This window comes from Modestobacter sp. I12A-02662 (assembly GCF_041028325.1).
Lineage (GTDB): Bacteria > Actinomycetota > Actinomycetes > Mycobacteriales > Geodermatophilaceae > Modestobacter.
The window spans coordinates 1-56,554 of record NZ_JABGDE010000018.1 but is presented as its reverse complement, the minus strand read 5'-3'; the positions used below and the strand labels follow the sequence as shown (position 1 = coordinate 56,554).

The 56,554-nt window shown below is 74.3% G+C and carries 55 protein-coding genes and 3 pseudogenes (1 of these 58 cut by a window edge); 27 read left to right on the top strand and 31 right to left on the bottom strand.

The window, feature by feature from the left end; all coding sequences use genetic code 11:
• A protein-coding gene (locus tag HL189_RS21895) for an acyl-CoA dehydrogenase family protein (protein WP_369135852.1) crosses the window boundary here: on the top strand, nucleotides 1-1,079 show its 3' portion. The gene continues 127 nt to the left of window position 1, outside the view; only the last 1,079 of its 1,206 coding nucleotides appear in the window; its start codon lies beyond the left edge, outside the window; its stop codon occupies nucleotides 1,077-1,079.
• 39 nt (nucleotides 1,080-1,118) lie between these two features.
• Nucleotides 1,119-1,493, top strand: coding sequence for a DUF1801 domain-containing protein (locus HL189_RS21890; protein ID WP_369135851.1), 375 nt, complete (start codon nucleotides 1,119-1,121; stop codon nucleotides 1,491-1,493).
• Nucleotides 1,494-1,539: 46 nt separating this feature from the next.
• On the opposite strand, the gene HL189_RS21885 is transcribed toward HL189_RS21890, so the two are convergent.
• Both HL189_RS21885 and HL189_RS21880 read right to left on the bottom strand, forming a co-directional pair.
• Complete coding sequence (locus HL189_RS21885) at nucleotides 1,540-1,740, bottom strand: hypothetical protein (protein ID WP_369135850.1); 201 nt, start codon at nucleotides 1,738-1,740, stop codon at nucleotides 1,540-1,542.
• 88 nt (nucleotides 1,741-1,828) lie between these two features.
• Nucleotides 1,829-2,026 (bottom strand): hypothetical protein, encoded by a 198-nt coding sequence (locus tag HL189_RS21880; RefSeq protein WP_369135849.1) that lies wholly within the window; start codon nucleotides 2,024-2,026, stop codon nucleotides 1,829-1,831.
• 55 nt (nucleotides 2,027-2,081) lie between these two features.
• On the opposite strand from HL189_RS21880, the gene HL189_RS21875 reads away from it, so the two are divergent.
• From HL189_RS21875 to HL189_RS21840, 8 genes are all read left to right on the top strand, one after another.
• Nucleotides 2,082-2,369, top strand: a complete 288-nt coding sequence (locus tag HL189_RS21875) for an ArsR/SmtB family transcription factor (RefSeq protein WP_369135848.1) — start codon at nucleotides 2,082-2,084, stop codon at nucleotides 2,367-2,369.
• Entirely contained in the window at nucleotides 2,366-2,749 is a 384-nt protein-coding gene (locus tag HL189_RS21870) for a VOC family protein (protein ID WP_369135847.1), read from the top strand. The genes HL189_RS21875 and HL189_RS21870 overlap by 4 nt, the downstream gene beginning before the upstream one ends.
• Before the next feature lie 169 nt (nucleotides 2,750-2,918).
• Nucleotides 2,919-3,707 carry a DeoR/GlpR family DNA-binding transcription regulator gene (locus tag HL189_RS21865; protein ID WP_369135846.1) on the top strand — a complete coding sequence of 263 codons (789 nt, stop codon included), beginning with the start codon at nucleotides 2,919-2,921 and terminating at the stop codon, nucleotides 3,705-3,707.
• Nucleotides 3,708-3,817: 110 nt separating this feature from the next.
• Entirely contained in the window at nucleotides 3,818-4,870 is a 1,053-nt protein-coding gene (locus HL189_RS21860; RefSeq protein WP_369135845.1) for an autoinducer 2 ABC transporter substrate-binding protein, read from the top strand.
• 63 nt (nucleotides 4,871-4,933) lie between these two features.
• A complete protein-coding gene (locus HL189_RS21855; protein WP_369135844.1) occupies nucleotides 4,934-6,493 on the top strand; it encodes a sugar ABC transporter ATP-binding protein in 1,560 nt (519 codons plus the stop codon).
• Complete coding sequence (locus tag HL189_RS21850; RefSeq protein ID WP_369135843.1) at nucleotides 6,490-7,530, top strand: ABC transporter permease; 1,041 nt, start codon at nucleotides 6,490-6,492, stop codon at nucleotides 7,528-7,530. The genes HL189_RS21855 and HL189_RS21850 overlap by 4 nt, the downstream gene beginning before the upstream one ends.
• Complete coding sequence (locus HL189_RS21845; RefSeq protein ID WP_369135842.1) at nucleotides 7,527-8,633, top strand: ABC transporter permease; 1,107 nt, start codon at nucleotides 7,527-7,529, stop codon at nucleotides 8,631-8,633. Before HL189_RS21850 ends, HL189_RS21845 begins: the two co-directional genes overlap by 4 nt.
• Before the next feature lie 43 nt (nucleotides 8,634-8,676).
• A complete protein-coding gene (locus HL189_RS21840) occupies nucleotides 8,677-9,549 on the top strand; it encodes a sugar phosphate isomerase/epimerase family protein (RefSeq protein WP_369135841.1) in 873 nt (290 codons plus the stop codon).
• Nucleotides 9,550-9,564: 15 nt separating this feature from the next.
• Here HL189_RS21840 and HL189_RS21835 read toward each other — a convergent pair whose 3' ends face one another.
• The 4 genes from HL189_RS21835 to HL189_RS21820 form a co-directional block, all read right to left on the bottom strand.
• Nucleotides 9,565-11,055, bottom strand: a complete 1,491-nt coding sequence (locus HL189_RS21835; protein ID WP_369135840.1) for a rhamnulokinase family protein — start codon at nucleotides 11,053-11,055, stop codon at nucleotides 9,565-9,567.
• On the bottom strand, nucleotides 11,052-13,088 hold the full coding sequence (locus HL189_RS21830) for a bifunctional aldolase/short-chain dehydrogenase (RefSeq protein WP_369135839.1): 2,037 nt from the start codon (nucleotides 13,086-13,088) through the stop codon (nucleotides 11,052-11,054). The genes HL189_RS21835 and HL189_RS21830 overlap by 4 nt, the downstream gene beginning before the upstream one ends.
• A 98-nt stretch (nucleotides 13,089-13,186) precedes the next feature.
• Complete coding sequence (gene rhaI / locus HL189_RS21825) at nucleotides 13,187-14,356, bottom strand: L-rhamnose isomerase (RefSeq protein ID WP_369135838.1); 1,170 nt, start codon at nucleotides 14,354-14,356, stop codon at nucleotides 13,187-13,189.
• On the bottom strand, nucleotides 14,353-14,781 hold the full coding sequence (locus HL189_RS21820; RefSeq protein WP_369135837.1) for an L-rhamnose mutarotase: 429 nt from the start codon (nucleotides 14,779-14,781) through the stop codon (nucleotides 14,353-14,355). Before HL189_RS21820 ends, rhaI begins: the two co-directional genes overlap by 4 nt.
• A gap of 172 nt (nucleotides 14,782-14,953) precedes the next feature.
• Between HL189_RS21820 and HL189_RS21815 the strand changes: the two genes are divergently transcribed.
• The 4 genes from HL189_RS21815 to HL189_RS21800 are packed head-to-tail and all read left to right on the top strand — an operon-like array spanning nucleotide 14,954 to nucleotide 18,934.
• Entirely contained in the window at nucleotides 14,954-16,033 is a 1,080-nt protein-coding gene (locus HL189_RS21815) for a LacI family DNA-binding transcriptional regulator (protein WP_369135836.1), read from the top strand.
• A 14-nt stretch (nucleotides 16,034-16,047) separates the two neighbouring features.
• Nucleotides 16,048-16,821: a (Fe-S)-binding protein gene (locus tag HL189_RS21810; protein ID WP_369135835.1), complete on the top strand. Its 774-nt coding sequence runs from the start codon at nucleotides 16,048-16,050 to the stop codon at nucleotides 16,819-16,821.
• On the top strand, nucleotides 16,818-18,305 hold the full coding sequence (locus tag HL189_RS21805; protein WP_369135834.1) for a LutB/LldF family L-lactate oxidation iron-sulfur protein: 1,488 nt from the start codon (nucleotides 16,818-16,820) through the stop codon (nucleotides 18,303-18,305). Before HL189_RS21810 ends, HL189_RS21805 begins: the two co-directional genes overlap by 4 nt.
• On the top strand, nucleotides 18,302-18,934 hold the full coding sequence (locus tag HL189_RS21800; RefSeq protein ID WP_369135833.1) for a lactate utilization protein C: 633 nt from the start codon (nucleotides 18,302-18,304) through the stop codon (nucleotides 18,932-18,934). Before HL189_RS21805 ends, HL189_RS21800 begins: the two co-directional genes overlap by 4 nt.
• Before the next feature lie 15 nt (nucleotides 18,935-18,949).
• On the opposite strand, the gene HL189_RS21795 is transcribed toward HL189_RS21800, so the two are convergent.
• Nucleotides 18,950-20,542 (bottom strand): LCP family protein, encoded by a 1,593-nt coding sequence (locus tag HL189_RS21795; protein ID WP_369135832.1) that lies wholly within the window; start codon nucleotides 20,540-20,542, stop codon nucleotides 18,950-18,952.
• A 206-nt stretch (nucleotides 20,543-20,748) separates the two neighbouring features.
• Between HL189_RS21795 and HL189_RS21790 the strand changes: the two genes are divergently transcribed.
• Both HL189_RS21790 and HL189_RS21785 read left to right on the top strand, forming a co-directional pair.
• Nucleotides 20,749-21,711 carry an acyl-ACP desaturase gene (locus HL189_RS21790; protein WP_369135831.1) on the top strand — a complete coding sequence of 321 codons (963 nt, stop codon included), beginning with the start codon at nucleotides 20,749-20,751 and terminating at the stop codon, nucleotides 21,709-21,711.
• 54 nt (nucleotides 21,712-21,765) lie between these two features.
• Nucleotides 21,766-22,569: an exodeoxyribonuclease III gene (locus HL189_RS21785; protein WP_369135830.1), complete on the top strand. Its 804-nt coding sequence runs from the start codon at nucleotides 21,766-21,768 to the stop codon at nucleotides 22,567-22,569.
• Here HL189_RS21785 and HL189_RS21780 read toward each other — a convergent pair.
• The gene (locus HL189_RS21780) at nucleotides 22,566-22,943 is read right to left on the bottom strand and encodes a winged helix-turn-helix transcriptional regulator (protein WP_369135829.1); all 378 of its coding nucleotides are present in this window, start codon (nucleotides 22,941-22,943) and stop codon (nucleotides 22,566-22,568) included. The genes HL189_RS21785 and HL189_RS21780 overlap by 4 nt on opposite strands.
• Before the next feature lie 60 nt (nucleotides 22,944-23,003).
• On the opposite strand from HL189_RS21780, the pseudogene HL189_RS21775 reads away from it, so the two are divergent.
• The 3 genes and pseudogenes from HL189_RS21775 to HL189_RS21765 all read left to right on the top strand — a co-directional run.
• Nucleotides 23,004-23,429, top strand: a pseudogene (locus HL189_RS21775) (hemerythrin domain-containing protein); the annotation flags it as partial.
• 76 nt (nucleotides 23,430-23,505) lie between these two features.
• Nucleotides 23,506-24,012, top strand: a complete 507-nt coding sequence (locus tag HL189_RS21770) for an ester cyclase (RefSeq protein WP_369135828.1) — start codon at nucleotides 23,506-23,508, stop codon at nucleotides 24,010-24,012.
• 39 nt (nucleotides 24,013-24,051) lie between these two features.
• The gene (locus HL189_RS21765; protein ID WP_369135827.1) at nucleotides 24,052-25,140 is read left to right on the top strand and encodes a radical SAM protein; all 1,089 of its coding nucleotides are present in this window, start codon (nucleotides 24,052-24,054) and stop codon (nucleotides 25,138-25,140) included.
• Nucleotides 25,141-25,163: 23 nt separating this feature from the next.
• On the opposite strand, the gene HL189_RS21760 is transcribed toward HL189_RS21765, so the two are convergent.
• Complete coding sequence (locus HL189_RS21760) at nucleotides 25,164-26,012, bottom strand: PP2C family serine/threonine-protein phosphatase (RefSeq protein WP_369135826.1); 849 nt, start codon at nucleotides 26,010-26,012, stop codon at nucleotides 25,164-25,166.
• Nucleotides 26,013-26,184: 172 nt separating this feature from the next.
• On the opposite strand from HL189_RS21760, the gene yaaA reads away from it, so the two are divergent.
• Together yaaA and HL189_RS21750 are read left to right on the top strand one after the other, a co-directional pair.
• Nucleotides 26,185-26,946, top strand: coding sequence for a peroxide stress protein YaaA (gene yaaA, locus HL189_RS21755; RefSeq protein WP_369135825.1), 762 nt, complete (start codon nucleotides 26,185-26,187; stop codon nucleotides 26,944-26,946).
• 21 nt (nucleotides 26,947-26,967) lie between these two features.
• Nucleotides 26,968-28,389 carry an amidase gene (locus HL189_RS21750; RefSeq protein WP_369135824.1) on the top strand — a complete coding sequence of 474 codons (1,422 nt, stop codon included), beginning with the start codon at nucleotides 26,968-26,970 and terminating at the stop codon, nucleotides 28,387-28,389.
• A 14-nt stretch (nucleotides 28,390-28,403) separates the two neighbouring features.
• Here the strand turns inward: HL189_RS21750 and HL189_RS21745 are convergent, their stop codons facing one another.
• The 3 genes from HL189_RS21745 to HL189_RS21735 form a co-directional block, all read right to left on the bottom strand.
• Nucleotides 28,404-28,889 (bottom strand): PGPGW domain-containing protein, encoded by a 486-nt coding sequence (locus HL189_RS21745; RefSeq protein ID WP_369135823.1) that lies wholly within the window; start codon nucleotides 28,887-28,889, stop codon nucleotides 28,404-28,406.
• Nucleotides 28,890-28,896: 7 nt separating this feature from the next.
• Complete coding sequence (locus tag HL189_RS21740; protein WP_369135822.1) at nucleotides 28,897-33,867, bottom strand: NAD-glutamate dehydrogenase; 4,971 nt, start codon at nucleotides 33,865-33,867, stop codon at nucleotides 28,897-28,899.
• Nucleotides 33,868-33,941: 74 nt separating this feature from the next.
• The gene (locus tag HL189_RS21735) at nucleotides 33,942-34,331 is read right to left on the bottom strand and encodes a phage holin family protein (RefSeq protein ID WP_369135821.1); all 390 of its coding nucleotides are present in this window, start codon (nucleotides 34,329-34,331) and stop codon (nucleotides 33,942-33,944) included.
• 146 nt (nucleotides 34,332-34,477) lie between these two features.
• Between HL189_RS21735 and HL189_RS21730 the strand changes: the two genes are divergently transcribed.
• From HL189_RS21730 to HL189_RS21720, 3 genes are all read left to right on the top strand, one after another.
• A complete protein-coding gene (locus tag HL189_RS21730; protein WP_369135820.1) occupies nucleotides 34,478-35,185 on the top strand; it encodes a TVP38/TMEM64 family protein in 708 nt (235 codons plus the stop codon).
• A gap of 21 nt (nucleotides 35,186-35,206) precedes the next feature.
• The gene (locus HL189_RS21725; protein ID WP_369135819.1) at nucleotides 35,207-35,599 is read left to right on the top strand and encodes a thiol-disulfide oxidoreductase DCC family protein; all 393 of its coding nucleotides are present in this window, start codon (nucleotides 35,207-35,209) and stop codon (nucleotides 35,597-35,599) included.
• 266 nt (nucleotides 35,600-35,865) lie between these two features.
• Nucleotides 35,866-37,053, top strand: coding sequence for an AAA family ATPase (locus HL189_RS21720; protein WP_369135818.1), 1,188 nt, complete (start codon nucleotides 35,866-35,868; stop codon nucleotides 37,051-37,053).
• A gap of 159 nt (nucleotides 37,054-37,212) precedes the next feature.
• Here the strand turns inward: HL189_RS21720 and HL189_RS21715 are convergent, their stop codons facing one another.
• The 4 genes from HL189_RS21715 to HL189_RS21700 all read right to left on the bottom strand — a co-directional run bounded on the left by HL189_RS21715 (nucleotide 37,213) and on the right by HL189_RS21700 (nucleotide 41,687).
• Nucleotides 37,213-38,535 carry an ABC transporter substrate-binding protein gene (locus tag HL189_RS21715; RefSeq protein ID WP_369135817.1) on the bottom strand — a complete coding sequence of 441 codons (1,323 nt, stop codon included), beginning with the start codon at nucleotides 38,533-38,535 and terminating at the stop codon, nucleotides 37,213-37,215.
• 56 nt (nucleotides 38,536-38,591) lie between these two features.
• Nucleotides 38,592-39,302 carry an SDR family NAD(P)-dependent oxidoreductase gene (locus HL189_RS21710; protein ID WP_369135816.1) on the bottom strand — a complete coding sequence of 237 codons (711 nt, stop codon included), beginning with the start codon at nucleotides 39,300-39,302 and terminating at the stop codon, nucleotides 38,592-38,594.
• Entirely contained in the window at nucleotides 39,299-40,621 is a 1,323-nt protein-coding gene (locus tag HL189_RS21705) for a flavin-containing monooxygenase (protein WP_369135815.1), read from the bottom strand. The genes HL189_RS21710 and HL189_RS21705 overlap by 4 nt, the downstream gene beginning before the upstream one ends.
• Nucleotides 40,622-40,730: 109 nt before the next feature.
• Nucleotides 40,731-41,687 (bottom strand): LysR family transcriptional regulator, encoded by a 957-nt coding sequence (locus tag HL189_RS21700; RefSeq protein ID WP_369135814.1) that lies wholly within the window; start codon nucleotides 41,685-41,687, stop codon nucleotides 40,731-40,733.
• A gap of 82 nt (nucleotides 41,688-41,769) precedes the next feature.
• Here HL189_RS21700 and HL189_RS21695 point away from each other — a divergent pair, with 82 nt between their 5' ends.
• Nucleotides 41,770-42,003 carry a hypothetical protein gene (locus HL189_RS21695; protein WP_369135813.1) on the top strand — a complete coding sequence of 78 codons (234 nt, stop codon included), beginning with the start codon at nucleotides 41,770-41,772 and terminating at the stop codon, nucleotides 42,001-42,003.
• The gene (locus HL189_RS21690) at nucleotides 41,994-42,944 is read left to right on the top strand and encodes a glycosyl hydrolase (RefSeq protein ID WP_369135812.1); all 951 of its coding nucleotides are present in this window, start codon (nucleotides 41,994-41,996) and stop codon (nucleotides 42,942-42,944) included. Before HL189_RS21695 ends, HL189_RS21690 begins: the two co-directional genes overlap by 10 nt.
• 32 nt (nucleotides 42,945-42,976) lie before the next feature.
• Here the strand turns inward: HL189_RS21690 and HL189_RS21685 are convergent, their stop codons facing one another.
• The 4 genes from HL189_RS21685 to HL189_RS21670 are packed head-to-tail and all read right to left on the bottom strand — an operon-like array spanning nucleotide 42,977 to nucleotide 46,890.
• Nucleotides 42,977-43,384, bottom strand: coding sequence for an ATP-binding protein (locus HL189_RS21685; RefSeq protein WP_369135811.1), 408 nt, complete (start codon nucleotides 43,382-43,384; stop codon nucleotides 42,977-42,979).
• On the bottom strand, nucleotides 43,374-43,706 hold the full coding sequence (locus tag HL189_RS21680) for an STAS domain-containing protein (RefSeq protein ID WP_369135810.1): 333 nt from the start codon (nucleotides 43,704-43,706) through the stop codon (nucleotides 43,374-43,376). Before HL189_RS21680 ends, HL189_RS21685 begins: the two co-directional genes overlap by 11 nt.
• Nucleotides 43,703-45,688, bottom strand: coding sequence for a glycosyltransferase (locus HL189_RS21675; protein WP_369135809.1), 1,986 nt, complete (start codon nucleotides 45,686-45,688; stop codon nucleotides 43,703-43,705). The genes HL189_RS21680 and HL189_RS21675 overlap by 4 nt, the downstream gene beginning before the upstream one ends.
• On the bottom strand, nucleotides 45,685-46,890 hold the full coding sequence (locus tag HL189_RS21670) for a PP2C family protein-serine/threonine phosphatase (RefSeq protein WP_369135808.1): 1,206 nt from the start codon (nucleotides 46,888-46,890) through the stop codon (nucleotides 45,685-45,687). The genes HL189_RS21675 and HL189_RS21670 overlap by 4 nt, the downstream gene beginning before the upstream one ends.
• 122 nt (nucleotides 46,891-47,012) lie before the next feature.
• Here HL189_RS21670 and HL189_RS21665 point away from each other — a divergent pair, with 122 nt between their 5' ends.
• Nucleotides 47,013-47,954, top strand: coding sequence for an alpha/beta hydrolase (locus HL189_RS21665; RefSeq protein WP_369135807.1), 942 nt, complete (start codon nucleotides 47,013-47,015; stop codon nucleotides 47,952-47,954).
• Here HL189_RS21665 and HL189_RS21660 read toward each other — a convergent pair whose 3' ends face one another.
• The 11 genes and pseudogenes from HL189_RS21660 to HL189_RS21610 form a co-directional block, all read right to left on the bottom strand.
• A complete protein-coding gene (locus HL189_RS21660) occupies nucleotides 47,955-48,710 on the bottom strand; it encodes a PP2C family protein-serine/threonine phosphatase (protein ID WP_369135806.1) in 756 nt (251 codons plus the stop codon).
• A 199-nt stretch (nucleotides 48,711-48,909) separates the two neighbouring features.
• Nucleotides 48,910-49,725, bottom strand: a pseudogene (locus HL189_RS21655) (PAS domain-containing protein); the annotation flags it as partial.
• A gap of 85 nt (nucleotides 49,726-49,810) precedes the next feature.
• A complete protein-coding gene (locus HL189_RS21650) occupies nucleotides 49,811-51,253 on the bottom strand; it encodes a cation:dicarboxylase symporter family transporter (RefSeq protein ID WP_369135805.1) in 1,443 nt (480 codons plus the stop codon).
• Between the two features lie 135 nt (nucleotides 51,254-51,388).
• Complete coding sequence (locus HL189_RS21645; protein ID WP_369135804.1) at nucleotides 51,389-51,874, bottom strand: hypothetical protein; 486 nt, start codon at nucleotides 51,872-51,874, stop codon at nucleotides 51,389-51,391.
• The gene (locus HL189_RS21640) at nucleotides 51,871-52,233 is read right to left on the bottom strand and encodes a response regulator (RefSeq protein WP_369135803.1); all 363 of its coding nucleotides are present in this window, start codon (nucleotides 52,231-52,233) and stop codon (nucleotides 51,871-51,873) included. Before HL189_RS21640 ends, HL189_RS21645 begins: the two co-directional genes overlap by 4 nt.
• Nucleotides 52,230-52,736: a chemotaxis protein CheX gene (locus HL189_RS21635; RefSeq protein ID WP_369135802.1), complete on the bottom strand. Its 507-nt coding sequence runs from the start codon at nucleotides 52,734-52,736 to the stop codon at nucleotides 52,230-52,232. Before HL189_RS21635 ends, HL189_RS21640 begins: the two co-directional genes overlap by 4 nt.
• Nucleotides 52,733-53,128, bottom strand: a complete 396-nt coding sequence (locus tag HL189_RS21630; protein ID WP_369135801.1) for a response regulator — start codon at nucleotides 53,126-53,128, stop codon at nucleotides 52,733-52,735. The genes HL189_RS21635 and HL189_RS21630 overlap by 4 nt, the downstream gene beginning before the upstream one ends.
• A gap of 2 nt (nucleotides 53,129-53,130) precedes the next feature.
• Nucleotides 53,131-53,955, bottom strand: coding sequence for a protein-glutamate O-methyltransferase CheR (locus HL189_RS21625; RefSeq protein WP_369135800.1), 825 nt, complete (start codon nucleotides 53,953-53,955; stop codon nucleotides 53,131-53,133).
• A complete protein-coding gene (locus HL189_RS21620; protein WP_369135799.1) occupies nucleotides 53,952-55,082 on the bottom strand; it encodes a chemotaxis response regulator protein-glutamate methylesterase in 1,131 nt (376 codons plus the stop codon). Before HL189_RS21620 ends, HL189_RS21625 begins: the two co-directional genes overlap by 4 nt.
• Before the next feature lie 144 nt (nucleotides 55,083-55,226).
• Nucleotides 55,227-56,138: a hypothetical protein gene (locus HL189_RS21615; protein WP_369135798.1), complete on the bottom strand. Its 912-nt coding sequence runs from the start codon at nucleotides 56,136-56,138 to the stop codon at nucleotides 55,227-55,229.
• Between the two features lie 149 nt (nucleotides 56,139-56,287).
• A pseudogene (locus HL189_RS21610) lies at nucleotides 56,288-56,554 on the bottom strand (methyl-accepting chemotaxis protein); the annotation flags it as partial.

Below are 56,554 nucleotides of genomic sequence, written 5' to 3'. Positions count from 1 at the left end.
ACGCCCACCCGCCGGTCCTGGAGCAGCTCAAGGCGGAGGCGCGCAGGCGGGGGCTGTGGAACCTCTTCTCCGCCGAGCACGGCGGGCTGACCAACCTCGAGTACGCCGGCGTCGCCGAGATCACCGGCTGGTCGCCGGTGATCGCCCCCGAGGTGATCAACTGCGGCGCCCCGGACACCGGCAACATGGAGACGCTGATGCTCTTCGGGACGCCGGAGCAGAAGGCGCGCTGGCTGGACCCGCTGCTCGAGGGGGAGATCCGCTCCGGGTTCGCGATGACCGAGCCGGACGTCGCCAGCTCCGACGCCCGCAACATCCAGACCTCGATCGTCCGGGACGGCGACGAGTACGTGGTCAACGGGCGCAAGTGGTGGACGACGGGGGCCGCCGACGAGCGCTGCCAGGTCTTCATCGTGATGGGGAAGACCGACCCCGACGGACCGGCGCACCGGCAGCAGTCGATGGTGCTCGTCCCCCGGGACACCCCGGGGCTGGAGATCGTCCGGCACCTGCCGGTGTTCGGCTACCAGGACCAGCACGGCCACTCCGAGCTGCGGTTCACCGACGTCCGGGTGCCGATGACCAACCTGCTGGCCGGTGAGGGCGACGGCTTCATGATCGCCCAGGCCCGGCTCGGGCCCGGCCGGATCCACCACTGCATGCGCGCGATCGGGATGGCCGAGCGGGCGCTCGCGCTGATGGTCGAGCGGGCGAAGTCGCGGGTCGCGTTCGGCCGGCCGCTGGCCGAGCAGGGCACCGTGCGGGAGTCGATCGCCCGCTCGCGCATGGAGATCGACCAGGCCCGGCTGTACGTGCTGCAGACCGCGGACCTCATCGACCGGCACGGGGCCAAGGGCGCGCGCACCGAGATCGCGGCGATCAAGGTGGTCGCGCCGCAGGTGGCGTGCGACGTCATCGACCGCGCCATCCAGCTGCACGGCGGTGCCGGGGTCAGCGGCGACACGGTGCTCGCCCGGTTCTACGCCAGCGCCCGCACGCTGCGGATCGTCGACGGCCCCGACGCCGTGCACATCCGCTCGGTGGCCCGCGAGGAGCTGGCCCGCGAGCGGCCCGTCTGAGGGGCCGGTTCCGTCGGTGGGGGGTGCCATCATCGGCGCATGACCGTGCCGGACGACGTCGAGGCGCTGCTGGCCGAGCACTCCGACGAGGTCGCCGCGCTCACCCGCCGAGCCCGCGCGGTGCTCCTCGACGGCCATCCCGAGCTGCGGGAACGGGTCCGCCGCGGGTGGCACAGCATCAACTACGCGCACCCCGACGCCGGGTTCGTCTGCGCGCTGTTCCCGCTCGCCGGGCACGTGCAGCTGGTGTTCGAGCGGGGTGTCCTGCTGCCCGATCCGGAGCGCCGGCTGGTCGGCACCGGGCGCACCGTGCGCTCGCTGGAGCTGTCCGACGCCACGGACGCCGACCTGGAGGTGGTGGTGGAGTACCTCGACCAGGCGATCGCCCTCGGCCGCCGGCCCGCGCGGGCCTGACGGGTGCACCTGGGCGGGCCCCGGGACGGGGCTCGCCCAGGGCGGCTCACGGGCTCAGCGTGGTCCCGAGCGAGCCCCCGGCCAGCTTGGCCATCAGCTGCGTGCGACCCAGGCCGACCGCGGTGAGGGCGTCGCCGTCCCGGTCGGTGTCGATCTGCTCGGGCAGCTGCGCGGCCACCGCCTCCGCCGTGTCGTTGTCGCCCTCGGTGCGCAGCACCCGCACCAGCTCGTCCCTGTTGAGCTGCACGGCGCCTCCTCCCCGGCGGGCCGCCGGCCCGCGTCGACGTGGTGCCGATCACCCTGCCGCCGGTCCCGCGCGGGCGCCAGCCGACGGGTCAGCGCGCCCGCGCCCGCCGCACCAGGAAGGCGCCGACCCCGGCCAGCACCAGCCCGAGCGCCAGCTGGCCGATGCCGACGACGGTCCGGTCACTGCCGAACCAGGTGACGCTGGAGACCAGCAGCACGACGGCGACCCCCAGCACGAGCAGGCCCACCAGTCGTTCGTGGCGGGTCCGGGGCGCCGGTGACGTCATGCCGCCGACCCTACGGACCTTGACAGGCAAGTGGATACTTGCCCATGCTCTGGCCGTGGGCGACGTGTTCAAGGCTCTCGCCGACCCCACCCGGCGGACGATCCTCGACGAGCTGCAGGACCGGGACGGCCAGACGCTGTTCGAGCTCTGCAGCCGGCTGGTGATGCGGCACGGCCTGAGCTCCTCCCGCCAGGCCGTCTCCCAGCACCTCGGCGTGCTGGAGGACGCCGGCCTGGTCTCCCGGCGGCGCGAGGGCCGCTACACGTTCCTGCACCTGGACACGACGCCGTTGCGGGCCATCGCCGAACGCTGGCCCACCGACCCCCGGAAGGGACCCCCGTGAAGATCGCCATGACCAGCGTCCTCGTCGACGACCAGGAGAAGGCGCTGCGGTTCTACACCGACGTGCTGGGCTTCCTGCCGAAGAACGACGTCCCGATGGGCGAGCACCGCTGGATCACCGTCGTCTCCCCGCAGGCGCCGGACGGCGTGGAGCTCGTCCTCGAGCCGGACGCGCACCCGGCCGCCAGGCCGTTCAAGGAGGCCCTGGTGGCCGACGGCATCCCGTACACCGCCTTCGCGGTCGACGACGTGCACGCCGAGCACCGACGGCTCACCGGCCTGGGCGTCACCTTCACGCAGGACCCCGTGGTCATGGGCCCCGTGACCGTGGCCGTCCTCGACGACACCTGCGGCAACCTGATTCAGCTCGTCGCCATGTGAGCCCGACCGCGCGCCCGTGTGCGAAAGCCGCGGTGGGCTGTTCGGAAGCCCGTGGGTTTCGCGCGCCTCCGCGTGCTTGACCTCCGGCTTTCGTCGGTCTAGCTTCCCGCGCACCGGGCCCACCGGGGGTCCGGCTCGTCAGTGCCGACGAGGGCCGTGAGGGGGCCGTATGCCGTCCTTGGACGAGCACGCCAGGTCGCAGGCGATCCTCGCCGCCCTCAGCGCGAGCGGGCGGGTGGCGGTCAACGACCTCGCGCAACGGCTCGCCGTCTCCACGGTGACGATCCGCAAGGACCTCGAGGCCCTCGAGCGGCGCGCGGCCCTGCGCCGGGTCCGCGGCGGCGCCGTCGCCGCCCCGGTGCTCGACGAGGGCGCCTTCGAGACCCGCCTGCTGGTGCGCCGGGCGGAGAAGGTGGGGATCGCCCGCGCGGTGGCCCCGCTGGTCCAGGACGGCGACGTCATCGCCCTGGACTCCTCCACCACCTGCCACCACCTCGCGCACGAGCTGCTGGCCCGGCGGTCGCTGGTCGTGATCACCAACAGCATGCCCACCGCGACGCTGTTCTCCGAGCGGTCGGACGCGACCGTGCTCATCCCCGGTGGGTCGGTGCGCCGCTCAGCCCGCTCCGTGGTCGGGGTCATCGGCGACGTGCTGAGCGGCCGCGGCTGGATCGACAAGGGCTTCGTCGGCGCCCACGCCGTCTCCGCCCAGCGCGGCCTCCTCGACATGACCCCGGACGAGGCCCAGGTGAAGCAGTACCTGACCGCGCACTGCCGGCAGGTGTTCGCGCTCGCCGACTCCAGCAAGCTCGGCAGCTTCTCGCTGCACAGCGTGGCGCCACCGTCCCGCATCACCGCGCTCTACACCGACTCCGGCGCCGACCCGGCCGCGGTGGCCGAGCTGCGCGCGGCCGGCGTCGCCGTCCACCGGGTGGACGTGCCGGAGGAACACCGGTGACCGGCACCCGCCCCGTGACGCCCCCGGCCCGCCCGGGGCGCACGGCACAGACCCACCGGCTCGCCGAGCCGGTGTCCCGGGGATCGACCCCCACTCCGATGAGGTGACCGATGAGGACGACACGTACGACGAGGTCCGTTGCCCCCCTCGCCCTGGCTCTCACCCTGACGCTCGCCGCCTGCGGCGAGGGCTCGGGGGGTTCGGCCTCCGGCGGGAACGACAGCGGTGGGGGTGACGCCGGCGGTGGCGGCGACTCCTACACCGTCGCGTTCGTGCCCAAGCTGCAGGGCATCCCCTACTTCGAGGCGATGAACACCGGCGGGGAGGAGGCCTGCCAGGAGCTCGGCTGCCAGTGGCTCTACCAGGGCCCGGTGGAGGCCGACCCGGCCGCGCAGGCCGACATCGTCCGCTCGTACATCCAGCAGGGGGTCGACGCCCTCATCGTGGCGCCGAACGACCCCGACTCGATGGCCCCGCTGCTGCAGCAGGCCGCCGACGCCGGCATCTCGGTGGCCACCTCCGACACCGACGCCCCCGACTCGGTGCGCGAGGTCTTCGTCAGCCAGGCGTCCACCGAGGGCATCGGGCAGGCCCTCACCGACGCGCTGCTGGAGGCCATGGGCGGCCAGGGGCGGTACGCGATCGTCTCCTGCGGCCAGACGGCGGAGAACCTGAACTCCTGGATCGAGGTGCAGCGGGCCTACACCGCGGAGAAGTACCCGCAGGCGGAGATCGTCGACGTCGTCTACGCCGGTGAGGACCAGGCGATGGCCACCCAGATGGCCACCGACCTGATGAACGCGCACCCGGACCTCACCGGGCTCGTCGGGGAGTGCACGTCCTCGGCGCCCGGCGTCGCCCAGGCGGTCCGGGACGCCGGCCGGATCGGGCAGGTGTTCACCGTCGGCCTCGGCACGCCGCAGTCGATGCTGCCCTACCTCCAGGACGGCTCGTCCACGGCCAGCATCCTGTGGGACGTCGAGAACCTCGGCTGGCTGACCGCCTGGGCCGGCGTCCAGCTGGCGTCCGGCGAGGAGTTCCAGCCGACCAACGACGTCAACGCGGACATCACCGGCGTGACCTACGACGAGAGCACGAAGGTCCTGCTGCTGGGTCCGCCGCTGCGGATCACCAAGGACAACGCCGGCGACTTCGACTACTGACCCGCTCCCGGGGAGGGCCGGCGCACACCGGCCCTCCCCGGCCACCGGCGCAGCGAGGGAGAGATGAGCGAGAGCCAGACGAGCGGGGCGGACGGCGCGTCGACGCCCCCACCGGCGGACCGGTCCGAACGGCTGTCGGTGACCGGCGTGTCCAAGCGGTACGGCGCCGTCCACGCCATCCGCAACGCCGACATGACGGTGCGCGCGGGCACCGTCCACGCCCTGGTGGGGGAGAACGGCGCGGGCAAGTCCACGCTGATCAAGATCCTCTCCGGGGCGGCCGACGCCGACACCGGGCAGATCACCTTCGACGGGCGGCCGGTCACCATCTCCGGCACGGCCGGCGCCATCGCCCTCGGCATCGCCACCGTGTACCAGGAGCCCCAGCTCTTCCCGGACCTGACCGTCGCCGAGAACGTGTTCACCGGACGGGAGATCACCCGGCGGGGCCGGGTGGACTGGTCGGCGCAGAACGCCCGCGTCGTGGAGCTGCTGGAGCTGATCGGCCTCCCCGCCCGGTACGCCACCGCGCCGGTCAGCGAGCTGTCGATCGCCGAGCAGCAGCAGGTGTCCATCGCCAAGGCCCTGGTCGGCAACGCCACCGTGCTGATCCTGGACGAGCCCTCGGCGATCCTGACCGACACCGAGATCGAGGTGCTCTTCGGCGTCGTCCGCCGGCTGGCCGCCTCCGGCGTCGCCGTCATCTACATCTCCCACCGGCTCGACGAGCTGTTCGTCATCGCCGACGAGGTCACCGTCATGCGGGACGGCCAGACCCTGGGCACCTGGCCCATCGGCGAGCTGTCCGTCCGCCGGGTCGTCGAGCTGATGGTGGGCGGCGCCCTGGAGGACACCCCGCCCGAGCACCGCGTCCCCGACGCGCCGCCCCGCCTGGTGCTGGACGGTCTCGGCTGCGAGGGCGAGTACTCCGACGTCGACGTGTCGGTGCGGCCGGGGGAGATCGTCACGCTGTACGGACTGATCGGCTCCGGTGCCGCGGAGATCGCCGAGACCGTCTACGGCATGCGGCGGGCGACCTCCGGCCGGATGCTGCTCGACGGCCGGCCGATCGCGCCCTCCTCGCCACGGGCGGCCAAGCGGCTGGGCATCGCCCTGCTCCCGGCCAACCGCAAGGCGCAGGGCCTGTTCAGCTTCCAGTCGATCGCCTTCAACATCTCCGCCGGCCACCTCCCGCTGCTGTCGAAGTTCGGCGTCTGGATGGACCGGCGCCGCGAGCGGCAGGTGGCCCGCGACTTCATCCAGCGGCTGTCCGTGCGCACCCCGCACGAGCGGCAGCCGGTGTCGGCGATGTCCGGCGGGAACGCGCAGAAGGTCGTGCTGGCCCGGCAGCTCGTCGAGCGGCCGCCGGTGCTGGTGCTCGCCGAGCCGACGCAGGGCGTCGACGTCGGGGCCAAGGAGGAGATCCACCGGATCGTCCGCCAGCTGGCCGACGAGGGCACCGCCGTCCTCATCGTCACCTCCGACCTCGCGGAGGCCATCCGCGTCTCCGACCGGCTCCAGGTCGTCCGGGCCGGCACCACGACCGTCGAGTTCGGCCCGGGCGCCAGCCAGGCCGACGTCCTCGCCGCCGCCGCCGGCGCGCTCGAGCAGGAGGTGGCATGAGCTCGTCGACGCTCAGGCCGGCCGGCGGCGCGCCGTCGGCCGGGCAGCCGGAGCACACCGCCCGGGCCCGCGGCCGCGTGCTGCCGTTCCCGATCACCGGCCAGGAGGTCGTGCTGATCGTCGTCATCGCCGTGCTGTGGGTGGCCCTCGCGCTGACCACGCCGGCGTTCCTGACCAGCGGCTCGATCGTCCCGCTGCTCGTGGCGATGGCCCCGGTGGCGCTGATCGGCGTCGGCATGACCGTCGTGATCATCACCGGCGGGATCGACGTCTCCGTCGCCGGCATGGTCATGGTGTGCGCGGTCGTGGTGGCCCGGGCCATGGTCGAGTCCGGCGCCCCGCTGCCGGTCGCCGTCCTCCTGTCCGTCGCGCTGGGCGGGCTGCTCGGGCTGGCCAACGGCGTGCTCATCGCCTACGGGCGGGTGCACGCGATCATCATCACCTTCGGGACGGCGAACCTCTTCCGCTTCCTCGGGCTGCAGCTGTTCGGCGGCACCACCGTCGACAACATCCCCGGCACGCTCGCCGTGTTCGGCCGGGGCGAGGCCGGCCGCACCCTCGGCGTCCCGCACAGCTTCCTGATCATGCTGGTCGTCGCCGCGGCCGCCTGGTACTACCTCCGGCACACCCCGAGCGGCCGGCACCTGTACGCCATCGGCGGGGACGCCGACGCCGCCCGGCTGGCCGGGGTGAAGGTGCAGCGGCGGGTGCTGTCGGCCTACGTCCTCACCGGGCTGCTCACCGGCCTGGCCGCCTGCTTCGTCATCGCCCGCGGCACCTCGACGCTGGCGCCGAACGTCGGCGCGGGCATGGAGCTGGCCGCGATCGCCGCGGTGGTCATCGGCGGCACCTCGATCATGGGCGGCCGCGGCTCGGTCCTGGGCACCGTGCTCGGGGCCCTGCTGGTGCAGACGGTCACCTCCGGGGTGACCCAGCTGGGTTGGCGCTCGCAGCTGGCCAGCCTGTTCGTCGGGATCCTGATCCTGATCGCGGTCGGGGCCGACCTGCTCCGCGAGCGCACGAGGAGGACGGCGTGAGCACCACGGTCTCCCCACCGGCCCCGGCACCGCAGTCGGGTCGGCCCGAGGCGCCGGACTCCCGGCTCCGGCAGCTGCCGGCGCTGCTCCTGCGCGCCCTGCTCACCCAGCGGATCGTGCTGCTCCTGGTGCTGCTGGTCGCCGTCGTCGCCACCTTCGTGACGCTGTCCCAGCGCAACTACCTGACCGCGCCGTACGACGCCGGCTACATGTCCGCGGCCCTGATCAGCGCCGTGCCGCTGGTCATGCTGGGGCTGGCCGAGCTGCTGGTCATCACCTCCGGCCGCGGCGGCATCGACCTGTCCGTCGGGGCGGTGGTGTCGCTGACCAGCATGGTGTTCGGCTTCGGCTACGGCGAGTGGGGCTGGCCGCTGTGGCCGTCGATCCTGCTGGCCGCCGCGTTCGGTGCGCTGTGCGGCGCGGTCAACGGCTTCCTCATCGCCTACATCGGCTACCCGGCCCTGATAACCACGCTGGCCACCTACTACGCGTTCTCCAGCCTGGCGATCGTGGTCAACGACCAGCAGCCGATCAGCACCCAGCCGATCCAGGAGTTCTTCTCCGCCGCCCGCTCGGTGCCCCTCGGGGGTGGCGAGGACCCGCTGCAGGTGCCGCTGGGCATCCTGACCTTCCTGCTGCCGACCGCCGTCGTGGTCTGGCTGCTGCTCAACCGCAGCACCTACGGCCGGCGGCTGTACGCGATCGGCACCAACGACGTCGCCGCGCAGTGGGCCGGCATCGACGTGCGGCGGACCCGGTTCCTCGCCTACACCGCGGCCGGCCTGATCTCCGGCCTGGTCGCCGTGGTCACCGTCGCGCAGTTCGCGTCGGCCCGGCCGGACGCCGGTGTGGCCGGCAGCGGCATGGCCCTGCCGGCGATCACCATCGCCGTCCTCGGTGGCGTGGCGATCACCGGCGGCATCGGCCGGGTGGCCGGTGTCGTCCTCGCCACGCTGCTGGTGGTGTGGCTCAACGCCGGGATCCTGCTGGCCGTCCCGGGGAACGCCGGCTCGCAGTTCCAGCTGTTCGCCCTCGGCACCGTCCTCGTCTTCGCCGCCCTGCTCAACGGCCTGACCAACCGCCGGTACGGCCGCACCGGCTGACCGGTGCCGGCCTCGTCCCCCCGACGCACGAAGGAGCTCACCCATGCCCGTCGTCCACGGAGTCCACGCGCTGGTCTGGACCGGGGGGTGGTCCGAGGCGGAGGCCCGGCACGCCATCTCGGCGACGGCGGAGGCCGGCTACGACCTGATCGAGATCGCGCCGATCGACCCCACCGGCTTCGACGCGGACATGACCGCCCGGCTGCTCGCCGAGCACGGGCTGCAGGTCAGCGCCTCCCTCGGCCTGAGCGAGGACACCGACGTCTCCAGCGAGGACCCCGACGTCGTCGCCCGCGGGCGGGAACGGCTGGCCACCGCCCTCGGCGTGCTCCGGGACAGCGGCGGGACGGTGCTGTGCGGCGTCCTGTACTCCAAGCTCGGCAAGTACCCCGGGCCGGCGACGGAGCGCGGGGTGGCCAACTCCCAGGAGACCATCGCCTGGCTCGCCGACCGCGCCGCGGCCTCGGGGATCACCCTGGCCCTGGAGTTCTGCAACCGCTACGAGACCAACGTCATCAACACCACCCAGCAGACGCTGGACTTCATCGCCGCCGTCGACCGGCCCAACGTGATGGCCCACCTGGACACGTACCACATGAACATCGAGGAGCACTCGTTCACCGAGGCGGTGCGGGCGGCGGCCGCGGCCGGCCGGCTGGGCTACGTGCACCTCGGCGAGTCGCACCGCGGTGCGCTGGGCACCGGCTCCATCCCGTGGCCGGAGTTCTTCGCCGCGCTGACCGAGGTCGGCTACGACGGGATCGTCACCTTCGAGTCCTTCTCCTCGGAGGTCGTGCACCGCACGCTCTCCAACGACCTGGCGATCTGGCGCAACCTCTGGACCGACAACCGGGCGCTGGCCCGGGACGCCCTGGCGTTCACCAGGGCGGGGCTGGCGGCGGCCGGGGACCGCTGAGCGTCCGGCCGGCGGTCAGCCGTCCCAGCCGAGCCGGCGCGCGGCCGCCGCCCAGGCGCCCTCCGGCAGGCCGGCGGGGAGGTGGGTGCGCACCTCCTGGGTGGCCCGCAGCAGGGCACGCAGCTCGGGCAGCCCCCCGGCGACCGCACCGCCGGCCCGGGCCTGCACCAGCACGTTGCCCAGCGCGGCGGCCTCCACCGGGCCGGCGACGACCGGCAGCCCGCAGGCGTCCGCCGTCAGCTGGCACAGCAGCTCGTTGCGCGCGCCGCCGCCCACCAGGTGCACCACGTCCACCTCGCGGCCGGACAGCTCGGCCGCCTGGCGGACCGTGCGCCGGTAGGCGAGGGCGAGGCTGTCGAGGATGCAGCGCACGGTCCCGGCCGGGCCGGCGGGCACGGGCTGCCCGGTCTCGGCGCAGGCGGCCGCGATCCGCGCCGGCATGTCCCCCGGCGGCAGGAACCGCGGGTCGTCGGGGTCGACGACGGTGCCGAGCGCGGGGACCCGGGCCGCTGCGGCCAGCAGGTCGGGCAGGTCCGCCGGCAGGCCGGCCGCCTGCCAGGTGCGCAGCGACTCCTGCAGCAGCCACAGTCCCATGACGTTGTGCAGGTGGCGGACCGTTCCGTCCACCCCGAGCTCGTTGGTGAACCCGGCCCGCCGGCTGGCCTCGCTGAGCACCGGCTCCGCCAGCTCCACCCCGACGAGCGACCAGGTGCCGCACGAGACGTAGGCGAACCGGTCCGAGGCCGCCGGCACGCCGACCACCGCCGAGGCGGTGTCGTGCGACCCCACCGCGGTGACCGGGACCGGCCCGGCCAGCCCGGTCTCGGCCAGCACCCCACCGGTCAGCTCCCCCAGCCGCTCCCCCGGCTGCCGCAGCGGCGGGAACAGCTCCCGCGGCAGCCGCAGCCGGCCGATCAGCTCGTCGGACCACTCCCGGGTGCTCGCGTCGAGCAGTCCGGTGGTGGAGGCGTTGGTGACCTCGGCCCCCACCGCCCCGGTGAGCCAGTACGCCAGCAGGTCGGGCACCAGCAGCGCCCGGCGGGCCAGGCCGAAACCGGCCAGCCGCTGCATGCCCGCCAGCTGGAACAGCGTGTTGAACGGCAGGTGCTGCAGCCCGTTGACCCGGTACAGCTCCGCCGGCGGCACCAGCTCGTGCACCCCCGGGACGGCGCGGGCGTGCCGCTCGTCCCGGTAGTGCACCGGGTTGCCCAGCAGCGCGCCGTCGCCGTCCAGCAGGCCGACGTCGACCGCCCAGCTGTCGATGCCCACGCCGTGCAGCCGCCCGCCGTCGAACCGGGCGGCCTCCCGGCCGGCCGCCCGGAGCCCGTCGAGCACCCCGCCGTAGAGCGCCAGCACGTCCCAGTACAGGGTGCCCGCGACCCGGACCGGACGGTTGGCGAAGCGGTTGGCCTCGGTGAGCTCCAGCCGGTCCGGGCCGACCCGCGCCGCCATGACCCGGCCGCTGGAGGCCCCGAGGTCGACGGCCGCGAGGGTCAGCTCGGTCACCGCAGGAACGCGGCGGCGACGCCGGAGTCGACCGGGACGTGCAGGCCGGTGGTCCGGGTCAGCTCCCCGCCGGTGAGCGCGAAAACGGCGTCGGCCACGTGCTCGGGCAGCACCTCGCGCTTGAGCAGCGTGCGCTGGGCGTAGAACGCGCCCAGGTCCTCCTCGGCCACGCCGTACACCGCCGCCCGCTGCGCGCCCCAGCCGCCGGCGAAGATGCCCGAGCCGCGCACGACGCCGTCGGGGTTGATGCCGTTGACCCGGATCTGGTGCTCGCCGAGCTCGGCGGCCAGCAGCCGCACCTGGTGCGCCTGGTCGGCCTTGGTCGAGGAGTAGGCGATGTTGCTCGGGCCGGCGAAGACCGAGTTCTTGCTGGAGATGTAGACGACGTCGCCGCCCATCCCCTGCTCGATCATGATCCGGGCCGCCTCCCGGGAGACCAGGAACGAGCCCTTGGCCATCACGTCGTGCTGCAGGTCCCAGTCCCGCTCGGTGGTCTCCAGCAGCGGCTTGGAGATCGACAGCCCGGCGTTGTTGACCACCAGGTCGACCCCGCCGAAGGCGAGCACCGCCTCGCGGAAGGCGGCGGCCACCGCCTCGGCGTCGCTGACATCGGCGGCCACGCCCACCGCGACGTCGGTGCTGCCGATCTCGGCCGCGGCGTCGGTGGCCTTCCGGAGGTCCAGGTCGGCGACGACGACGCACGCGCCCTCGGCGGCCAGCCGCTGCGCGATGGCCTTGCCGATGCCGCTGGCCGCGCCGGTGACCAGAGCGACCCGGGTGGCCAGCGGCTTGGGCTTCGGCATCCGCTGGAGCTTGGCCTCCTCCAGCGCCCAGTACTCGATGCGGAACTTCTCGCTCTCGTCGATCGGTGCGTAGCTGCTGACGGCCTCGGCACCGCGCATCACGTTGATCGCGTTGACGTAGAACTCGCCGGCCACCCGGGCGGTCTGCTTGTTGGCGCCGAAGCTGAACATGCCCACGCCGGGCACCAGCACGATCGCCGGGTCCGCACCGCGCATCGCCGGGCTCTCCGGGGTGGCGTGCCGGGCGTAGTAGGCCGCGTACTCGGCCCGGTACTCCTCGTGCAGCTCCTCGAGCCGGACGACGACGTCCTCGACCGGGGCGGTCGCCGGCAGGTCGAGGACCAGCGGCCGCACCTTGGTGCGCAGGAAGTGGTCGGGGCAGGAGGTGCCCAGCGCGGCCAGCCGGGGGTGCTCGGCCGCGGCCAGGAAGTCCAGGACGACGTCGGAGTCGGTGAAGTGCCCGACCTGCGGCCTGTCCGTGGACGCCAGCCGGCGGACCACCGGGGCCAGCGCCGCGGCCCGCGCCCGCCGCTCGGCCTCGGGCAGCGCCTGGTGGCCGGGCAGCACCGGCCCGAACGGCTCGGGCCGGCCGTGCTCGGCGAGGAACCGCTCCGCCGTCCGGATGATCTCCAGGCTGTTGGCCTCGCACTGCTCGCTGGTGCCACCCCACGCGGTGATCCCGTGCCCGCCCAGGATGCAGCCGACGGCCTGCGGGTTCTTCTCCGCGATCGCGGCGATGTCCAGGCCGAGCTGGAACCCCGGCCGGCGCCACGGCACCCACACCACCCGGTCGCCGAAGCACTCGCGGGTGAGCTGCTCGCCGTCGGCCGCGGTGGCCAGCGCGATGCCGGAGTCCGGGTGCAGGTGGTCGACGTGCGGGGCGGGAACCAGGCCGTGCATCGCGGTGTCGATGCTGGGCGCGGCGCCGCCCCGGCCGTGCAGGCAGTAGTCGAACGCGGCGACCATCTCGTCCTCGCGGCCGACGCCGGGGTAGACGTCGACCAGGGAGCGGAGCCGGTCGAGCCGGAGCACGGCCAGGCCGGCCTCCCGGAGCGTGCCGAGGTCACCGCCGGAGCCCTTGACCCACAGCAGCTCGACCGGCCGGCCGGTGACCGGGTCGGTCTCGCTGCCCTGGGCGGAGGTGTTGCCGCCGGCGTAGTTGGTGTTGCGGGGGTCGGCGCCCAACCGGTTCGAGCGGCCGAGCAGGTCACTGACCACGGAGTTGGTCACGGATGTCAGTCCTTCGGTTCGGGATGGACGGACTTTGGGGCGGTGATGGCCACCCCGGGGACGGCCTTCACCGCCCCGAAGTCCGGAAGGGGTGGGCTTCAGGCGCCCCAGCCGGCCTGCTGACCGCCGACGCGCTCGCGGGCGATGCGCTCCTGGTGGCCGGAGCGGGCGTAGGCGGCGTACGGGTCGGCGTCCAGCCCCCTGCTTTCGCGGAGCTCGGCCAGCAGCGGCCGGACGTCGGTGCTGAACGCGTCGGTCAGGGCACCGTGCGCGGCGAGCACGTCACCGGACCGCTGCGCGGCGTGCAGCGCCTCCCGGTCGACCAGCAGCGCCTTGGCCGTGGCCTCCTGCACGTTCATCACCGAGCGGATCTGGCCGGGGATCTTCGGCTCGATGTTGTGGCACTGGTCGAGCATGAAGTTGACACCCGACTCCGGCCGCACGGCGTCGGCCTCGACGATCTCGTTCATGATCCGGAACAGCTGGAACGGGTCGGCCGAGCCGACGATGAGGTCGTCGTCGCCGTAGTACCGGGAGTTGAAGTCGAAGGCGCCGAGCCTGCCCACCCGCAGCAGCTGCATCACGATGAACTCGATGTTGGTGCCGGGAGCGTGGTGGCCGGTGTCCAGCACGACCTGCGCCTGCTCGCCGAGGGCCAGGCAGTGCACCAGCGAGGTGCCCCAGTCCGGGATGTCCATCGCGTAGAAGTACGGCTCGTAGAACTTGTACTCGATCAGCAGCCGGTGGCCCGGGTCGAGCAGCGCGTAGACCTGCTGCAGGGAGTCGGCGAGCCGGTCCTGCCGGGCCCGCAGGTCGTCCTGGCCGGCGTAGTTGGTGCCGTCGGGCAACCACAGCTTCAGGTCGGTGGAGCCGGTGGCCCGCATGACGTCGACGCACTGGGCGTGGTGGGCGATCGCCTTGCTACGGACGGCGGGGTCCGGGTGGGTGAGCGAGCCGAGCCGGTAGTCGTCGTCCTGGAACAGGTTGGAGTTGATCGCGCCGATCTGGACGCCGAGGTCCGTGGCGTGCGCGGCGAGCTTGCCGAAGTCGTCGACCAGGTCCCACGGGACGTGCAGCGAGACCCGGGGGGCGGTACCGGTGTACCGGTGCACCTGGGCGGCGTCCTCGAGCTTCTCGAAGGGATCGCGGGCCACACCGGGCTGGCCGAAGACCTTGAACCGGGTGCCGGAGTTGCCGAACGCCCAGGACGGGAGCTCGATGGTCTGCCGCGCCAGGGCCTCGAGGACGCGGGTGCGTTGGTCGGTCACGGGGGTTCTCCGTTCGTCGCGGTGTGCTCCCCGGCCGCCCCCAGCTGGGCGTCGAGGTCGAAGACGAGCTCGAGGGTGGACTTGCCGCGACCGTCCCCGGTCTCGAAGAAGGGGGCCATCTCGGCCTCCCAGCGGGCGCTCACCTCGGTGGCGTCCACGGCTGCCTGCGCGCCGGCCAACCCACCAGCGGAGTCGTCGGTCTCGACGATCCCCACCAGCAGGCCGTCCTCGCGCAGGAAGAGCTGGTAGCCGCGCCAGCCGGCGTCGCGGAGGGCGCGCAGCATCTCCGGCCAGACGGCGGCGTGGCGCTCCCGGTACTCCTGCAGCCGGTCCGGGCGGACCTGCAGGGTGAAGCAGGCGCGGGGCGCGGGGGCGTCCGGTCCGGTCGACCTCGCACCGCCGCCGGACGGCGTGCCGTCGGCCACGTGACCTCCTCGTCGGACGGGCGGAGTGAAACGTTTCATACCGCCTGTGGCCCAGACCATAGGGCGGTCGCCAAGACTGAGTCAACCGTCACTCCTGCGAGGATGCAACGGTGCTCCAGGACTCCTCCGAGCGTGGCGAGAGGTTTTGACACGTTTCAACCCACCTGCCACGGTGGGTACCGGATACGGTGGCTCCACGCAGCTCACGAGGAGGTCAGCGCTGACCGCCAGCATCCGGGACGTCGCCGTGCAGGCCGGCGTCTCCGTGGGCACGGTCAGCAACGTCCTCAACCGGCCCGACGTCGTCAGCCCGCCGACCCGGGAGCGGGTGCAGGCCGCGATCGCCCGGCTCGGCTTCGTCCGCAACGAGTCGGCCAGGCACCTGCGCGCCGGCCGAAGCCGGACGATCGGCCTCGTCGTCCTCGACATCGCCAACCCCTTCTTCACCGACGTCGCGCGCGGGGTGGAGGACGTCGCCAACCCGGCCGGGCTGGCGGTGATCCTCTGCAACTCCGACGACCGCCCCGCCAAGGAGGCCGCGCACCTCGACGTCCTGGCCGAGCAGCGGGTGCAGGGCGTGCTCGTCACCCCCACCGCCGAGCTCTCCCGGAACCTGCAGGCGCTGCGCGACCGCGGCACGCCGGTGGTGCTGCTCGACCGGCGCGCGCCCACGCCCGACCAGTGCGCCGTCGCCGTCGACGACGTGCTGGGCGGCCGGCTCGCCGCCGACCACCTGCTCGAGCGCGGTCACCGGCGGATCGCCTTCATCGGCGGCTCGTCGGGGCTGCCGCAGGTGCAGGAGCGGCACGCCGGCGTGGCGGCCGCCGTCCGTGACGGCACCGGCAGCGAGGAGTCCCTGCTGGTGCTGTCCCCCGCGACGCTCACCGTCGCCGGTGGCCGGGAGGCCGCCGCCCAGATCATCGGCATGCCCGCCGGTCGCCGGCCGACCGCGGCGGTCTGCGCCAACGACCTCATGGCGCTCGGCGTGCTGCAGGAGATGGTGCGGCACGGGGTCCGGGTGCCCGACGAGTTCGCCATCGTCGGCTACGACGACATCGACTTCGCCGCCGCGGCCGCCGTGCCGCTCACCTCGGTCCGCAAGCCCCGGCAGGAGCTCGGCCGCCGGGCCGCCGAGCTGCTGCTGGACGAGGCCGGGAACGGCGAGCACCAGCACCAGCAACCGGTCTTCGAGCCCGTGCTCGTGGTCCGCGAGTCCAGCATGGTCCGGCGCTCCCGGACCGTCGCGAGCTGAGCGGAGGTCTCAGAGTGAAGGTCGCCCTCTTCGCCACCTGCCTGGTGGACACGATGACGCCCTCGGTGGCGCACGCCACCGCGGCCCTGCTGCAACGGCTGGGGCACGAGGTCGTGGTGCCGCCCACCCAGGCCTGCTGCGGTCAGATGCACGTCAACACCGGCTACCGGCGCGAGGCGGTGTCCATCGTCGCCAACCACGTGCGGGCGTTCGCCGGCGCGGAGGCGATCGTGTCGCCGTCCGGGTCCTGCGTCGCCTCGATCCACCACCAGCAGGCCGACGTCGCCCGCCGGGCCGGGGACGAGACGCTGGCCCGCGACGCCGAGGAGCTGGCCGGGCGCACCCACGAGCTGTCCCAGTTCCTGGTCGACGTGCTGGGCGTGACCGACGTCGGGGCCTACTACCCGCACCGGGTCACCTACCACCCGACCTGCCACTCGCTGCGGCTGCTCAAGGTCGGTGACCGGCCGCTGCGGCTGCTGCGCGAGGTGCGGGGGCTGGAGCTGGTCGAGCTGCCCGGCGCCGAGCAGTGCTGCGGCTTCGGCGGCACGTTCGCGGTGAAGAACGCCGACACCTCCACCGCGATGCTCACCGACAAGATGGCCAACGTGCTGTCCACGCACGCCGAGATCTGCACCGCCGGGGACGCCTCCTGCCTCATGCACATCGGCGGCGGGCTGTCCCGGCTGCGGGCCGGCACCCGCACCGTGCACCTGGCCGAGATCCTCGCCTCGACGGAGGAAGCCGTGACCCCGCACCAGACCACGAAGCCGGCGGTGACCGCATGACCGCGACCGTGCCCCCCAAGGCGCCCACGTTCCTCGGCCTGCCCACCGCCCCCCGCGGCGTGGGGCACCTGCGCGGTGACCAGTCCTTCCCGGACGCCGCGCGCACCGCCCTGCGCGACGGCCAGCTGCGCGCCAACCTGGGCCACGCCACCACGACCATCCGCAACAAGCGGGCCAAGGTGGTGGGCGAGGTGGCCGACTGGGAGCAGCTGCGCGCCGCCGGCAAGGCGCTGAAGGCCGCGACGATGGCGCACCTCGACGAGCACCTGGAGGAGCTGGAACGGCAGGTGACCGCCCGCGGCGGCACCGTGCACTGGGCGCGCGACGCCAACGAGGCCAACGAGATCGTCACCCGCCTGGTGCAGGCCACCGGCACCGGCGAGGTGGTCAAGGTCAAGTCGATGGCCACCCAGGAGATCGCCCTCAACGAGGCCCTGGAGGCCGTGGGCATCGACGTGTTCGAGACCGACCTCGCCGAGCTGATCGTGCAGCTGGGCGAGGACAAGCCCTCGCACATCCTGGTGCCGGCGATCCACAAGAACCGGGCCGAGATCCGGGAGATCTTCGCGCGCACGATCCCCGGCGTGGACCCCGGGCTCACCGACGAGCCGCGCCAGCTGGCGATGGCGGCCCGCAAGCACCTGCGCGAGCGTTTCCTGCGCGCCCGGGTGGCGATCAGCGGGGCGAACTTCGGCGTCGCCGAGACCGGCACGCTGACCGTCGTCGAGAGCGAGGGCAACGGCCGGATGTGCCTGACCCTCCCGGAGACGCTGATCACCGTCATGGGGATCGAGAAGGTGGTGCCGACCTGGCGGGACCTGGAGGTCTTCCTGCAGCTGCTGCCGCGGTCCTCCACCGGCGAGCGGATGAACCCCTACACCTCCACCTGGGCCGGGGTCACCCCCGGCGACGGCCCGCAGGAGTTCCACCTGGTGCTGCTGGACAACGGGCGGACCGCGGTGCTCGCCGACGAGGTGGGCCGGGAGGCGCTGCACTGCATCCGCTGCTCGGCCTGCCTCAACGTCTGCCCGGTGTACGAGCGGGCCGGCGGGCACGCCTACGGCTCGGTGTACCCGGGGCCGATCGGTGCGATCCTGTCCCCGCTGCTGACCGGGGTGGAGGACAACGCCTCGCTGCCGTACGCGTCCTCGCTCTGCGGGGCCTGCTACGAGGTCTGCCCCGTGGCGATCGACATCCCGTCGATCCTCGTGCACCTGCGCGCCGAGCACGTGGAGGCGCAGGAGAAGACCACGGCCGAGGCGGTCGCCTTCCGCTCGCTCGCCAAGGTGATGTCCAACCCGCGGCTGTGGCACCTCGCGCAACGGGCCTCGAGGCTGGGCCGGCTGCTCTCCCGCGGGCGGCCCACGCTCCCCAACGCCCTGCCGCCGCCGATCTCCGGCTGGACCCGCAGCCGCGACCTGCCCACGCCGCCGACCAGCACGTTCGTCGAGCAGTGGACCCGCGAGCACCGGAGCGCGAAGTGAGTGCGCGCGAGGAGGTGCTGGGCCGGATCCGGACGGCGCTGGGCGAGACCCGGGCCCCCGTCCCCGACGTCGTCCGGGACTACCGGCAGGCCGGTGCCCACCCGGCGACCGGCCCGGAGCTGATGGACCTGCTGGTCGACCGGGTCGAGGACTACCGGGCCACCGTGCTGCGCTGCACCCCGGCCGAGGTCGGGGCCACCGTGCGCGCCGCCCTGGACCAGGGCCTCGGCGCCGGCTGGGCGGCGGCGGACGTCGTCGTGGCACCGGGGCTGCCGGCGGACTGGCGCCCGGAGGGCTGCGACGTCGACGACGAGCGCCCACCGGTGCAGCTGGCCGACCGGTCCGCGTCCGTCACGGCCGTGGCGGTGGCCATCGCCGAGACCGGCACCCTGGTGCTCGACGGCTCGCCCGCCTGCGGGCGGCGGGCGCTGTCCCTGCTCCCCGACTGCTTGGTGTGCGTCGTGACCGCCGACCAGGTGGTGGGCGGCGTCCCGGAGGGGATCGCGCGGCTGGACCCGCTGCGCCCGCTGACCATGGTCAGCGGGCCGTCGGCGACCAGCGACATCGAGCTGCAGCGCGTGGAGGGCGTGCACGGTCCGCGCACCCTGCTGGTCGTGCTCGCGGCCTGAGCGCGGCCCCGGCGCTCAGTCCTGCTTGCTCGGGGGCTCCCCGGCCTCGAGCGCGGCCCGTGCCTGCTCGGGGTCGTAGGCGCACACGTCGGTGACCGCGGCCGCCGGGTTCCCGGCCGACGTGGGCGCGGCCGGGCCCGTCGGTTCCGGGGCGGGCCCGGTCGACGGGGCGGCGGACGGCATGGTGCTCGTCGTCGTGGTGCTCGTCGTGGTGTCCGCCGGGTCCGCCAGGGCCTGTTGCACGAGCGAGCGGATGAGGTCGTAGTCCGGGTAGGCCGGGTTGATCACGGTGTCGTCGAAGACCACGCTGCGGATCGTCTGGCCCTTGACCCGGAACGCGAGGTCCACGACGTCGTCCAGCAGCGACTGCGGCAGGTCGGTGGAGACGATGTCCTGGGTGGTCGCCGCGAGCTGGCGGTAGCGGGCCAGCACGGTCACCGGGTCGGCGGCGTCCACGATCGCGTCGATGACGCAGCGCTGCCGGTCCATCCGCAGGTAGTCCGACAGGCCGTACCGGCCGCGCGCGTAGTCCAGCGCCCGGGTGCCGTCCATGTGCTGGTCGGGCCCCGGGGCGATGTAGTCGTCGGGGAGCTCCTGCCCCTCGATCCCGTTGACCGGCACGAAGTAGTTGACGTTGACCGTGATGCCGCCGAGGGCGTCGACCAGCCGGGCGAAGCCCTCCAGGTTGACCAGCACGAAGTAGTCGATGTCCAGGCCGAGCGCCTCGCCGACGCCCAGCTTGAGGAAGTCCGCGCCCGGGTCGTCCGTGGGCCCCAGGATGTCGGGGTACCACTCGGGCCCGTTGCGGTAGACGGCGTTGAGCAGGCTCTCGGCCTCGCTGCCGGCCTCGAAGCCGTCCGGGTAGACGGCGGCCAGCGGGCTGTCGGCCGGGAACGGCAGGTCCTCCAGGTTGCGGGGCAGGCTGAACAGCGTCGTCCGGCCGTTGTCGGTCCGGACGTTGGCCACGATCACCGTGTCGGTGCGCACGCCCTCGCGCCCGACCCCGCCGTCGCCGCCGAGCAGCAGGAAGTTGACCTCCTCCTTGGTGCCGAACGGGTCGGACCCTTCGGCCGGGGCGGTGACCGTGGCGCTCTCGCGGTCGGCGAAGACGTTGTCGACCAGGCCGCGCTGGGCGGCGGCGAACTGGACGACGAGGTACGCCGGACCGGCCACCCCTGCGCACAGCAGCACGACGACCAGGGCGCCGAGGACCTTCTGCCACGGCCGGCTGCCGCGCGGCAGCAGCGCGCGGTACCCGGACACGACGACGACCAGCCACACCAGGCCCAGCGCGGCCGCCCCGATGAGGACCCAGCGCAGCGCACCGGTGTCGACCGCGAGCCGGAGCGCCTCCTGCCGTCCGCCCGTGGCCAGCCACACACCCGCACCGACGAGGAGCAGGAACAGCACCAGCAGGACGGCGCCCACCTTGCGACGGCCGGCCGCGAGGTGGGCCGTGCCGGGCAGGACGGCACCGACGACGGTGAGCCCGAGCACGGAGCCGAAACCGCGGCGGTGGCCGGTCGCCACCGCGTTCGCCTCCTCGTCGCCCCCGGCCGCGCCGGTGTCCCGGCCGGGTCGACGGGACGTCGGTACGGAGTCGCTCACACGGGGCCCGTCTGCTCGCCGATGCCGGTCATCCGGCCATGTTCCCACTGTTCAGCGCACCGACACGGGCCCGAGCGGCCGCGGAGGTGACCTCCGTCTCCCCCGCGGCCGACTGTCGATCACCGGAGGGGGTAGGACCCGTCCCTGCGGCGTCCTTACGGTGCCGTAGGTTCCGAGACCGTAGGCAACGGACCCAGGAGGCCCTCGTGTCCCAGACGTCGCGCCAGGGGGCGCTGCTCACCGAGCTCGAGCCGATCGTCGCGGAGAACCTCGACCGCCACCTCGGCCTGGCCCAGGAGTGGCACCCGCACGACTACATCCCCTGGTCCGAGGGCCGGGACTTCGCCCTCCTCGGCGGCGAGGACTGGTCCCCGGAGCAGTCCCGGCTCGACGAGACGGCCAAGGCCGCGATGTTCACCAACCTGCTCACCGAGGACAACCTCCCCAGCTACCACCGGGAGATCGCCACCCGCTTCGGCCGGGACGGCGCGTGGGGCACCTGGGTCGGCCGGTGGACGGCGGAGGAGAACCGGCACGGCATCGCGCTGCGCGACTACCTGGTCGTCACCCGCGGCGTGGACCCGGTGGAGCTCGAGCGGGCCCGGATGGACTACATGACCTCCGGCTACGACTCCGGCGACCGGACCCCGCTGCAGACGGTCGCCTACGTCTCCTTCCAGGAGCTCGCGACCCGGGTGAGCCACCGCAACACCGGCAAGGCCACCGGCGACCCGATCGCCGAGAAGCTGCTCGGCCGGATCGCCAAGGACGAGAACCTGCACATGGTCTTCTACCGCAACCTGGTCTCCGGGGCGTTCGACATCGACCCGGACGCCACGATGCGCGCCGTCACCGACGAGGTCATCCGGTTCGAGATGCCCGGCGCGAGCATGGCCGGCTTCCGCAAGAACTCGGTGATCATCGCCAAGGCCGGGATCTACGACCTGCGCCTGCACCACGACGAGGTCATCACCCCCGTGCTGCGTGCCTGGAAGGTGTTCGAGCGCACCGACCTCGGGCCCGAGGGCGAGCAGGCGCGCGAGGAGCTGGCCGACTTCCTGACCGGCCTGGACGCGCAGGCCACCCGGTTCGTGGAGAGCCGCGAGCGGCTGCGGGCCCGGATGCAGGCCAAGCAGGACACCGAGCTCACCCCTCTCCCCCAAGCCTGAGCAGCGGTGACCAGGTGACCTGAGCGACAGCGCGCCCGCCTACGCTCGGGAACCGTGCGCCTGGCCACCTGGAACGTCAACTCCATCCGCAGCCGAGCCGACCGGGTGGAGGCCTGGCTGCGGCGCAGCGACGTCGACGTCCTCGCGCTGCAGGAGACCAAGTGCCGGGACGACCAGTTCCCGGAGGAGCGGTTCCGCGCGCTGGGCTACGAGGTCGCGCACGTGGGCCACTCGCAGTGGAACGGCGTCGCGCTGCTGTCCCGGGTGGGTCTGTCCGACGTCGAGGTGGGCTTCCCGGGCATGCCGAGCTGGTCGGCTAAGGAGGGCGTCGAGCCGGCCGCCGAGGCCCGCGCGCTGGGCGCCACCTGCGGCGGGGTGCGGGTGTGGAGCCTGTACGTCCCCAACGGCCGCACGCTGACCGACCCGCACCTGCAGTACAAGCTGGAGTGGCTGGAGGCGCTGCGCGTCGCCGCGGGTGGCTGGCTGACCACGGACGCCGACGCCCAGGTCGCGCTGGTCGGCGACTGGAACATCGCCCCGCAGGACGACGACGTGTGGGACATCTCGGTGTTCGCGCAGTCCACGCACGTCTCCGAGCCCGAGCGGGCGGCGTTCCGCGGGGTGGTGGAGACCGGCTTCACCGACGTTGTCCGGCCCTACACCCCGGGGCCCGGCGTCTACACGTACTGGGACTACACGCAGCTGCGCTTCCCCCGCCGCGAGGGCATGCGGATCGACTTCGTGCTCGCCTCCCCCGCGCTCGCCCGCCGGGTCACCGGCGCGCTGATCGACCGCGAGGAGCGCAAGGGCAAGGGCGCCAGCGACCACGCCCCGGTGGTCGTCGAGCTGGCCGGCTAACCGACCGTCCGGGAGCCGGCGGACGCGACGTCGGCGGACGGCTCCAGCCACCAGTCGGCGAGGGGCTTGAGAGCCACCACCAGACCGGCGCCTCGCGCCGTCGGTGCGTACGTGACCTGGACCGGTGTGCTCGGGATCCCCGTGCGCTCGATCAGGCCGCGCTGCTCCAGCTCGCGGAGCCGCTGCGACAGCACACGGTCGGAGATGCCGGCCGCGAAGCGGCGGTACTCGGTGAACCGGCGCGCTCCCAGGTAGCCGCCGATGAGCACGACGGCCACCCAGCGCCGGCCGACGAGCTCGATCGCCTCCTGGGCGGTGCGGCAGATCTCGGCGTCGTCGTCATGGGCGGCGACGATGGTGCGGACCGTGGCCACTCGTGCAAAGCAAGCGGGTCACCAACGGCTCGGCAACGCTCTTCCCGCTGAGAACGCTGGGTGCATGACGACTGCACCGCACCCGTCCAGCACCCGGTCGGTCGATCCCCCGACCGGCCGCACGGTCGGTCACTGGCCGGGACCGAGACCGACCGCGATCGCCGCGGAGCTGCGCCGGGTCCACGACAGGATGCGCCGGGACCTGCTCACGGTGCAGCAGCTCGCCGGCCGGGTGGCCGACGGCGCCGGGGCCGGGGCCGCCGAGGTGGGGACCGGCTGCGGACCCTCCGGACCAGCGGCCCGCTCTTCCAGCTGCGCGCCCCCTGCCTCACCGTCTGCCGGACCATCGACTCCCACCACCGCGGCGAGGACCCGGTGCTCTTCCCCCTGGTGCGCCGGGTGGCGCCGCACCTCGCCGCGACCGTCGACCGGCTCGAGGACGACCACCGGCAGGTGGCCGCGCTGGTCGAGGACATCGGGGGCCTGGCCGCCGACCTCACCCGCCGGCCGGCCCGGTCGGCCCTCGTCCGGGTTCTCGACGACCACGAGCCGCGACGAGAGCGTGACGGTGGCCGAGGCCGCGGTCTCCGCCGTCCTCGGCGGCACCCTCGACGACCTGGTCGCCCTGGTCCACCCCGAGGCGACCAACCGCGAGGCGGCCGCCGAGCCGCCGGCCACCCGCGGACGCGGTCCGCGAGCGTTCCACGCCACCGGGGAGTGGCTGCGGACGGCCTTCTCCGACCTCGCCTGGACGACCGGGCAGAGCATCGCCGAGGACGACCTCGTCGTCACGTACGGCACGATGTCCGGCCGGCACACCGGCGACTTCGTCGCCTGGACCGAGGACGCGCAGGTGGACCGGGTGTTCGTGGCGACGGGCCGGACCTTCACCGTGCGGCAGGTCCACTTCCAGCGGGTCCGGGACGGTCTGGTCATCGAGCACTGGGCGGTGCGCGACGACCAGGGGATGGCGGTCCAGGCCGGCTGGATCCCGCCGTCGCCCCTCTTCCTCCTCCGGTGCGCGCGGGCCACGAGAGCGGCCCGCCGGCGGGCGAGGCGCGGCGGCTGAGCAGGAAGGCCCAGCTCAGCGCCGGTGTTGCACCAGGTGATGACCACGCTGGAGCTCCCCTCCCCCACCCGGCTCTGGACGCCGTCCCGCGTCCTCGTCACCCGCTCGGCCGCCGAGCGCCCGTACGGGCAGCGCGTGCTGGCCCGGCTCGAGGCGGCCGGGGTCGACGCGATCGACCTGCTGCCCGGCGACCGGCTGCCCGGCCTGCGCGGGAACGGCGACCGGGCGGCGTTCATGGCGGCCAAGCAGACCCTCGCGCTGGTCGTGCCGCCGCCCTCGGCGCGTCGGCTGCAGCCGATCGCCCCCTCGGCGGACTGGCGCTTCGACCTGGCCCAGGGGTGCCCGGCGCACTGCCAGTACTGCTACCTCGCCGGCTCGCTGTCCGGGCCGCCGATCACCCGGGTGTACGCCGACCTGGACGAGGCCCTGGCCGGGCTGGACGCCTACGTCGGCCGCGGGACGGTGACCTCCGGAACCGCCGCCCGCGGCGCGGAGGGGACGACGTTCGAGGCGTCCTGCTACACCGACCCGCTGGCGCTCGAGCACCTCACCGGCGGGCTGGCCACGGCGATCGAGCACTTCGGCAGCCACGAGTGGTCCGGCCCGGTGCAGCTGCGGGCCACCACCAAGTTCGACGACGTCGCCGGCCTGCTCGGCCTGCCGCACGGCGGCCGCACCCGGCTCCGCTTCTCGCTCAACGCCACCTCCGTGGCCCGGCGCTTCGAGGGCGCCACATCGCCGGTGCCCGCCCGGATCGGCGCGCTGGCCGCCGTGGCCGCGGCCGGGTACCCGGTCGGTCTCACGCTCGCGCCGATCATGCCCGTGGACGGCTGGCGCGAGCACTACGGCCGGCTGCTGGACGACGTCGCCGCCGTGCTCCCGGCCGACGCCGACGTGACGGTCGAGTGCATCACCCACCGGTTCACCCCGGGGAGCAAGGAGACCCTGCTCGACTGGTACCCGCGCACCCGGCTGGAGATGGACGAGGAGCAGCGGACGACCAAGCGCGGGAAGTTCGGCTCGGTCAAGCACGTCTACCCGCGGGAGACGATGGCCGGGCTGCGCGGCTGGTTCGAGGCCGCCCTCGCTGAACGGCTGCCGCAGGCCCGGCTCCTCTACTGGACCTAGCGGCTCCTGGACCCAGTGGCCGCTCAGTGCGGACGGTGCTGGGCGAGGCCCACCGGCACCGGGCCCGGCCAGGCCGCCTCCAGTGCCTCCGCCGTCTCCTCCCGCAGCTCGCTCGCCGCGCCGACGGTGAGCAGCCGCGTCGGCGCGTCCTCAACCGCGGCCTCGCGCACGTCCCCGACCACGACGGTGATGTTGTCGGTCGGCGGACCGGCCAGGGCCGCGTCGCGCAGTGCCGCGGCCGCCTGGGCGGGGGTGCCGGTCTGCAGCAGACGGCCGATCACGTCGGCGGGGACGACGTCGGACAGGCCGTCCGAGCAGACCATCACGCGGTCCCCGGGCCGGGCGTCGAGCCGGATCACGTCCAGCGCGGCGACGTCGTCGTCCGCACCGTGCAGTGCCGCGTACACCGCCGAGCGCTGCGGGTGCACCTTCGCCTCGGCCGGGGTGAGCGACCCGGCGTCGATCATCGCCTGCACCAGGGTGTGGTCGGTGCTGACCTGGCGCAGCTCGCCGTCGTGCAGCAGGTAGCCCCGGGAGTCGCCGATGTGCAGGAGCACCAGGCCCTCGGTGTCGGAGTGCACCGCGGTCAGCGTCGTCGCCATCGTCCGCAGCCGCGGCCGCTCGGTGTAGGCGGCGCGGATCCGCTCGTTCGCGCTGGCCACCACCCGGACCGGGTCCTCCCCGCCGTCCCCCTCCGCCCCGGAGGCGAGCGGCGCCAGCCAGCTGGCCACCAGCGAGGAGGCCACCGCGCCGCCGACGTTCCCGCCGACGCCGTCGGCGATGGCGACCAGCAGGGGGCCGCCGACGGCGGAGTCCTGGTTGTCCGGCCGGGGTCCGCGCGTGGAGACGGCAGCCGTGTCGAGCACGAGCACGCCGCCACCTCCTCCGCCGACCCGGGAGCCGCGCGCACGCGGGGGTCGACGAACGGTAGTTGACGCGGTCCCGCGGCACCCGCGGCCGTCCCCCGGCGTGGCGCTGCGCCCCTCCGGCACCACCCGGCACGGTCCGCCGACCGCCCGGGCCGGCCACGTACCGTCGTCGTCCGTGCTCGTGCTGCTGCCCCCCTCGGAGACCAAGCACCCCGGCGGCTCCGGGGGTCCGCTCGACCTCACCGCGCTGACGGCGCCGGAGCTGACCCCGCTCCGCGAGCATCTGGTGGACGCGCTGGTCGCGCTGGCCGCCGATGTCCCGGCCGCCCGTGCCGCGCTGGGGCTCTCCCCCGCGCAGGACGGCGAGATCGCCCGCAACGCGGCGCTGCGGACCAGCCCGACGATGCCGGCGATCGAGCGGTACACCGGGGTGCTCTACGACGCGCTGGACGTCCGGTCGATGACCCGGGCCCAGCGCCGGCGGGCCGCGACCCGGCTGGCCGTGGGGTCGGCGCTGTTCGGCGTCGTCCGGGCGGAGGACCCGGTGCCGGCGTACCGGCTGTCGGCCGGCTCCGCCCTGCCCGGGTCACCCTCCCTCCGCTCGCTGTGGAAGCCGGGCCTCACCGACGTGCTGGCCGCGACCGGGGAGCTGGTGGTCGACCTGCGCTCGGGGGCGTACGCGGAGCTCGCCCCGGTGCCCGGCGCGGTGACCGTGCAGGTGCTGAGCGAGCGCCCGGACGGCACCCGGGCGGTGGTGAGCCACTTCAACAAGGCGCACAAGGGACGGCTGGCGCGGCTGCTGGCGACGACGACCGCCGAGCCGGACTCCGTCGTCCGGCTGCGGGCGCTGCTCCGGCGGAACGGGTTGCACGTGGAACACTCCGCGAACGGGACGCAGCTCACCCTCATCGTCCCGGCGGACGCCGTCACCCGCTGACGACCCAGTACGGTCGCCGGGGTGAGCGACCTCGACGACCTCTGCACCCGTCCGGCGACCGAGCTGGCCGCCCTGGTCCGCGACGGCGAGGTGTCCGCCCGCGAGCTGCTCGACGCCCACCTGGACCGCATCGGGCGGCTGAACCCCGCGCTGAACGCGATCGTCACGCTGGACGCCGAGGGCGCCCGCGCGGCGGCCGACGCGGCCGACGCCGCCCTCGCCGCGGGGGGACCCGTCGGCCCCCTGCACGGCCTGCCCGTCGCGCACAAGGACACCCACGCCACCGGCGGCATGCGGACGACGTGGGGCTCCCCCCTGCACGCGGAGACGGTCCCCGCCCGGGACGAGCTGGTCGTCGCGCGGCTGAAGGCGGCCGGCGCGATCCGGGTCGGCAAGACCAACGTGCCGGAGTTCGCGGCCGGCTCGCACACCTTCAACCCGGTCTTCGGCGCGACCCACAACCCGTACCGGCACGGCTTCTCGGCGGGCGGCTCCTCCGGCGGTGCGGCCGCCGCCCTCGCCGCGGGCCTGGTGCCGCTCGCCGAGGGCAGCGACATGGGCGGCTCGCTGCGGAACCCCGCCGCGTTCTGCAACGTCGTCGGGCTGCGCCCGACGCCCGGCCGGGTGCCCACGCACCCGACCGCGATCGGCTGGTCGCAGCTGTCGGTCCAGGGGCCGATGGGCCGGACGGTGGCCGACGTGGCGCTGCAGCTCTCGGTGCTGGCCGGACCGGACCCGCGGGTGCCGATCTCGCTGACCGACGACCCCGCCGGCTTCGCCGCACCCCTCCCGACCGAGCTCACCGGCCTGCGGGTGGCCTGGGCGCCGGACCTGGGCGGCCGCATCCCGGTCGACCCGGCCATCACCGCCACGCTGGAGGCGTCCCTGGGCGTCTTCACCGACCTCGGCGCCACCGTGGAGGAGGCCTGCCCGGACCTGCGCGGCGCCGACGAGGTGTTCGGCGTCCTGCGGGCCTGGTTGTTCGAGGCCAGCTACGGCGACCTCGTCCGGCGGCACCCGGACAAGGTGAAGGAGACGATCCGCTGGAACGCCGCCCGCGGCGCGGAGCTCACCGGCGCCGACGTGGGCCGCGCGGAGGTGGCGCACACCCAGCTGTACCAGCGGGTGGTGGCCTTCTTCGACCGGTACGACGTGCTGCTCGCCCCCACGACCCAGGTGCTGCCGTTCCCGGTCGAGGTCGAGTACCCGACCGAGGTCGCCGGCGTGCAGATGGACGACTACGTCAGCTGGATGCGCTCCTGCACGCTGATCTCCGCGACCGGCTGCCCGGCGCTCTCGGTGCCCGGCGGGGTCACCGCCGACGGGCTGCCCGTGGGCCTGCAGCTGGTCACGGCGCCGCGGGCCGACCGGCGGCTGCTGGAGGTCGGGCACGCCTTCGAGCAGGCGACCGGGTTCGGCCGCCGCCGTCCCGACCTCGGCTGAGGCGGCCCCTCCGCTCAGCTGCCGCTGGGCGCGGCGGCCCGGTAGGCACCACCGGTGCCCGGCACCCCGGCCGGGCGGCGGGCGCGGGCCTGCTCGATCTTCTCCAGGCGACGGGCGAAGACGACCGTGCCGATCAGGAACAGGCCCGAGATGATGAGGACCACGGCGGTGATCGAGTTCATCAGCGGCAGGTCGACCCCGACCAGCGCCAGCACCCCCAGCGCGACCAGGACCAGCGCCGCCAGGACGGCGCCGGCGGCGCGCCAGGGGCTCTTGCCGACCTCCTCGACGCCCTCCTGCGCCTTCTCCTTGGCGTAGTCCAGCGGCTTCTTCGCCCAGGAGAAGCGGGTGCCCAGCACGGCCAGGCCGGCCGCCACGAGCACGAACCCGGGGCCGGGCAGCACCAGCAGGGCGACGCCGGACAGGGTGAGCAGGCCGCCGAGGACGGCGACGACGACGGTCTTCACCGCCCGGTTGTGCCCCACCGGGCCGTGGTCCATGCGTCGCTCAGGCGCGGCGGCGGAGGCCCCGCAGCGTGCGGACGGCGACCAGCAGCTCCGGCAGCTCGTGCTTGTCCCCGCCGGCGAGCTCGGCCAGCTGGAGCGCGGACCGGCGCTGGCCGCCGTCCCACTGCTGCTCCCAGCGCTCCACCAGCGCCGGTGCGGGGTCGCCGTCGCCGCTGCGCAGTCCCAGCACCTCGGCGGTCAGCGTCGCCTGCTCGGTGTCCAGGTCGTCGCGCAGCGAGGCCCGCGCCATGGAGTTCCACCGGCGGTCCCGGGGCAGCGCGATCACCCGTTCCCGCAGCGGCGCCAGCCCCAGCCGCTCGGCCAGGCACTGGGAGACCTGCCCGGCCAGCGCGATCGGCGCGCCGGTCGCCTCGGCCACCACGGCCAGGTCCAGCGCGGCCGGCAGCAGCGACGCCACGGCGACCTCGGCGGCGAGCGCCTCCGGCACCTCCGCGCTGCGCAGCTCCGCGGTCAGCGCGGCGTGCGCCTCGGCGTCGGCGCCCAGCAGCCAGCTGGGGAGCCCGGACCGCACGGCGGCCACCGACGGGGCGAACCGGTCCGCGACCTCCCGCAGGGAGGGTGCGTCGCCGGCGGTGAGCTCGGGCACCCGCAGCAGCCAGCGGGTGGCCCGCTCGGCCAGCCGGGTGGCCTCGGTCCGGATCTGCACCTGGACGGCGGCGGGCACGACGTTGTCCAGCTCGCGGGCGGCGTCCCAGAGCCGGTCGGCGTCGTAGACCGCGCGGGCGACGGCGTGCGCCCGCACCACCGCCACCAGCGGTGCCCCGGTCTCCTCCGCCAGCCGGAACAGCCCGGTGATCCCCGCGGTGTTGACCGCCCGGTTGGTCAGCGCGGTGGCCACGATCTCCCGGCGCAGCGGGTGGTCGGCGAGCGCGGCGGGGAACCGGCGCCGCAGCGGGGCCGGGAAGTAGTCGCTGAGCAGCTCCTCCAGCGCCGGGTCGTCGGGCAGCCGCGAGTCGAGCACCGCGTCGGCGACCTCGATCTTGGCGTAGGCCAGCAGCACGCAGAGCTCGGGCTGGGTCAGTCCCTGGTTGTCCCGGCGCCGCTCGGCGATGGCCCGGTCGGTGGGCAGGTCCTCGACCGCGCGGTCCAGCCGCCCGCCCAGCTCCAGTGCCCGCAGGTACCGCCGGTGCGCGTCGGCCAGGCTGCGCGCGGAGGCGACCTCGCCCGCCAGGACGGCGTTCTGCGCGTAGTTGTCGGTCAGGACGGCGGCGGCGACCTCGTCGCTCATCTCGACGAGCAGCCGGGCTCGTCCGTCGGCGTCCAGCTGGCCGTCGTCCACCACCCGGTTCAGCGCGATCTTGATGTTGACCTCGTGGTCGGAGGTGTCGACGCCGGCCGAGTTGTCGATCGCGTCGGTGTTCACCCGCCCGCCGGCCAGCGCGTACTCGACCCGCCCGCGCTGGGTGAGGCCGAGGTTGCCGCCCTCGCCGACGACCCGCACGCGCAGGTCCCCGCCGTCGACGCGGACCGCGTCGTTGGCCTTGTCCCCGACGTCCAGGTGGCTCTCCGTCGATCCCTTCACGTAGGTGCCGATGCCGCCGTTGAACAGCAGGTCGACCGGGGCGAGGAGGACCGCCCGGATGAGCTCGACCGGGCTGAGCGCCGTCACGTCGTCGGCCAGCCCCAGCGCCGTGCGCATCGGGCCGGAGACCGGGATGGACTTCGCGGTCCGCGGCCAGACCCCACCGCCGTCGCTGATCAGCGACGCGTCGTAGTCGGCCCACGAGGAGCGCGGCAGGGCGAACAGCCGCCGCCGCTCGGCGAAGGAGGTGGCGGCGTCCGGCGTCGGGTCGACGAAGACGTGCCGGTGGTCGAAGGCCGCGACCAGCCGCAGGTGCTCCGAGAGGAGCATCCCGTTGCCGAACACGTCGCCGGACATGTCGCCGACGCCGACGACGGTGACCTCCTGGCTCTGCACGTCCACGTCGAGCTCACGGAAGTGCCGGGTGACCGACTCCCAGGCGCCGCGGGCGGTGATGCCCATCGCCTTGTGGTCGTAGCCGACCGAGCCGCCGGAGGCGAACGCGTCACCGAGCCAGAACCCGCGCTCCAGGGCGATGGAGTTGGCCAGGTCGGAGAAGGTGGCGGTCCCCTTGTCGGCGGCGACGACCAGGTAGGTGTCGTCGCCGTCGTGCCGGACCACGCCCTCCGGCGGCACGACCCGGCCCTCGACCAGGTTGTCGGTCAGCGACAGCAGCGCGCCGATGAACAGCGTGTAGCAGGCCTTGCCCTCGGCGAGGACCTGGTCACGGGAGGCGCCGTCGGCCGGCGGCCGCAGGACGACGAACCCGCCCTTGGCGCCGGTGGGCACGATGACCGTGTTCTTCACCGTCTGCGCCTTCACCAGCCCGAGCACCTCGGTGCGCAGGTCCTCCGGGCGGTCGCTCCAGCGCAGGCCGCCGCGGGCCACCGCGCCGAAGCGCAGGTGCACGCCGCGCACCCGCGGGGAGCTCACCCAGACCTCGCGGGCGGGGCGCGGCTCGGGCAGGTCCGGGACGCCGTGCGGGTCGAGCTTCAGGGCCAGCGGCGCGGTGCCGCCGAGGACGCCCGTGGTGTAGGCCGTCGTCCGCACCGTGGCCTGGACGGCGGCCAGCAGGGCGGAGAGCACGCGGTCGGCGTCCAGGGACTCGACCTCCCCGATCGCCTCGGTGAGCGAGGCCACCAGGTCGGCCGACCGCTTCTCCCGGCCGGCCGCCCGGTCGGGGTGGAACCGGGTCTCGAACAGCGCGACCAGCCGGGCCACGATGCCCGGCTGGGCGGCGAGGGTCTCCTCGACGTAGCTCTGGCCGAAGGGGAGCCCGCCCTGCCGCAGCCACTGCACGTACGCACGGAGCACGGCGACCTGCCGCCAGGTGAGCCCGGCCAGCAGCACGAGGGCGTTGAGCGCGTCGTCCTCGGCCCGCCCGGCCCACACGGCCGTGACCGCCTCGGTGAAACGCTCCGGCAGCGAGCCGACGAAGGGCACCTCCGCGGTCGGCGACGCCAGACCGAAGTCGTACACCCAGGCCGGTGGCGCGCCGATCCGGTCGATCTCGTAGGGCCGCTCGTCCAGGACGTCGACGCCCATGTGCTGCAGGACCGGCAGGACGTCGGACAGCAGCAGCCGCTCCCCCACCCGGTAGACCGACAGCCGCCGCTCGCCGTCAGCCGGGTCGCGCGGGGCGCGCAGGCGCAGGTCCACCGCGCCGGGCGCGAGCCGCTCCAGCCGGGCCAGGTCCTCGACGGCCGCCGTGGCCGGGAAGTCCTCCTGGTAGGCGGCGGGGAAGGCGTCGGCGACCCGGGCGAGCAGCCGCGGCGCCTCGTCGCCGTACTGCGCGGCCAGCGCGTCGGACAGGTCGTCGGTCCAGCTGCGCGTCGCGGCGGCGAGCGCCGACTCCAGCGCCGGGACGTCGACGTCGGGCAGGGAGGGGCCGTCCCGCCGGCTCACCGGCACGCGGACGACGAAGTGCAGCCGGGTGAGCAGGGACTCGCTGGAGCGCACGGTGAACTCCACGTGGGTGCCGCCCAGCCGCTCGAGCAGCAGCTGCTGCATCGCCTGGCGGACCTCGGTGGTGTAGCGGTCGCGGGGCAGGTAGACCAACGCGGAGAAGAACCGGCCGAACGGATCGCGGCGCAGGAAGAGGCGGGTCTGCCGCCGCTCGCGCAGGTGCAGCACCGCGAGGGCGACCGGCAGCAGCTCGTCGACGTCGACCTGCAGGAGCTCGTCGCGCGGGTAGGTCTCGAGGACGTCGAGCAGCTCCTTGCCCGTGTGGCTGTCCGCGGGCACCTCCGACCGCTCGAGGACCGAGGCGACGATCCGGCGCACCACCGGCACGTCGCGGACGCTGCTGGTGTACGCCTCGTTGGGGAACAGGCCGACCAGCAGGTGCTGCCGGTGGGGGCCGGCCTGGTCCGCGGGCAGGTCGACGACGACGAGGTCCAGCCAGCCCGGCCGGTGCACCGAGGACCGGGCGTCGCCCTTGGTGACCCGTACCCGGCGGTGCCCGCCGGTGGCCAGCCCGGGCGGCGCCACGGAGGTGCCCCGCCCGCCGGAGCTGCGCAGCACGCCGAGCTCCGACCCCGCCACCACGGTCGGCTCGGCCCGGCCGTCGACGATCTCGACGGTGCGCGCGCCGAGGAAGAGGAAGTTCCCGTCGGCGAGCCAGCGCAGGAACGCGGCGGCCTCGGCCGGGTCCTCGGCGGGGTGGTCGATGTCGCCCGCGGCGGGCAGCCGGTCGAGCAGGCCGGCGACCTCGGTGGCGCGGTCGTCGAGCGCGACGGCGTCCTCGTGGCTGCGCCGGACGTCGGTGAGCACCCGCTCCAGTCCGTCCCGCAGGTCCGCGGCGGCCTCGTCGTCCACCGGGCCGCCGAGCACGACCGCCATCCAGGACTCGGCGAGCGCGTCGGTCCCGCACGCGGCGGCGTCGGCGCTGTCGCAGAAGGCCAGCAGGCCGCCGTCGTCCTCCCGGCGGACGACCACGACCGGGTGCACGACGTGGTCCAGCGTGACGCCCTGCCGGACCACCTCGGCGGTGACGGAGTCGACGAGGTGGGGCATGTCGTCGACCACCACGCGCAGCACCGCCCGGCCCGCGGGCGGGCGGTCCACGTCGATGAGGGCCGTGCCGCGGGCCCGCCGGGCGGCCAGCCGCAGGTGGCCGACGGCGAGCCGCGCGAGGTCGGCCGGCTCGTGGCCGATGACCTCGGCGGCGGGCTCCCCCGCGTAGAAGCGGTGCAGCAGGGTCAGGGTGTCGACGGGCAGGTCACGCTGCCCGCCCACCAGCTCGGAGGCGGCCTCCGCGGCTCGGTCGAGCAGGCGGCGCTTCTCGTCCTGCGCGGCCTCCAGGGAGGCGAGGTCGACCGTGCGGTCCAGCGCCGGGACGGCGGTGTGCGGCCCGGCCGCGGCGTCCTCCGGGTCGATGCGGGAGTCCGGCGATGCGGACCGATCGGACACGGAACCGGGGCGGGCCATGCTCCCCGACGCTAGTAGCCGGGCCGGTCGGCTGCACGCACTTCGGCGCCCGGCCGGGGTCCCGGGCGCGCCGCTCAGCCCGCGCGCACCCTCAGCGGCAGGAGGAGCTCCGCGATCCAGCTGAACAGCGCGATCAGGAAGCCGCCGACGACCGCCGTCCAGAAGCCGTCGACGTACAACCGGGCCGACAGGGCGGCGGTGATGGCCAGCAACGCCGCGTTCACCACGAGCAGGAACAGGCCCAGCGTGAACACCACGAACGGGAGCGAGAACAACCGGAGCACCGGCCCCACGACCGAGTTGACCAGCGCGAACAGCAGGGCCACCCACAGGTAGGTGCCGGTCTCGCCGAGCGTGCCCGCCGGGTTGGGGACGACCTGGATGCCGTCGGCCAGCCGGGTGACGAAGTAGATGATCGCCGCCAGGACCACGACCCGGAGCGCGAACCTCAGAAGCGTGTTCACGTCACCGACGCTAGCGTCCACGACCTGCCACCGGGCTCTGCCGTCGTCTAAGGCCGTCTCGCGTCGTCGCTAGACGACGCCAGACGGTTCTGCTCTCCCCGCTGCGTTGCGGTGCCCGTGTCCGCGGTCGGTCAGACTGGGCTCCCGTGACCGACACCCGGGCACCGGCGGAGGCCGGCCCCTCCTCCGCGCGCCGCCTCCCCCGCCGGGCCCTGCTCCGTGGCCTGCTCCTGGTCGCGCTCACCGCCGCCGGTGCACTGGTCGCGGTGGTCGCCGACGTCCCGTCGGCCGGGTGGGTGCGCGACTGGCTCGGGAACGCCGGCGCCGCGGGGTGGGCTGCGCTCGTCGTCGTCCTGGCGCTGGCCACGCTCGCCCCGGTGCCGCGCACCGCCCTCTCGGTGCTCGCCGGGGTCCTCGCCGGCTTCTGGAGCGGTCTGGCCCTGGCCCTGGGCAGCGGCGTGCTCGGCGCGGTGGCCGGGTTCGCGCTGGCCCGCTGGCTGGGTCGGGAGACGGTGGCCCGCCTGGCCGGACCGCGGCTGGCCCGGGCCGACGCCCTCCTCACCCGCCGCGGCGCGCTGGCCGTGCTCACCGGCCGCCTGATCCCGGTCGCCCCGTTCACCCTGGTCAGCTACGCGGCGGGGCTCTCGGGCATGCGGTGGCGCGACTACCTGGCCGGATCGTCGATCGGGCTGGTGCCCGGCACGGTGCTGCACGTCGCCGTGGGTGCGACGGTGGGCGCGGCCGGGACGGACGGCGGCCCGTCGCTGCTGCTCAGCCTCGTTCCGCTCACCCTGGCCGCGGTGGCCCTCCTCGGGGCACGCTGGTGGTCCCGCCGGCGGACCGCCCCGGCCTGACCTGCCTCCCTGGAGGACCCCGTGCCCCGACCCACCCTCCTCTTCGACGGGGACTGCGGGTTCTGCACGCGGTCCGCCGAGGTGGCCCGGCGGGTCCTGCCGGCCGGTGTGGCGGTCACCGCCTGGCAGTTCGCCGACCTGGCCGCGCTCGGCACCACCGCGGAGCGGGCGCAGCGGGAGGCGCTGTGGATCGGCGCGGACGGCCGGGTGGCCGGCGGCGCGACCGCCGTCTCCCGGGCGCTGCGCGCGGCGGGCGGGGTGTGGCTGCTGCTCGGGTGGCTGCTCGCCGTCCCGCCGGTCAGCTGGCTGGCCCAGGTCGTCTACCGGGTCGTCGCGGCGAACCGGATGCGGCTGCCGGGTGGGACGCCGGCGTGCGCGGCTCCGCATCGATCCCCTCCTTCTTCAGCCGTCTAGCCCTCTCTAGGGCAGTGCCGAGAGAGCCGCAGACGCTCCTCGCGAGCTTTCCTGCGTGCACTGGCATTCGAACACACGTTCGATGACTCTGCTACCGTTGTCGTCGCCGCCACCGGACGGCGGGCGACGGGTCGCAGCATGGTCTGATGCTGTCTTGAGACTTCTAGCTACGACGCTAGAGGTCCTTAGACGGCGGTCGAGTCGCGCGATGCCGGGGTCTACGCATGTCTATCGCCGGAGCTAGACGACCGAATAGCCTCCTCGCCATGGATCCCGTCCGGAACCCGTACGCGCCCGGCGCCGGGCAGCGCCCACCCGAGCTCGCCGGACGGGACGCGGAGCTGTCGGCGTTCGACGTCGTCCTCGAGCGGATCGCCGCGGGGCGCCCGGAGCGGTCCCTGGTGCTCACCGGCCTGCGCGGGGTCGGCAAGACGGTGCTGCTCAACCAGCTGCGCTCGGCGGCGATCAGCCGGGGCTGGGGCACCGGGAAGATCGAGGCCCGCCCGGACCAGTCGCTCCGCCGGCCGCTGTCCGCGGCGCTGCACATGGCGCTGCGCGAGCTGCGGCACCCCGACCAGGACTCGATGGACGCCGTCCTCGGCGTGCTCAAGGCGTTCGCGCTGCGCGGCTCGGACGCCGGGGCGAAGGTCCGGGAGCGCTGGCAGCCGGGGATCGACGTCCCGGTGGCGATGGGCCGCGCGGACTCCGGCGACATGGAGATCGACCTGGTCGAGCTGCTCAGCGACGCGGCCGGGCTCGCGGCGGACGTCGGGCGCGGCATCGCGGTGTTCATCGACGAGATGCAGGACGTGCAGAGCGACGACGTCTCGGCCATCTGCGCTGCGTGCCACGAGCTGTCCCAGCAGGGCGCGCCGCTCATCGTCGTCGGCGCGGGGCTCCCCCACCTGCCCGCGGTGCTGTCGGCGTCGAAGAGCTACTCGGAGCGGCTGTTCCGCTACCTGCGGATCGACCGGCTGGACCGGACCGCCGCCGACCGGGCGCTCATCGCGCCGGCCGAGCGGGAGGACGTGACGTTCGAGCAGGAGGCGTTGGACGCGCTGTACCACGCGGCGGACGGCTACCCGTACTTCGTGCAGGCGTACGGGAAGGTCACCTGGGACCTCGCCGCCGCCTCCCCCATCACCGCGGCGGACGTCGCGATGGCCGCACCCGCCGCCGAGGCGGAGCTCGCCGTCGGGTTCTTCGGCTCCCGGTACGACCGGGCCACCCCCGCCGAGCGGGAGTACATGCGGGCGATGGCCGAGCTCGGCGGCCCGGCCGGCAACGCCGTGGCCACCGCGGAGGTGGCGACCTCGCTGGGCCGCAAGCCGGCGTCGCTGTCGCCCGCCCGCGACTCGTTGATCAAGAAGGGGCTGGTCTACTCCGCCGAGCGGGGCCAGATCGCCTTCACCGTGCCGCACTTCGGCCGGTACCTGCTCCGCCACGCGGACTGACGCAGCCTTCGCAGGCGCCTGATCCGGACCGCCGACGTGCGACAGTCCGCCGCGTGCATCCCACCGAGGCGACCCCACCGCGCCCGTTCCGGGCGGCGGTCGCCGCGGCGGCCTCGGGGGAGGCGGCCGAGGGGCCGGGAAGTGGGCCGCAGCCGGAGCTCAGCGCTGCGGGCCGATCCCCTGCGCGTTGAGGCCCTCGATGATCCGGCTGGTCTCCTCGAACCCGATGACGAGGATGCCGTCGGGGTTGAGGTCCACCATGCGCTGCACCTCGGAGTCGTAGTTGGCGGCCTGCGGGTCGTAGACGATGCTGACCACCGCGTCCTCGGCGAGCCCGTCGCCGATCAGGTTGGCGCGCGTGTTCTCGGCCAGCCCCACGCCGTAGGGGTCGTTCAGCGCCAGGATGCCCACGGTGTTGTTGCCGTCCGCACCGATCAGGTCGGCCAGCGCCCGCGCCTGCAGGGTGTCCGGCGGCACCGTGCGGAAGAACAGCCCCTTGTCGTCGTAGTCGGTCAGCTCGTCCGACGTGCTGGCCGGGCTGATCATCATCACGCCCGCACCGGTGATCTTGTCGATCACGGTGAGGCTGACCCCGGACGACGACGCGCCCACGATCGCGTTGGCCCCGGCCTGCAGCAGCCGGTCGGCGGTCTGCGTGGCGATGTCGGTGGAGGCGTCCCCCGAGTCACCGGTGACCAGCTGCACCGGCTGCCCGAGCACTCCCCCGGCCGCGTTCACGTCGTCCACCGCCAGCTGCAGGGCCGCCAGCTGCTGCGGCCCCTGGTAGCTCAGCGTCCCGGTCTGCGGCGTCAGGCTCCCGATGACCAGCGGCTCCCCCGTCGTCCCCGGGGCGGCCGGCGCCGGCCCCTCGTCGGTGCTCGCGTCCGCGGGGTCCCCCACCAGCTGGAACTCGCGCGCCGCCTCGTCGATGCCGTTCTCCTCGGTGAAGCTCTCGATCGCGAAGCTCGCCTGCGACGGCTCCCCCACGTCGGTGAACGCCAGCGGCCCCACGACACCGTCGTAGTCCGGGTTCCCCCCGGCCGAGACCACCGCCGAGCACGACGCGAAGTCCGTGCAGACCTCCCCGCCGAACGTCACCCCGTTCACGTACGGGGCGAACGTCGTCGCCTGGTTGCTGCCCGCCAGCTGCGCCGCGAGCGCGGTGATCACCACCGCGTCGTAGGTCTCCCCCGCCGTGTTGAAGTTCGTCAGGCCGGGGTCGATCGCCAGCAGCCGGTCCCGGAACTCGGTCCCGAGATCGGTCAGCAGCACGGTGCCCCGCATGCCGGCGAGCACCCCGGGCTCGGTGAAGTCCTCCCCGAGCCCGTTGTTCATGTTGCCGTCGGCGCCGTAGACGTTGACCTGCTTCTCGGCGCTGCCGGCGCTCTCCGCGGCGTCGTCGTCGCCACCCCCGCAGGCGGTGACGGTCAACAGCGCGGCGGCGGCGAGGGCGGCGGCCCGCAGGGGTGTGGGAGTGCGCATCGCGGTGCTCCTTCGGTAGGGACGGGTCGGGGCAGGCATGGTGCGGGTCGTACGAGTCAGCGCATCGCGCTGCCACCGGCGATGACGACCGTCTCGCCGGTGACGTAGCCGGGCTCGGCCAGCCGCTGGACCCACAGCGCCACCTCGTCCGGCTGGGCGACCCGGCCGAGGGGGATCCCCGCCGCCACGTCCGCCATCCGGCCGGTGGCCGCGTTCCCGGGGGTGTCCACCCAGCCCGGCGCGACCGCGTTCACCACGATCCGGTCCGGGGCCAGCTCGATCGCCAGCGACTTGGTCAGCGACAGCACCGCGGCCTTGGAGGCGCTGTAGAGCAGCTGACCCGGCGACACCGCGAAGGCGTCCACGGAGGCGAAGTTGACCACCGCCCCTCCCCCGCCGGCCCGCAGGTGGGGCAGCGCCGCGGCGGTGACGTTCAGCGTCCCCAACACGTTGACCGCGAAGATCCGGTCGTGCAGCTCGGCGGTGTAGTCCGCCAGCGTGGTGGGCGGGTAGATGCCCGCGGCGTTCACCACCGACCGCACCGGGGCGCCGTCCAGCAGCCCGGCCAGCCCCTCCTCGACCGCCGCCCGGTCGGTGACGTCCACCGCGAGCGGCAGCAGCGCCGGACCGGCCTCCGCCGCCAGCGCCTCGAGCTGCCCGGCGTCCCGGTCGACGGCGACCACCCGGTCACCCGCCGCCAGGAAGCGGTCGACGACCGCCCGGCCCATCCCGCTGGCCGCCCCGGTGACCACGACCGTGTCGCTCATCGGACGGCCGCCGAGAGGCTCGGGCGCGCGACGGCGGGCGCCGCGGTCCGCTCCAGCCGGTCCAGCACCCGGTTGCTGCGCGTGACCTGCTCGGTCCACAACGGCCGCAGCACGTCGACCCGGTCATCGGGTGGCCCGGCGGCCAGGAGCTCCTGGTGCAGCGGCCGCGCCGTCCGGCCCTCCAGCCCCAGCAGCCGGGCGGCGAGCCGCGCCTGGGCGCTGAACACCGGGAACTGCGCCCCGCGGGGACTGGCCAGCCCGACGGTGTACAGCCGGGCGACGCCCACCGGCACGGTCATCCCGCCGACCCGCAGCGGCACCCCGCTCCGCCAGGTCAGCAGGTCCGGCGCGAGGAACGGCAGGGTGACCCGGAACCCGGTGGCCCACAGCACGGTGTCGAACTCACCGCTGCTGCCGTCGGTGAAGGTGACCGTGCGGCCGGACACCCCCGTCACGCCGGGCCGGGCGGTGATCCGCCCGTGCTGCAGCCAGTAGAGCAGCAGGTCGTTGACCACCGGCGGCTGCCGGTTCAGGTTGCGGGTCACCGGCTCCTGCAGACCCGGGTAGTCCGCGGCGCTCCCCACCGAGATCCGGACCAGCTCGCGCTGCACCCGCTCGGCCAGCCACATCGGCAGCTTCGCGAGCAGGGGCAGCTGGTTGCGGCCCTTGCCGAAGAACGTCTTGGGCTGGAACACCTGACCGCGCCGCATCGCGATGCTGACCTGCCGGCGGGCGTGGACGGCGTCCACGGCCAGGTCGCAGCCGGAGTTCCCCGCACCGACGACCAGCACCCGCTCCCCCACCAGGTCGTCGGCGGTGCGGTACTGCGAGGAGTGCAGGGACCGGCCGGTGAACGCCGCGGCCATCTCCGGCAGCGCAGGGTCCCAGTGGTGGCCGTTGGCGACGACGACGGCGTCGAAGTGCTCCGTCGTCCGGTCCGCCGTCGCGACGTCCCAGCCGCTCCGGCCGGCGTCCGGGCTGGTCACCGACACCACCTCGGCGCCCGTGCGCACGTGCGCACGCAGGCGGAACCGGTCGGCGAAGCCGTCGAGGTACCGGATCACCTGCTCCTTGCTCGGGAACAGCGGGTAGTCGGCGGGCATCGGGACGCCCTCGAAGCCGGAGACGTCCCGCGGGGTGATCAGGTGCAGCGCCTCGTAGTCGGTGTGCCAGTGGCCGCCGACGCGCTCGGTCCGCTCCAGCGCCACCACGTCGTGCCCGGCGTCGCGGAGCACCCGGACCGCCTCGAGCCCGGCCGCACCGGCCCCGATCACGCAGATGCGCTGCCCCGCGGCGGGTGGCTGCCCGACCTCGGCCATGTCCGACTCCCCTCCGCGACGGACCGGGAGGCCCGCGCTGGAGTCGAGTCTGTGCGGCCACCCGGTGCGCCGTGAAGACCCAACTCCGAGCGCCGTCCAGAGGCTCCGCCTATGGCAGCGCGGCCTGCCCACGTGGCGGCCCGGCGTCGGCGGCCCGCTGGAGTGCCCGGACGTGCCGGTGCGCCAGGTCCATGAAGATGCGCGTCGCCGGCGACAGGACGCCGTTGGTCCGGGTGACGAAGGCGAACCGCTCCACCACCGGCGGGTCCAGCGGCACCCAGTGCAGCCGGCCCGGGTACCCCGGCCACCGGGTGACCAGGTAGCTGACCAGCGAGTCGCCGAGCCCGTGCGCGGCCAGCTCGACCGCCGCCGTCTGGAACTCCACCTCGATCTGCGGCTGCAGGGTCAGCCCGGCCCGCCGCGCGCGGTCGGTCAGCGACCGCCGCAGCGGGTCCTCGGCGCCCCACCGCGCCTCGGACAGGATCAGCGGCGCCGCCGCCAGCTGCTCGATCGTCACCGGCGCGCGCGTCCGCTCGCCGTCGGAGCTGACGTAGACGACGGAGTCGACGAGCACCGGCGGGCCGACGTCCAGCCCGCGCTCGTCGATGGGCAGCTGCACCAGGCCGGCCTCCAGCTCGCCCCGGCGCACCTGCTCGGCGACCTCGGAGCTGTTCAGCCCGACCACCCGCGTGGTCACCCCGGGGTACTGCGACCGGAAGTCGCCGACCAGCGCGGTCAGCAGGTAGAGGTGGGCGCTGGAGAACGTCCCGAACGAGACCGTGCCGCCGGAGAGCTCCTGGATGTGCCGCACGCTCTCCCGCAGCGCCGACACGTCGGCGAGGGTCCGCCGCGCCTGCGGCAGCAGCACCCGGCCGGCCTCGGTGAGCTGCAGACGCCGGTTGGTGCGCACGAACAGCGTCACCCCGAGCGAGCGCTCGAGCCGGCGGATCTGCTCGGACAGGCTCGGCTGCGCGATGTGCACCGCCTCCGCGGCCGCCACGAAGGACCCGTGCTTCACCGCCGCGACGAAGTAGCCCAGCTGCTGCAACGTGGGCGCAGCGGCCACGGCGCTCCTCCTCGGTCCGGCGAACTGCGGCAGGGTACCGACGTCGGCTGGACACCCGCCCGGACCGGCCGAAGGTGGGGACGTGCGGACGACGAGACGGACCGACGCGTCCCTGGCCCTGGTCACCACCGTCCTGGTCCTGGCGGCGACGGGCTGCACCACCCCGGCCGAGGACCAGGTCGCGGCTCCCGCCCGCGAGTGTCCGGCGCTCGCCGCTCCCGCCGACGGCGTGCTGGTGGGCGTGAACCTCGACTGGTCCCGGCAGACGCTGGCCGAGTACACGCGCTGCGCGGGCACCGACCCGCCGTGGTCGTGAGCTTCGCCGGCTTCCCGCTCCCGGCCGAGGACTTCCGGGACGTCGACGCCGCGGTGGAACAGCTCCGGGACGGCGGCGGGTCGCTGCTGCTGACGCTCGAGCCGACCGGCGGGCTGGCCACCGTCACCGACGCGGCCGCCACGGAGCTGGCCGCGCGGCTGGACGGCTACAACCGCAGCGGCGTGCCGGTCGTCGTCCGGTTCGCGCACGAGATGAACGGCTCCTGGTACAGCTGGGGCCAGCAGCCGGCCGCCTACGTCGCAGCGTTCCGCCGGGTCGCCGCGGCGGTCCACACCGGCGCACCGGGGTCGCTGATGATGTGGGCCCCCAACTACGGCGGTGGCCACCCGTTCACCGACGGCCGGTTCGCCGCCGTCCCCGGCACCGGGGACGCCGTGGTGCTGGACACCGACGGCTACGGGGTCGTCACACGCGCCGGCGACCCGTACGCGCCGTACTGGCCCGGCGACGACGCCGTCGACTGGGTGGGCATGTCGCTGTACCACTGGGGTGACGCCTGGCCGTGGGGCGAGAACGAGGTGCCCGAGCCGGGCAAGTTCGCGGCCCAGCTGACCGGCGAGTACGTCGGCCTCGGCGGGGACGACCGCGGCCTGCCGGACTTCCACGGGGTGTACGGCGTGCAGCACGGCAAGCCGGTCGCCGTCCCGGAGACCGCCGCGTTCTCCGCCCCCGGTGCCGGCGGCGCCGGTGAGCTCACCGTCGAGCAGGCCTGGTGGCAGCAGGTGAGCGATCCCCGGCTGCCCGCCCTCCTGCCGCGGCTGGCGATGGTGAACTGGTTCGAGTGGTCCGAGCAGGAGCCCGAGGTCGCCACCGAGGTCGACTGGCGGGCGGTGGACTCGGCCGAGCTGCGGGATGGCGGGCTCACCGACGACCCCGCGTGGGCCCGCTGGGCCGACCACCTGCCCGACTGCTCCGGCTGACCCGGCGGCAGAGCCGGGTCGGCAGCGACGGGTCAGGACCGCCGGCGGCGCAGCACCAGCCAGTGGTTGACCGCGCCGATGCGCCGGTAGGTCAGCTCGTCGGCGGTGGCCAGGGCGAGGGCCACCCCCCGCCCGGTCTCGGCCAGCGCGTCCGGCATGTCCGCCGTGCCGAAGTCGACGTCCACGCGCCTCCCGGGGTCCTGGAACCGGGCCTCCAGCCGGTCGTCCTCGACGCGGACGGCGAGGTCGAAGTCCACCGGGTCAGGGTCGCCGGCGTGCTCCACGACGTTGCCGGCGATCTCGACCACGGCGATCTCGAAGCGCAGGCGGTCGTCGTCCCCGACGTCCGGGTGCTGGTCCCAGGCACGGGTCAGCAGCACGTGCACGTCGTCCAGCGACGCGGGCACCCCCGGCGCCCGCAGGGACAGCTCAGCCGGCACGGAGTGCCTCGGCAACGCTGCCGAAGGGTCGGAGCACCCGCTCCAGGTTGGTCAGCTGCAGGACGGTGAGCACCTGGGTGGTGGGCGCGGCGATCCGGAGGTCGCCGCCCGCCTGGCGGGCGGCCTTCAGCCCGGCGATGACCGCGCCCAGTCCGGACGAGTCCATGAACGCGCAGGCCGAGAGGTCGACGACCACCGTGGTCGCCGCCTCCCCGACGGCCTCGGTGACGGCGGAGCGGAACGCGGGGGCGTCGACCATGGTCAGCCGGCCGTCCACGCGCACCACCGCCGCGCCCGTGGGGTGGGTGTCGAGCTCGATCATGCCGTCGTCCTCTCATCGGTGGCCGGCCCCAGATGGCGCGCCGCGGGGACGACGACGCTCAGGACCAGCAGGTCGTAGGCCACCCACGTGAGGTTGGCCCAGGTCCCGTACGCACTCGGCGCGACGCCGAGGTGCAGCCGCACCAGCCCGACCACCGCGGCCGCGACCAGCAGCCCCATGGTGACCAGCTGGACACGGACCAATCGCCAGGCGGGCCCCGGGCGCGCCGTCGCGGTCTTCGGCGTCACGACGAAGCCGAGGTCCCGGTGGAGCAGCACGTTGGCCGCTGCGGTCGTGCAGGCGCGGATCCACACCGGGAACAGCGCCAGGTCGTACTGCTGCCCGCGCCACGTCGGCATGCCGTGGCCGACCACGCGGAAGAGCAGGAGGGTGGTCAGCAGGAAGGGCACCAGGTGCAGCAGGAACGCGTCGCCGTCGGCGGTCACCGGGCGCACGCCGAAGCAGAGGTAGGCGATCGGGGCCGCGATGTACACCAGCGCGGCGAAGCCGGTGAGGTAGCTCCACATCGTGGCCAGGTACATCAGCCGCTGCCCGACGCTCAGCCCGCGCTGGAGCAGCGGGTTCTGCCGCAGGGCCAGCTGCAGGGTCCCCTGGGACCAGCGCAGCCGCTGCGCCAGCATCGCGGCGAGGTCCTGGGGCGCCAGCCCGCGGGCCAGCACCTCGTGGTGGTACACCGTCCGCCAGCCCATCGCGTGCAGCCGCATGGAGGTCGCCATGTCCTCGGTGACCGAGATCGTCGCGAGCGGCATCACCGGCTGCGCCTCCCCGGCCAGGTCGACGTCGACCGAGGAGACCAAGGCCTTCACCGAATCCAGCGCGGCGATCGGCGACCAGTCCCGCTGGGCGAGCCGGGTGAGCACGGCACCGTCCAGCTCGGTCGTGAGGACGGCACCCGGCGGACCCGGCATCTCCGCGATCTCGGCCAGGTCGGCCTCCATCCGCGCGAGGTCGTCGGTGACGACGCCCCGGCCGGCCTCGTCGACCCGCTGCTGGAAGCGGTAGGTGACCTCGGAGACCGGCTCGCCGGCCGCGACCTCGACGCGGGCCCGGCGGACGGCCCAGGCGACCTCGTCCAGCGCGGCATGGACGGCAGGACCGGCGGTCCGGGCCTCGGTCCGCGCGCGGGCGATCACCCGCCCGGCCGTGCGGAGCGCGTCCCTGATCGACCGTTCGACCGCCCGCACGTACCCGGCCACGCCGAGCTGCATGAGCGCCTCACGGCGCAGGACGGCGTTCGAGCCGCAGAAGTAGGCCGCGTTCCAGCCGTCCTTGCCCTGCTGGATCGGGCCGTAGAACAGCGGCGCCTGGCTGCCCAGCACGTCGTCGTCGTCCACGTTGGAGAACCACTGCGGCGTCTGGACCAGGGCCACCCGCTGGTCGTCGAACCAGCCCAGCGTGCGGTGCAGGATCGTCGGGTGTGGCACCTGGTCGGCGTCGAGCACGAGCAGGAACTCGCCGTCGGTCGCCAGCAGCGCGTTGTTCAGGTTCCCGGCCTTGGCGTGCCGGGGCATCCCGGCCCAGTCGGCGCTGCGGGTCAGGTAGCCCACGCCGGCGGTGCGGGCCGCGTCCTGCATCTCGGGTCGCGCCCCGTCGTCCAGCACCCAGGTGCGGTGCGGGTACGGGATGTCCCGTGCGGCCCGGGCGGTGGCCATGACCAGGTCGACCGGCTCGTCGTAGGTGGTGACGAAGACGTCCACGGTCGCGTCCGGCGGCGGGGGCGGCGGCTCGGCCCGCTGCCGGATGCGCCAGACGGTCGCGCCGAACAGGAAGGCGTCGAGCAGGCTGTAGGTCTCGGCGAGGACCAGCGGCACCGCGAGCCACCACTGGGCCCAGTTGATCGAGTCCAGCCACCGCCACGCCAGGTAGTTGACGCCGCTGAGCAGGGTGAGGACGACCAGCACCCGGATCCCCCAGCGGCGCGCGTCCCCGACCTGCAGCAGCGCCTGGTGGCGGCCGCTCACGGCGTCCGCCGGATGGCGACCAGGGTGACGTCGTCCGAGCGGATGCCCACCCGGCGCGCGAGGACGGTGAAGCGGTCCACCACGTGCGCGGCGTCCACGCAGTCCCAGATCGCCGCGGCGATCTCCGGCAGCGAGTCCGTCGTCCCGTCGAACAGGTCGAGCAGACCGTCGCTGAAGGCGACCACCGTGTCGCCGGGCGCGAGGTCGACGACCCCCTCGGGCCACTCCTCGTCGGCCAGCACGCCCAGCGGCAGCCCGCCCGCCGCCGGACGGGCGAACGAGCCGTCCGCCCGGACCAGCAGCATGAGGCCGTGGCCAGCATCGGCGAAGCGGACCCGGTGGCCCGCGGCGTCGAGTTTGGCGTGGCACATCGTCACCAGCCGGCCGGTCCGCTCCAGGTCCTCGTGCAGCGTGGCGGCCGCCTCGCGGACGGCCTCGGCCGGGCCGGCGTCGCGGGCGGTCGAACGCATGACGGCCCGGACCATCGCCGTGACGATCGCGGCCGGCAGTCCCTTGCCCATGACGTCGGCCAGGGTGAGGACGAGCTGACCGTCCGGCGCGGGGTGCCAGTCGAAGAAGTCCCCACCGACGCTCCCCGAGGGGAGACACATGCCGGTGACCTCGTAGCCCGCGACGTCCGGTGCGCCCAGCGGGAGCAGCGCGGCCTGCACGCGCGCGGCGCTCTCGAGTTCGGTGCTGCGGTCCAGCTCCCGCTGCACCCAGCCGGCGAGCTCGGCGAGGAGCGCCCGCTCCTCGGCGCCGAAGTGCCGCGGACGGTCGTCGACGAGGCACAGCGCGCCGACCCGGTGACCACCGGGGCCCGTCATGGGGTGGCCGGCGTAGAAACGGATGCCGGGCGCGCCGATCACCGAGGGGTTGTCGGCGAACCGCTCGTCCTTGGTCGCGTCCTCGACGACGAGCAGCTCCGGACGCCGGATCGTGACGTCGCAGAACGCGTGCTCGCGACGGCCGTCGGACAGGAGCATCGGCCCGGCCTGGGACTTGTGCACCTGAACGGCGTCCGTGACCAGCGTGACCGCCGCCGCGGAGACCCCGAACAGCTGCTGCGCCATCCGGGTGATCCGGTCGAACCGCTCCTCGGGGCCGCGACCGAGCACGTCGAGTGCCGCCAGGTCGAGCAGCCGCTCGCGCTCGGCGAGCACCGGGTCCGGTGCCGTGTCGAGCAATGCCTGGCCGGTCACGTGCTCTCCTCACGTCGTGCGGCCGCGGACCGGCCGTGCACGATCTACATCGGCACGGCCGCTGCGGAGGTTGAGGCCGGGTTCCACGTGCAACCGGCCCGGCCGCGGGAGAGGGTGAGGGTGTGAGCGACCCGGACCACACCTCCACCCGCCCACCCGAGGAGATCCGGGTCCCGGTCGACGGCGGTGAGCTGGCCGCGCTGCACTGGGCCGCCGACGCCCCCGCCGCGCCCCTGGTCGTCCTGCTGCACGGCATCACCGGCAACGCCATGGTGTGGGCGCGGGTGGCCGACGCCCTCGCCGGCGAGTGCGACGTGGTGGCGCCGGACCTGCGCGGGCGGGCGCAGAGCGCCGGGCTGCCCGGCCCCTACGGGTTCTCCGCGCACGCGGCCGACGTCACGGCGCTGCTCGAGCGGTTCGGGGCGGACGCCCAGGCGGGCGCGGACTCCACCGTGCTCGTCGGCCACTCGATGGGTGGTTTCGTCGCCACCCTCGCGGCGAGCGGCGTCGCCCGGGACCTCGTGCACGGGCTGGTGCTGGTCGACGGGGGGCTGCCGTTCGCCGTCCCGGTGGGTGCCGACACCGACGCCCTCCTCGCCGCCCTGCTCGGCGCCACCCTCGACCGGCTGGACCGCGCCTTCCCCGACCTCACCGCCGTCCGGGACTTCTGGGCCGCGCACCCGACCGTCGGCCCGTGGGTCGACGAGCCCACCGTGGCCGCCCACCTGGCCCGGGACCTGGTCGGCGCGGCACCCGAGCTGCGCAGCTCGGTGGTCCGCGAGGCGGTCCGGGTGGACGGCGCCGACCTGCTCCGCAACGAGGCCGTGCTGGAGGCCACCACCGACCTGCCCGTGCCGGCGACGCTGCTGTGGGCCACCCGCGGCACGCAGGCCCAGCTGCCCGGCCTCTACGACGAGGTCCGGCTGGCCGGGATGGGGCTGGCCGACGCGCACGTCACCGCCCGCGAGGTGCCCGACACCGACCACGACTCGATCCTGTGGGCCCCGCAGGGGGTGGCCGCGATCAGCGCGGCGGTCCGGGCCGCCGCCGAGCGCGGTCGCTGATCAGGCGACGTCCGGCCAGGGCCGGCCCGCGGGCACCGACGGGGGGCCCGCCTCGGCGGGGCGCGGCGCGTCCACCGGGTGGGCCCGCACGGCGAGCAGGGCGACGTCGTCCTCGGCGCCGTCGGCCAGCTGCGCGGCCAGCAGCCCGTCGCACAGCCGCTCCAGCGGCTCCCCGGCCAGGTCGGCGACGGCGGCGGCCAGGCGTTCCCGCCCCTCGTCCAGGTCACCGGTCCGCCGCTCGAACAGCCCGTCGGTGAAGAGCAGCAGCGTGCTGCCCGGCGGCATCGTGGCGATGCCGTCCGCCCGGGGGCCCTGCCAGCCGATGCCCAGGGGCGGACCGACCGGGGCGTCGAGGTCGACCACCTTGCCGTCCGGCTGCAGCAGCATCGGCATGGGATGGCCTGCGGAGGCCCAGCGCAGCCGGCGCAACCCGGCCACCCGGTCGTCCTCGTCCTGCTCGATCCGGGCGACCAGCACCGTCGCCAGGGCCGACACGTCCAGCCCGACGACGGCCAGGTCGACCCGGCGCATCACGCTGGCCGGCTCCTCCTGCCGGTCGTAGGCGATCGCCCGCATGAGGTTCTTCAGCTGCGCCATCGCGGCCGCGGCCTCGAGGTCGTGCCCCATGACGTCGCCGATGGTGAGCACCGTCGAGCCGTCGGGCTGCAGGAAGGCGTCGTACCAGTCCCCGCCGATGGCGACGTCCTGCGTGGCGGCGCGGTAGCGAACCGCCAGCTCCAGGTTGTCCGGCTGCACGGGCGCGGACAGCAGGCTGCGCTGCAGCCGCTCGGCGATCCGGCCCTGGGCGGTGGCCAGCCGCGCGTTGTCCAGGGCCAGCGCGGCCCGGCGCGAGGCGATCTCGGCGGTGCGCAGCTCGGCGTCGGTGAAGGGTCCCCCGCTCGGGTGCGTTGACCAGCGTGAGCGCGCCGAAGAGCTCCCCGCGGGCGAGCAACGGGAACGTGGCCGCCGCGCCGACCCGCAGCGGAGCGAGCGCCACCCGGGCCGCCGGCGTCGTCATCTGCTCCACCTGCGCGTCGGTGAGCTGCTGCAGGACCACCGGCCGGCCCTCCCGCAGGGCGGTGGGCACCGGCGCGGAGGTCTGGTTGGTCTCCACCCGGAGGTCGGCGTAGGTGTTGACCGCCGAGACCAGGGCGGGGTCCCGGTGGGCTCGGCCGACGTCCCGGCGGCGGCCGTCCTCCACCACGGTCACCAGGCACCAGTCGCCCAGCAGCGGCACGACCAGCTCGGCGAAGCGCTGCGCCGCCCGGTCGGTGTCCAGGGTCGAGGTCATCGCCTGGCTGATGTCGCCCAGCAGCATCAGGTGCCGCCCGGCCAGCTCGGCCTCCTGCGCGGCCTGCGCGGCCCGCTCGGCCTCCTCCTCGCGGGCGGCGATGGCCTCCGACCGCGCCTGCTCGGTGCGCCGGCGTCCGGTCACGTCGTCGTAGGTGACGACGATCCCGGCGTCGGTCCGGAAGGCGTCGACCTGGAACCAGGCGCCCAGCGGCTCGAACCAGGCCTCGAGGGACGCCGGCTCACCGGTCGCCGCGACCCGCTCGTAGGCGGCCTGGAAGGGGCCGCCGACCGCCTCCGGGAACTCCTCCCAGACGTCCCTGCCCTGCAGCTGGCCGACCGAGCGGCCGAGCAGCCGGGCACCGGCCGGGTTGACGTAGCTGAAGCGCCAGTCCCGGTCGAGCACGAACAGCGGGCGGGCCATGCCTTGGACGGCCGCCACCAGCAGGCCCGCAAGCGGCCCTCCGCCGTCCGCCGTCATACGGCCACTGTGCACCATCGGCGGGCGCCCCCCCGGGAACCGGGGCTACCAGCGGGGCCGCCGGTCCCCGGGGAGGGGCGCCCGGTCAGTGGACGGCGCGTTCGGCGGCCTGCCGTTCGGCGGACTCCCGCTCCGCGGCGTCGCGCAGGTCGGCGAGGGTGTCGTCGCTGGAGCCGCCGCCGTGGCCGTCGTCGTCGAGCATGGTCGCCTCGTCGAAGGGGCGGTCGCCGGCCAGCACGGCGTCGAACTGCTCCCGGTCCAGTTCCTTGGTCCAGGTGGCAACCAGCACGGTGGCGATGGCGTTGCCGGCGAAGTTGGTCACCGCGCGGGCCTCGGACATGAACCGGTCGATGCCCACGATCAGCCCCACCCCGTCGAGCAGGTCCGGGCGGTGCGCGGACAGCCCGCCGGCCAGGGTGGCCAGCCCGGCGCCGGTCACCCCGGCCGCCCCCTTCGAAGCGATGATCATGAAGGCGAGCAGGCTGAGCTGCTCCCCCACGGTCAGCGGGTCACCCAGGGCCTCGGCGATGAACAGTGAGGCCATCGTCAGGTAGATCGCGGTGCCGTCGAGGTTGAACGAGTACCCGGTCGGCACCACGATCCCGGCGACCGGCTGGCTGACCCCGGCGTGCTCCATCTTGGCGATCAGCCGCGGCAGCGCCGTCTCCGACGACGAGGTGGACACGATGAGCAGGAACTCCCGGCCCAGGTACTTGAACAGCCGGAACACCCCGACCCGGGCGACCGCCCACAGGATGCCGCCCAGGAACACGAACACGAAGATCGCGCAGGTCACGTAGAAGGCCAGCATGATCACGGCCAGGCTCTTCAGCGCGTCCAGGCCGGTCTCCCCGACCACCGCCGCGATGGCCCCGAACGCGCCGATCGGCGCGAGCCACATGACCATCGACAGCACCCGGAAGACCAGCCGCTGCAAGTGGCCGATGCCGCGCAGCAGCGGCTCCCCCGCCCGGCCCATGGCCTGGATGGCGAAGCCGACCAGCAGCGCGACCAGCAGCGCCTGCAGCACCGAGCCCTCGGTCAGCGCGGAGAACAGCGTGGTCGGGATCAGCCCGAGCAGGAAGTCGACCGTCCCGCCGCTCTCCTCGGCCTGCCCGGCGAGGCTCGAGCCCTGCCCACGCAGCTCCTCGGACAGCTCCAGCCCGCCGCCGGGGTGCACGATGTTGCCCACCACCAGGCCGATGGCCAGCGCCACCGTCGTCATGATGATGAAGTAGCCCAGCGCCAGGCCACCGATCCGGCCGACCTTGGCCGCCTGCCGGATCGCCCCGATCCCCAGCACGATGGTGCAGAAGATCACCGGCGCGATCAGCATCCGGATCAACGCCACGAAGGCCGTGCCCAGCCACTTCAGGCTGATCGCGAACTCCGGCGCGGCGAACCCGACCGCGATGCCCAGGGCCACCGCGGCGATGACGGCGATGTAGAGCCAGTGCGTGCGGTCCCGCTGCTCGGCCGGTGCGGCACTCCCGGCCGCCTCGGACGAGGGCGTGCTCCCAGTGGCCATGACAGCTCCTGTGCGGTCGTTGTGCCTGCCTGGTGATGCTCCTCCTGCGCACCGCCGCGCGCAGGCCGGACAGCACAGGACCGGGGGAGCCGGACGTCTCCGTCCCGCTCCCCCGGTCCGGAGTCGTTCAGCCGGTCAGTGGGCCAGCACGATCGACAGGTCGCCCGAGCCGTAGCCGGCCACGTCGACCCGCAGGTCGATGCGGTTGAACGCGGCGCTGAGCCCGGCGATGTCACCGGGCACCGCCTCGCCCGGGGCGTGCAGCTTGTACAGCTTCGAGTGGTTGACGCCCTCGCCGTTGAACATCGAGGCGGCGACGTTGACCACCTCGTAGACGACCTCGAGGTGCATCTCCGAGAGCTCGCCCTCGTCGATCGCGTCCTCGAGCCCGCCCTTGGGGAGCAGGGCCAGGGCGCCGGCGAACCAGGCGGCCAGCCGGATGTCGACCAGGCACAGCGCCGTGGTCGCCATGGTGGGGTCGACGTAGACGGCGACGGCCGGCTTGTCGTTGAGCGACACCGGGTCGCCGGGGGCGACGACGACGTCCTTGCCGAACAGCCCCTCGAGGAGGTCGCGGACGTCCTTGGCGTTCGGCAGCAGCGCCGCGGCCGGGGCGGTCACGCGATCACCCCGTCGAGGGCGTCCTTGAAGGTGTCCTCGGTGAACGGCTTGGCGATGAGGAACAGCGCGCCGGCGTTGGCGGCCTTCTCCCGCATCTCCGGGGAGCCCTCGGAGGTGACGAAGCCGAAGGGCACCTGCGAGCCGGAGGCGCGCAGCGCCTGCAGGCACTCGATGCCGGTCATCTCGGGCATGTTCCAGTCCGAGAGGATCAGGTCGGGCTTCTCGGCGCCGACCATCTCGAAGGCCTCACGGCCGTTCTCGGCCTGGATGATGTCGTGGTCGTCGAACCCGGCCTGGCGCAGGGTCCGGATGACTATCTGCCGCATCACGCGGCTGTCATCGGTCACCAGGATCTTCACAGCGGCACCTCGTTCCGCTCGGCGTGGGGCGCGTCGGCAGCGCCCTGCACGGTGATGGTCAGGAACTGTCCGCGCCACTGACCTGCGACGCGGCAGACGTCGTCCAGCCGCCCCTGGGAGGGCGGGGACCCGATCTGGGGGAGCCCGAGCCGGGACTCGCCCGGCAGCACGCTCTTGATGTTGCCGCCCAGGACGTTGGCCAGCTCGCCCAGCGCGTCCTCGACGTCCTCGTCGTCCACGACGACCGGCGGGCGGGTCATCAGGACGCTGGCAGTGAGCGCCTCGGCCGTGGCGGGGGCGCAGGTGAGGACCACCGAGCCGGTCCAGGGTCCGGTGATGTCCACCCAGGCCGACACGGTCTCGGCCGGCGGCGGCGCCGGCACCGGGACGAAGACCTCGCCGTCGCCGACGAGCGACGGCCAGACCTGGTCGGCGATCCCGAGCACGGTCTCCGCGTCCAGCAGCGCGGAGATCGGCTGGGTCGTTCCAGCGGGGCTGGTCATGCGGGGGCACCTTCCGGGAGCAGGCCCAGCAGCGCGAGCTTGTCGCGCAGCGCGTCGGGCGTGAACGGCTTGATGAGGTACTCGTGCGCCCCGGCGGCCAGGGCCTTCACGATCTGCCCGGTCTCGCTCTCGGTGGTGACCATCATCAGCGTCACCTGGCGGTAGGCCGGGTTGGCACGGACGGCGAAGACGAACTGCAGCCCGTCCATCACCGGCATGTTCCAGTCGATGCAGCACAGGTCGGGCACCCAGCCCTCGGCGCTGCCGCTCTCGAGCACGTCGAGGGCCTCACGGCCGTGGCCGGCCTGGCGGACGTCGTACCCGAAGTCGGTGAGGATGGTCCCGACGATGCGCCGCATGGCGCGGGAGTCGTCGATGACGAGTGCTCGCATGATCAGGATCCCTTCCGGGGGCGGTAGGCGGAGCCGCGGCCGAGGACGACCCGCTCCCAGTTGTCGTCGACGCCGAGGGTCGTCTCGGCCGCGCCCAGGAACAGCCACCCGTCGGGGCGCATGAGCTGGCGGACGCGGGTCAGGATCGCCTGCTTGGTGGGCAGGTCGAAGTAGATGAGCACGTTGCGCAGGTAGACCACGTCGAACAGGCCGAGCGGCGGCAGCGGCGCCGCCAGGTTGCACTCGCTCGCGGTGACCATCTGGCGCAGCGCCGGCGCGATCTCCCACTCGTTGCCGCTGCGGGTGAAGTGCCGCACCAGCATGGTGGCCGGCAGGCCGCGGTTGACCTCGAGCTGGCTGAACCGGCCGGCCCGGGTGCGCTCGACCATCTGGCGGGAGATGTCGGTGGCCGTGATCTGCACCCGGGTGGCGGCGTGGGGCAGCGCGTCGGACAGCAGCATCGCGATCGTGTAGGCCTCCTGCCCGCTCGAGCAGGCAGCCGACCAGATCTTGATCCGGTCGCTCGGCCCGCGGGCCGCCAGCAGCTTGGGCAGCACCGTGCCGGTCAGCGCGGTGAACGGGTCGCCGTCCCGGAACCAGGACGTCTCGTTCGTGGTCAGCGCCTCGACGATCCGCCGGGTCTTGGCCGGGTCGGGGTGCAGCCGCACCGAGTCGACCAGCTCGCCGACGCCGGCGCAGCCCAGCTGCTGGGCCATCGGCAGCAGTCGCGCCTCGACGAGATACTCCTTGCCGGGCTGCAGCACGATGGCGCTCTCCCGGTGCACCAGCTGGCGCACCCAGTCGAATCCCGTCGCGGTGAGGGTCATCGCACACCTCCGATCCCGGCGCCGGAGGTGGCTCGGGGGAAGCCCGCCGGAGGGCGGGGGTTGGGCAGGAGTCGGGTGATCGCGTCGGCGACCCGGTCGAGCGGGAGCACCTCGTCGGCGAAACCGGCCTGGGTCACCGCGCCGGGCATGCCCCAGACGACGGACGTGGCCTGGTCCTGGGCGACGACGGTGCCGCCGGCCTCCCGGATCTGGCCGGCGCCGATCTTGCCGTCGGAGCCCATCCCGGTGAGGACGACACCGAGGACGGCGCCGTCGTAGGCGGCGACCGCCGAGCGGAAGAGCACGTCGACCGCGGGCCGGCAGAAGTTCTCCGGCGCGGCCTGGTTCAGCGCCGTCCGCCGGACACCGCCGCTGGAGCTGACCACCAGGTGGTGGTCGCCGGGGGCGACGTGCACGGTGCCCGGCTTCAACGGCGTCCCGTCGACGGCCTCGACGACCTCGAGGGCGCACAGCCGGTCCAGCCGCTGGGCGAACTGGCGGGTGAAGACGGGGGGCATGTGCTGGACGAGGAGCACCGGCACCGGCAGGCCGGCCGGCAGCAGCGGCAGCACCTTGGTCAGCGCGTCGGGGCCACCGGTCGAGGAGCCGATCACCAGGACGGCGGGCTCCTTGGGGGCGCGGGTGCGCGGAGCGGGCGGGCGGGCGGCGACCGGGGCCGCCGCGGCGGGACCGCTGGTCATCGGCCGGCCGGTCAGCGCCTTGATCTTGGGGATGAGCTGCTGGCGCACGCTCTCCATCGACTGGCCCACGCTGCCGACGTTGGCCGGCTTGGTGACGTAGTCGTTGGCGCCGGCGGACAGCGCGTCGAGGGTGGCCGACGCCCCGCGCTCGGTCAGCGTGCTGAACATGATGATCGGCACGCGGCTGTGCACCCGGGAATGGGCGCCGCTGCGGATGGCCCGCACCGCCTCGATGCCGTTCATGTCCGGCATCTCGATGTCCATGGTGACCAGGTCGGGCTTGAGCTGCTCGAGCTTGGTCACCGCGAGACGCCCGTTCGGGGCGGTCCCGACGACCTCGATCATCGGGTCCCCGGAGAGGACGTCCGTCACGATCTTGCGGACGACGACCGAATCGTCGACCACCATGACCTTGATTGGTTGCACGTGCTCCCCCGCCCGCCGCCGAAGTACCGGCCGAAGGGCCGCACACGACTGTCATCGGCAGCGCCGGCGGGGTGCTTGAGTGCGGAATGGAGCGGGAATTGCCAGAAAAGCGCGGGAGTGGTGGAGAGTGGCGCTACAGCGCCGTCAGCGCTGTCCTGCCGTCGGCAGCGCGCGGCCGGTGACCATCGCCCACGGCGAGCCGAGCACGGTCATCGACTCCTCGTCGAGCAGGTCGGCCATCGCCACGCCCGCCACGCAGCCGGCGAGCGCGTTCCAGACGCCGTCCGCGCCGTCCCGGGCGGTGAAGCCGGCCGCGCCGAAGGCGGTGACCGCCATCAGCTGCGCGGCGGCGACGGTGCGGGTGCGTCCGGAGACGTGCGCAGCCCAGGCGGCCCCGTGCATGGCCGCGGCCCACGGACGACGCTGGGCACGCCCGGCGTCGACCGCCTGGCGCCACCGGCGGCGACCGGCCTCGTCGAGGGCGAAGAGCTGCGCCAGGAGGACCGCGACGTCCGCGGCGGCCGGTCCGAGGTCGGGGTGCGGGAAGCGCTCCAGCGCGGCGGCCGTGTCGTAGGCGCCGGTCAGCTGCTGGCGGACCGGGGTCTGCAGCGCATCGGCGGCCCACCAGCCGGTGGCGGCGTCGGCGAGGACGTCCGCGGCCGGCGCGGCGACCGCGGGGTCGAGGTCGGCGACGGCGGCGTGCTCGGGCCCGAGGACGTCGTCGCGGACCAGGCGCTCGAGGGCCGGGGTGTTGCCGATCGTGCTGCGCTCGAGGAGGGTGACCAGCCGGGCCGAGCGGTCCGTGGCGCCCGCGGCTGCGTCCCGCAGCTGGGGGACGCCGGCCGCGGCCAGCTCGTGGGCCTTCCGGGTGCGGACGGCGAGGGCGGCGCGCTCCTCCGTGCTGCGGCCGGCGCCCGGGTGGGCCGCGGCGAGCCGGCGCAGGGTCGTCGCGTCGGCTCCGAGACCGGTCAGGAGCACGTCGGCGACCCGCTGGCCCTCGGGCAGGCGGACCAGGTCGAAGCCGAGCGTTGCTGCGCTGACCAGGGAATACGGCACGTCGCCTCCAAGTGGGTGGTCGGTCCATCGTGGAGGGACCAGCCACGGAACGCCACGCGGCCGTCACCCGCTCGCGCGACGGCGATCGGCTGACGGCCGCGCGTTGCTGCCGTTGAGTGGGAGCTTGATCACGTTCCGTAGAGCATCGATCACTCGATGGTGAAGCGGCCCACGGTGGTGCGCAGGTCGCTGGCCATCTTCGACAGCTCGTCGACGGCCTGCCGGGTCTGCCCCAGCGCCTGGGTGGTGGAGGAGGCGGCGGTGGAGACCCCGGTGATGTTGGTGGCGATCTCCGTGGACCCGCCGGCGGCCTCCTGCACCGACCGGGACATCTCGTTCGTCGTCGCGGTCTGCTCCTCCACCGCGGAGGCGATGGTCAGCTGGAAGTCGTTGATGCTGCCGATCACCTCGCTGAT

Bases quoted from the DNA above. Each gene is read 5' to 3' on its own strand.
- HL189_RS21890 (WP_369135851.1), top strand. From the start codon at position 1,119: ATGACCGTGCCGGACGACGTCGAGGCGCTGCTGGCCGAGCACTCCGAC.
- HL189_RS21880 (WP_369135849.1), bottom strand. From the start codon at position 2,026: ATGACGTCACCGGCGCCCCGGACCCGCCACGAACGACTGGTGGGCCTG.
- HL189_RS21865 (WP_369135846.1), top strand. From the start codon at position 2,919: ATGCCGTCCTTGGACGAGCACGCCAGGTCGCAGGCGATCCTCGCCGCC.
- HL189_RS21860 (WP_369135845.1), top strand. From the start codon at position 3,818: ATGAGGACGACACGTACGACGAGGTCCGTTGCCCCCCTCGCCCTGGCT.
- HL189_RS21855 (WP_369135844.1), top strand. From the start codon at position 4,934: ATGAGCGAGAGCCAGACGAGCGGGGCGGACGGCGCGTCGACGCCCCCA.
- HL189_RS21850 (WP_369135843.1), top strand. From the start codon at position 6,490: ATGAGCTCGTCGACGCTCAGGCCGGCCGGCGGCGCGCCGTCGGCCGGG.
- HL189_RS21840 (WP_369135841.1), top strand. From the start codon at position 8,677: ATGCCCGTCGTCCACGGAGTCCACGCGCTGGTCTGGACCGGGGGGTGG.
- HL189_RS21805 (WP_369135834.1), top strand. From the start codon at position 16,818: ATGACCGCGACCGTGCCCCCCAAGGCGCCCACGTTCCTCGGCCTGCCC.
- HL189_RS21765 (WP_369135827.1), top strand. From the start codon at position 24,052: ATGACCACGCTGGAGCTCCCCTCCCCCACCCGGCTCTGGACGCCGTCC.
- HL189_RS21745 (WP_369135823.1), bottom strand. From the start codon at position 28,889: ATGGACCACGGCCCGGTGGGGCACAACCGGGCGGTGAAGACCGTCGTC.
- HL189_RS21740 (WP_369135822.1), bottom strand. From the start codon at position 33,867: ATGGCCCGCCCCGGTTCCGTGTCCGATCGGTCCGCATCGCCGGACTCC.
- HL189_RS21720 (WP_369135818.1), top strand. From the start codon at position 35,866: ATGGATCCCGTCCGGAACCCGTACGCGCCCGGCGCCGGGCAGCGCCCA.
- HL189_RS21715 (WP_369135817.1), bottom strand. From the start codon at position 38,535: ATGCGCACTCCCACACCCCTGCGGGCCGCCGCCCTCGCCGCCGCCGCG.
- HL189_RS21710 (WP_369135816.1), bottom strand. From the start codon at position 39,302: ATGAGCGACACGGTCGTGGTCACCGGGGCGGCCAGCGGGATGGGCCGG.
- HL189_RS21705 (WP_369135815.1), bottom strand. From the start codon at position 40,621: ATGGCCGAGGTCGGGCAGCCACCCGCCGCGGGGCAGCGCATCTGCGTG.
- HL189_RS21680 (WP_369135810.1), bottom strand. From the start codon at position 43,706: ATGATCGAGCTCGACACCCACCCCACGGGCGCGGCGGTGGTGCGCGTG.
- HL189_RS21650 (WP_369135805.1), bottom strand. From the start codon at position 51,253: ATGGCCACTGGGAGCACGCCCTCGTCCGAGGCGGCCGGGAGTGCCGCA.
- HL189_RS21635 (WP_369135802.1), bottom strand. From the start codon at position 52,736: ATGACCAGCCCCGCTGGAACGACCCAGCCGATCTCCGCGCTGCTGGAC.
- HL189_RS21630 (WP_369135801.1), bottom strand. From the start codon at position 53,128: ATGCGAGCACTCGTCATCGACGACTCCCGCGCCATGCGGCGCATCGTC.
- HL189_RS21625 (WP_369135800.1), bottom strand. From the start codon at position 53,955: ATGACCCTCACCGCGACGGGATTCGACTGGGTGCGCCAGCTGGTGCAC.